General features: G+C 64.2%; 52 protein-coding genes (2 of these 52 running past the window's edge). 27 read left to right on the top strand and 25 right to left on the bottom strand.

The window, feature by feature from the left end; all coding sequences use genetic code 11:
• A protein-coding gene (locus L6637_RS11290) for an acyl-CoA synthetase (RefSeq protein ID WP_237870640.1) crosses the window boundary here: on the bottom strand, window positions 1-1046 show its 5' portion. Its footprint begins 499 nt before the window's first position; the window shows 1046 of its 1545 coding nt (coding positions 1-1046); its start codon is at window positions 1044-1046; the stop codon falls past the left edge of the window.
• A 161-nt stretch (window positions 1047-1207) separates the two neighbouring features.
• The gene (locus L6637_RS11285; RefSeq protein WP_237870638.1) at window positions 1208-2017 is read right to left on the bottom strand and encodes a crotonase/enoyl-CoA hydratase family protein; all 810 of its coding nucleotides are present in this window, start codon (window positions 2015-2017) and stop codon (window positions 1208-1210) included.
• A gap of 104 nt (window positions 2018-2121) precedes the next feature.
• Here L6637_RS11285 and L6637_RS11280 point away from each other — a divergent pair, with 104 nt between their 5' ends.
• Both L6637_RS11280 and L6637_RS11275 read left to right on the top strand, forming a co-directional pair.
• Window positions 2122-2994 (top strand): SDR family oxidoreductase, encoded by an 873-nt coding sequence (locus tag L6637_RS11280; protein WP_237863749.1) that lies wholly within the window; start codon window positions 2122-2124, stop codon window positions 2992-2994.
• Between the two features lie 117 nt (window positions 2995-3111).
• Window positions 3112-4689, top strand: coding sequence for a fatty acid--CoA ligase (locus L6637_RS11275; protein WP_237870636.1), 1578 nt, complete (start codon window positions 3112-3114; stop codon window positions 4687-4689).
• 115 nt (window positions 4690-4804) lie between these two features.
• Here L6637_RS11275 and L6637_RS11270 read toward each other — a convergent pair whose 3' ends face one another.
• On the bottom strand, window positions 4805-6079 hold the full coding sequence (locus L6637_RS11270) for an acyl-CoA dehydrogenase family protein (protein ID WP_237863747.1): 1275 nt from the start codon (window positions 6077-6079) through the stop codon (window positions 4805-4807).
• A gap of 212 nt (window positions 6080-6291) precedes the next feature.
• On the opposite strand from L6637_RS11270, the gene L6637_RS11265 reads away from it, so the two are divergent.
• On the top strand, window positions 6292-7071 hold the full coding sequence (locus L6637_RS11265; protein ID WP_237870622.1) for an enoyl-CoA hydratase-related protein: 780 nt from the start codon (window positions 6292-6294) through the stop codon (window positions 7069-7071).
• 135 nt (window positions 7072-7206) lie between these two features.
• Here L6637_RS11265 and L6637_RS11260 read toward each other — a convergent pair whose 3' ends face one another.
• Genes L6637_RS11260 through L6637_RS11250 form a run of 3 tightly spaced genes read right to left on the bottom strand, consistent with a single transcriptional unit; the run spans window position 7207 to window position 9359 of the window.
• Complete coding sequence (locus L6637_RS11260) at window positions 7207-7584, bottom strand: DUF6285 domain-containing protein (protein ID WP_237870620.1); 378 nt, start codon at window positions 7582-7584, stop codon at window positions 7207-7209.
• A 3-nt stretch (window positions 7585-7587) separates the two neighbouring features.
• A complete protein-coding gene (locus tag L6637_RS11255; RefSeq protein ID WP_237863744.1) occupies window positions 7588-8574 on the bottom strand; it encodes a phosphotransferase family protein in 987 nt (328 codons plus the stop codon).
• Window positions 8571-9359, bottom strand: a complete 789-nt coding sequence (locus L6637_RS11250; RefSeq protein ID WP_237870618.1) for an enoyl-CoA hydratase/isomerase — start codon at window positions 9357-9359, stop codon at window positions 8571-8573. Before L6637_RS11250 ends, L6637_RS11255 begins: the two co-directional genes overlap by 4 nt.
• A gap of 180 nt (window positions 9360-9539) precedes the next feature.
• On the opposite strand from L6637_RS11250, the gene L6637_RS11245 reads away from it, so the two are divergent.
• The 5 genes from L6637_RS11245 to L6637_RS42580 all read left to right on the top strand — a co-directional run bounded on the left by L6637_RS11245 (window position 9540) and on the right by L6637_RS42580 (window position 13801).
• Entirely contained in the window at window positions 9540-10319 is a 780-nt protein-coding gene (locus tag L6637_RS11245) for an SDR family NAD(P)-dependent oxidoreductase (protein ID WP_237870616.1), read from the top strand.
• 110 nt (window positions 10320-10429) lie between these two features.
• Window positions 10430-10810, top strand: a complete 381-nt coding sequence (locus L6637_RS11240) for a VOC family protein (RefSeq protein WP_237863741.1) — start codon at window positions 10430-10432, stop codon at window positions 10808-10810.
• A 290-nt stretch (window positions 10811-11100) separates the two neighbouring features.
• The gene (locus tag L6637_RS11235) at window positions 11101-12378 is read left to right on the top strand and encodes an acyl-CoA dehydrogenase family protein (protein WP_237863740.1); all 1278 of its coding nucleotides are present in this window, start codon (window positions 11101-11103) and stop codon (window positions 12376-12378) included.
• Between the two features lie 59 nt (window positions 12379-12437).
• On the top strand, window positions 12438-13055 hold the full coding sequence (locus tag L6637_RS11230) for a flavin reductase family protein (RefSeq protein ID WP_237870614.1): 618 nt from the start codon (window positions 12438-12440) through the stop codon (window positions 13053-13055).
• A 20-nt stretch (window positions 13056-13075) separates the two neighbouring features.
• A complete protein-coding gene (locus L6637_RS42580; protein WP_338076552.1) occupies window positions 13076-13801 on the top strand; it encodes an N-acetyltransferase in 726 nt (241 codons plus the stop codon).
• 48 nt (window positions 13802-13849) lie between these two features.
• On the opposite strand, the gene yghU is transcribed toward L6637_RS42580, so the two are convergent.
• Window positions 13850-14722 carry a glutathione-dependent disulfide-bond oxidoreductase gene (gene yghU / locus L6637_RS11215; RefSeq protein WP_237863739.1) on the bottom strand — a complete coding sequence of 291 codons (873 nt, stop codon included), beginning with the start codon at window positions 14720-14722 and terminating at the stop codon, window positions 13850-13852.
• A 314-nt stretch (window positions 14723-15036) separates the two neighbouring features.
• On the opposite strand from yghU, the gene L6637_RS11210 reads away from it, so the two are divergent.
• Both L6637_RS11210 and L6637_RS11205 read left to right on the top strand, forming a co-directional pair.
• On the top strand, window positions 15037-16170 hold the full coding sequence (locus L6637_RS11210) for a nitronate monooxygenase (protein ID WP_237863738.1): 1134 nt from the start codon (window positions 15037-15039) through the stop codon (window positions 16168-16170).
• Between the two features lie 163 nt (window positions 16171-16333).
• On the top strand, window positions 16334-17842 hold the full coding sequence (locus tag L6637_RS11205) for an acetyl-CoA acetyltransferase (RefSeq protein WP_237870716.1): 1509 nt from the start codon (window positions 16334-16336) through the stop codon (window positions 17840-17842).
• Window positions 17843-17945: 103 nt separating this feature from the next.
• Here L6637_RS11205 and L6637_RS11200 read toward each other — a convergent pair whose 3' ends face one another.
• The 6 genes from L6637_RS11200 to ltnD all read right to left on the bottom strand — a co-directional run bounded on the left by L6637_RS11200 (window position 17946) and on the right by ltnD (window position 27393).
• The gene (locus tag L6637_RS11200; protein WP_237870612.1) at window positions 17946-19142 is read right to left on the bottom strand and encodes an efflux RND transporter periplasmic adaptor subunit; all 1197 of its coding nucleotides are present in this window, start codon (window positions 19140-19142) and stop codon (window positions 17946-17948) included.
• The gene (locus tag L6637_RS11195) at window positions 19129-22308 is read right to left on the bottom strand and encodes an efflux RND transporter permease subunit (protein WP_237870610.1); all 3180 of its coding nucleotides are present in this window, start codon (window positions 22306-22308) and stop codon (window positions 19129-19131) included. Before L6637_RS11195 ends, L6637_RS11200 begins: the two co-directional genes overlap by 14 nt.
• Window positions 22309-22554: 246 nt before the next feature.
• Entirely contained in the window at window positions 22555-24246 is a 1692-nt protein-coding gene (locus L6637_RS11190) for a methyl-accepting chemotaxis protein (protein ID WP_237870608.1), read from the bottom strand.
• Window positions 24247-24405: 159 nt separating this feature from the next.
• A complete protein-coding gene (gene otnK, locus L6637_RS11185) occupies window positions 24406-25674 on the bottom strand; it encodes a 3-oxo-tetronate kinase (protein WP_237870606.1) in 1269 nt (422 codons plus the stop codon).
• Window positions 25671-26453: a 2-oxo-tetronate isomerase gene (gene otnI, locus L6637_RS11180; RefSeq protein WP_237870604.1), complete on the bottom strand. Its 783-nt coding sequence runs from the start codon at window positions 26451-26453 to the stop codon at window positions 25671-25673. Before otnI ends, otnK begins: the two co-directional genes overlap by 4 nt.
• A 13-nt stretch (window positions 26454-26466) precedes the next feature.
• Window positions 26467-27393 carry an L-threonate dehydrogenase gene (ltnD, locus tag L6637_RS11175; RefSeq protein ID WP_477021265.1) on the bottom strand — a complete coding sequence of 309 codons (927 nt, stop codon included), beginning with the start codon at window positions 27391-27393 and terminating at the stop codon, window positions 26467-26469.
• Between the two features lie 96 nt (window positions 27394-27489).
• On the opposite strand from ltnD, the gene otnC reads away from it, so the two are divergent.
• Entirely contained in the window at window positions 27490-28164 is a 675-nt protein-coding gene (otnC, locus tag L6637_RS11170) for a 3-oxo-tetronate 4-phosphate decarboxylase (RefSeq protein WP_237870600.1), read from the top strand.
• Between the two features lie 120 nt (window positions 28165-28284).
• Here otnC and L6637_RS11165 read toward each other — a convergent pair whose 3' ends face one another.
• The 6 genes from L6637_RS11165 to L6637_RS11140 all read right to left on the bottom strand — a co-directional run bounded on the left by L6637_RS11165 (window position 28285) and on the right by L6637_RS11140 (window position 33868).
• Entirely contained in the window at window positions 28285-28989 is a 705-nt protein-coding gene (locus tag L6637_RS11165) for an ABC transporter ATP-binding protein (RefSeq protein ID WP_237863730.1), read from the bottom strand.
• Window positions 28973-29704 carry an ABC transporter ATP-binding protein gene (locus L6637_RS11160; RefSeq protein WP_237863729.1) on the bottom strand — a complete coding sequence of 244 codons (732 nt, stop codon included), beginning with the start codon at window positions 29702-29704 and terminating at the stop codon, window positions 28973-28975. The genes L6637_RS11165 and L6637_RS11160 overlap by 17 nt, the downstream gene beginning before the upstream one ends.
• A complete protein-coding gene (locus L6637_RS11155) occupies window positions 29701-30684 on the bottom strand; it encodes a branched-chain amino acid ABC transporter permease (RefSeq protein ID WP_237863728.1) in 984 nt (327 codons plus the stop codon). The genes L6637_RS11160 and L6637_RS11155 overlap by 4 nt, the downstream gene beginning before the upstream one ends.
• Entirely contained in the window at window positions 30684-31562 is an 879-nt protein-coding gene (locus L6637_RS11150; protein ID WP_271607346.1) for a branched-chain amino acid ABC transporter permease, read from the bottom strand. The genes L6637_RS11155 and L6637_RS11150 overlap by 1 nt, the downstream gene beginning before the upstream one ends.
• 154 nt (window positions 31563-31716) lie before the next feature.
• The gene (locus L6637_RS11145) at window positions 31717-32961 is read right to left on the bottom strand and encodes an ABC transporter substrate-binding protein (protein WP_237870598.1); all 1245 of its coding nucleotides are present in this window, start codon (window positions 32959-32961) and stop codon (window positions 31717-31719) included.
• Window positions 32962-33052: 91 nt separating this feature from the next.
• The gene (locus L6637_RS11140; protein ID WP_237863725.1) at window positions 33053-33868 is read right to left on the bottom strand and encodes a putative hydro-lyase; all 816 of its coding nucleotides are present in this window, start codon (window positions 33866-33868) and stop codon (window positions 33053-33055) included.
• A 119-nt stretch (window positions 33869-33987) separates the two neighbouring features.
• Here L6637_RS11140 and L6637_RS11135 point away from each other — a divergent pair, with 119 nt between their 5' ends.
• The 4 genes from L6637_RS11135 to L6637_RS11120 all read left to right on the top strand — a co-directional run bounded on the left by L6637_RS11135 (window position 33988) and on the right by L6637_RS11120 (window position 38292).
• The gene (locus L6637_RS11135; RefSeq protein ID WP_237863724.1) at window positions 33988-34905 is read left to right on the top strand and encodes a LysR family transcriptional regulator; all 918 of its coding nucleotides are present in this window, start codon (window positions 33988-33990) and stop codon (window positions 34903-34905) included.
• Window positions 34906-35032: 127 nt separating this feature from the next.
• On the top strand, window positions 35033-36283 hold the full coding sequence (locus tag L6637_RS11130; RefSeq protein ID WP_237863723.1) for a Zn-dependent hydrolase: 1251 nt from the start codon (window positions 35033-35035) through the stop codon (window positions 36281-36283).
• Window positions 36284-36295: 12 nt separating this feature from the next.
• Entirely contained in the window at window positions 36296-37207 is a 912-nt protein-coding gene (locus L6637_RS11125) for an NAD(P)-dependent oxidoreductase (protein WP_237870596.1), read from the top strand.
• An 11-nt stretch (window positions 37208-37218) separates the two neighbouring features.
• Window positions 37219-38292, top strand: a complete 1074-nt coding sequence (locus L6637_RS11120; protein WP_237870594.1) for a malate/lactate/ureidoglycolate dehydrogenase — start codon at window positions 37219-37221, stop codon at window positions 38290-38292.
• Window positions 38293-38351: 59 nt separating this feature from the next.
• Here the strand turns inward: L6637_RS11120 and L6637_RS11115 are convergent, their stop codons facing one another.
• Window positions 38352-39425, bottom strand: a complete 1074-nt coding sequence (locus tag L6637_RS11115) for a tartrate dehydrogenase (RefSeq protein ID WP_237870592.1) — start codon at window positions 39423-39425, stop codon at window positions 38352-38354.
• Window positions 39426-39581: 156 nt separating this feature from the next.
• Here L6637_RS11115 and L6637_RS11110 point away from each other — a divergent pair, with 156 nt between their 5' ends.
• Both L6637_RS11110 and L6637_RS11105 read left to right on the top strand, forming a co-directional pair.
• Entirely contained in the window at window positions 39582-40358 is a 777-nt protein-coding gene (locus L6637_RS11110) for an SDR family oxidoreductase (protein ID WP_237870590.1), read from the top strand.
• A 49-nt stretch (window positions 40359-40407) separates the two neighbouring features.
• A complete protein-coding gene (locus tag L6637_RS11105; protein ID WP_237863718.1) occupies window positions 40408-41826 on the top strand; it encodes an amidase in 1419 nt (472 codons plus the stop codon).
• A gap of 49 nt (window positions 41827-41875) precedes the next feature.
• On the opposite strand, the gene L6637_RS11100 is transcribed toward L6637_RS11105, so the two are convergent.
• Together L6637_RS11100 and L6637_RS11095 are read right to left on the bottom strand one after the other, a co-directional pair.
• A complete protein-coding gene (locus L6637_RS11100; RefSeq protein ID WP_237863717.1) occupies window positions 41876-42982 on the bottom strand; it encodes an amino acid ABC transporter permease in 1107 nt (368 codons plus the stop codon).
• Window positions 42983-42984: 2 nt separating this feature from the next.
• Window positions 42985-44172, bottom strand: a complete 1188-nt coding sequence (locus L6637_RS11095; protein WP_237870588.1) for an amino acid ABC transporter permease — start codon at window positions 44170-44172, stop codon at window positions 42985-42987.
• An 87-nt stretch (window positions 44173-44259) separates the two neighbouring features.
• Here L6637_RS11095 and L6637_RS11090 point away from each other — a divergent pair, with 87 nt between their 5' ends.
• The 4 genes from L6637_RS11090 (at window position 44260) to L6637_RS11075 (ending at window position 48311) form a co-directional block, all read left to right on the top strand.
• Window positions 44260-45132 (top strand): MurR/RpiR family transcriptional regulator, encoded by an 873-nt coding sequence (locus L6637_RS11090; protein WP_237863715.1) that lies wholly within the window; start codon window positions 44260-44262, stop codon window positions 45130-45132.
• A gap of 3 nt (window positions 45133-45135) precedes the next feature.
• Window positions 45136-46485 carry an aspartate aminotransferase family protein gene (locus L6637_RS11085; protein ID WP_237870586.1) on the top strand — a complete coding sequence of 450 codons (1350 nt, stop codon included), beginning with the start codon at window positions 45136-45138 and terminating at the stop codon, window positions 46483-46485.
• Window positions 46486-46497: 12 nt separating this feature from the next.
• Entirely contained in the window at window positions 46498-47511 is a 1014-nt protein-coding gene (locus tag L6637_RS11080) for an amino acid ABC transporter substrate-binding protein (protein ID WP_237863713.1), read from the top strand.
• Between the two features lie 149 nt (window positions 47512-47660).
• Window positions 47661-48311, top strand: a complete 651-nt coding sequence (locus L6637_RS11075) for an aspartate/glutamate racemase family protein (protein WP_237870584.1) — start codon at window positions 47661-47663, stop codon at window positions 48309-48311.
• Here the strand turns inward: L6637_RS11075 and L6637_RS11070 are convergent.
• Window positions 48308-48955: a TetR/AcrR family transcriptional regulator gene (locus L6637_RS11070; RefSeq protein ID WP_237863711.1), complete on the bottom strand. Its 648-nt coding sequence runs from the start codon at window positions 48953-48955 to the stop codon at window positions 48308-48310. The two genes, L6637_RS11075 and L6637_RS11070, sit on opposite strands and share 4 nt — an antisense overlap.
• A gap of 153 nt (window positions 48956-49108) precedes the next feature.
• On the opposite strand from L6637_RS11070, the gene L6637_RS11065 reads away from it, so the two are divergent.
• The 5 genes from L6637_RS11065 (at window position 49109) to L6637_RS11045 (ending at window position 53932) form a co-directional block, all read left to right on the top strand.
• On the top strand, window positions 49109-49318 hold the full coding sequence (locus L6637_RS11065) for a ferredoxin (RefSeq protein ID WP_237863710.1): 210 nt from the start codon (window positions 49109-49111) through the stop codon (window positions 49316-49318).
• A gap of 109 nt (window positions 49319-49427) precedes the next feature.
• On the top strand, window positions 49428-50648 hold the full coding sequence (locus L6637_RS11060; protein ID WP_237863709.1) for a cytochrome P450: 1221 nt from the start codon (window positions 49428-49430) through the stop codon (window positions 50646-50648).
• A 33-nt stretch (window positions 50649-50681) separates the two neighbouring features.
• Complete coding sequence (locus L6637_RS11055) at window positions 50682-52004, top strand: MFS transporter (RefSeq protein WP_237863708.1); 1323 nt, start codon at window positions 50682-50684, stop codon at window positions 52002-52004.
• A gap of 17 nt (window positions 52005-52021) precedes the next feature.
• Window positions 52022-52684: a sulfite oxidase-like oxidoreductase gene (locus L6637_RS11050; protein WP_237863707.1), complete on the top strand. Its 663-nt coding sequence runs from the start codon at window positions 52022-52024 to the stop codon at window positions 52682-52684.
• A 24-nt stretch (window positions 52685-52708) separates the two neighbouring features.
• The gene (locus L6637_RS11045) at window positions 52709-53932 is read left to right on the top strand and encodes a bifunctional alpha/beta hydrolase/OsmC family protein (RefSeq protein ID WP_237870582.1); all 1224 of its coding nucleotides are present in this window, start codon (window positions 52709-52711) and stop codon (window positions 53930-53932) included.
• On the opposite strand, the gene pdxR is transcribed toward L6637_RS11045, so the two are convergent.
• Complete coding sequence (pdxR, locus tag L6637_RS11040; RefSeq protein ID WP_237870714.1) at window positions 53929-55359, bottom strand: MocR-like pyridoxine biosynthesis transcription factor PdxR; 1431 nt, start codon at window positions 55357-55359, stop codon at window positions 53929-53931. The two genes, L6637_RS11045 and pdxR, sit on opposite strands and share 4 nt — an antisense overlap.
• A gap of 100 nt (window positions 55360-55459) precedes the next feature.
• Between pdxR and L6637_RS11035 the strand changes: the two genes are divergently transcribed.
• Window positions 55460-56377 carry a DMT family transporter gene (locus L6637_RS11035; RefSeq protein ID WP_237863705.1) on the top strand — a complete coding sequence of 306 codons (918 nt, stop codon included), beginning with the start codon at window positions 55460-55462 and terminating at the stop codon, window positions 56375-56377.
• Here the strand turns inward: L6637_RS11035 and L6637_RS11030 are convergent.
• Window positions 56356-57054: the 3' portion of a YeeE/YedE family protein gene (locus L6637_RS11030; protein ID WP_237870580.1), read on the bottom strand. It continues 357 nt past the right edge of the window; the window shows 699 of its 1056 coding nt (coding positions 358-1056); its start codon lies off the right edge, out of view; its stop codon occupies window positions 56356-56358. The two genes, L6637_RS11035 and L6637_RS11030, sit on opposite strands and share 22 nt — an antisense overlap.

Below are 57054 nucleotides of genomic sequence, written 5' to 3'. Positions count from 1 at the left end.
ACGCTTCCGTCGTCGCCGATGAAGCGCAGCTCGGCGCCGGGCGAGATCTTGCCGACCGTACCCGGCTTCTTCAGCGCATCCTCTGATGTCGCGAAGGTCACGGCACTCGATTCAGTCGAGCCGTAGAATTCATAGATCACCGGCCCCCACCATTCGATCATGGCGCGCTTGACGTCGGCCGGACAGGGCGCTGCGGCGTGAATGATGTGGCGCAGCGAGGAGACGTCGTACTTCTTGCGGGTCTCCTCCGGCAGCTTCATCAGGCGTATGAACATGGTCGGCACCATGAAGATGGTATCGATCTTGTAGCGCTCGATCAGCTCCAGAAACTCTTCCGCCTCGAAGCGCGGCATCAAGACCAGTGCGCCGCCAAGCTTGCCGGAGCGGATGCCGAACGAGTTCGGCGCGGAGTGATAGAGCGGACCCGGCAGGATGGCGCGGGCACCGGGCTTCAAGCCGTAGATCATCGCCCGCATGCGCTCGCCGGCGGCCTGCTGTTCCGGCGTCGGCGCATTGCGCCGCACGCCCTTGGGATGACCCGTCGTGCCTGACGTGTAGATCATGTTCATCGGCTGCGGCACGACCGGGCCGTCATAGGGCTGGAATTGCGCGAGCCAGGATTCGAAATCGATCGCGAAGTCCGGCGTCTCGAGGTGATCGGGATCGATCTTGTAGGTCTTCAGGATTTCCGGCGGCGTCGGCACGCTGAGAACGGTGACGCCTCTCGGAATCGCGTCACGCAAAGCGTGCAGCATGTCGGCATGTCCGATCAGCACGGAGGTGCCGGTGTCGCCGAGGATGTAATTGATCTCCTCCGGCTTGAAGTGCCAGTTGATCGGCACGCCATAGGCGCCCAGCCGCATCGCGGCGTAGGCGGCCTCGAGGAAGGCGATGTCGTTGCGCATCAACATGCAGACGCAATCGCCTTGCTTGACACCGATCTTGGCGAGGCCGGAGGCGACGCGGTCGGCGCGATCAGCGACTTCGGCGTGGGTGCGGCGGCGCTCACCGGAGACGATGCCGAGGAAGTTGGACGTTTCGCTCATTTTTGTTGTCCGATCTTTCGTCGGGTTGAGAGAGGCAACTGCTATTCAGGCAGTCATTCCGGGGCGATGCGCAGCATCGAACCCGGAATCCATTTCACAGCGGACCGTGCGGCCCGATGGATTCCGGGCCTGCGCCTACGGCGCATCCCGGAATGACGAACTTAATCCGCATACTTCGCTGCGCGCTTCTCCAGATTGGAGCGCACCGCTTCGGTCTGGTTCGGGCTGCCGATCAGCTTCTGCTGCTCGATCGACTCCGCAAGCAGCGCCGGCCCCGGATCGACCGAGAGATTGTTCAGCAGCCGCTTCGCGGCACGGATCGCATCGGGGCTCTTGCCGGCGATCTCGCGCGCGACTTCGAGCGCCGCAGCGCGCGGATCATCGCAGATGCGGGTGGCGAGGCCGTAAGCCATCGCCTCCTGCGCGGAGAAGATGCGCCCCGTGTAGGTGAGATCGCGCAGGATGTCGTCGCGCACGAGGCTCGCCAGGATCGGCGTGCCCGCCATGTCAGGCACGAGTCCCCATTTGATTTCCATCACCGACATCCGCGCATCGGGGCTAAGGAAACGCATGTCGGCGCCGAGCGAGAGCTGAAAGCCGCCGCCGAAGGCAACGCCGTGCACGGCCGCGATCACGGGAACCGGAAGCTGGCGCCAGCCCCACACCGCTTGTTGCGGGAAGTTGGCCTGGCCATGCGTGCGCTTGGCGAGATCGCGATTTTCGCCACCCGGAATTCCGTTGCCGCCCTTCTCCTTCATGGCGGCGAAACGCCCCATGTCGAGACCGGCGCAGAAGGCGCGGCCTTCACCCGACAGCACGACGACGCGCACGCCTTTTTCCTTCGAAAGACGCTCGGTTGCCGCAACAAGGGCCTCGAACATGGCCTGATCGAGTGCATTCATCTTGTCCGCGCGCACCAGGCGCACGTCGGCGACGCCTTCCAAGATCGAGATCGAGACGCGCTCTTCCATGGATGAATTCTCCCTTTTCTTGTTCGGTGCCGCTTTACAGAAGGCTGACGGCCGGATTTAGTCAATCGACCAATTAACTTACAATCCGTACGGGAGAAACAGCCATGTTCAAGGAAAATCTTCTGGCTGGGCGGCGCATTCTCGTGACCGGCGGCGGCACAGGGCTCGGCAAATCGATGGCGGCTCGCTTCCTCGAGCTCGGCGCCGAGGTGCACATCTGCGGACGCCGCAAGATCGTCTGCGACGAGACCGCGATCGAGCTGATGGGTGAGTATGGCGGCCGCGTCACCAGCCATGGTGTCGACATCCGCAACGCGCTGGCGGTCGAGGAGATGATCGATAACATCTTTCGCGAGGCGCCGCTGACCGATCTCATCAACAACGCCGCCGGCAATTTCATCTCGCGCACGGAAGAGCTCTCGCCGCGCGGCTTCGATGCCGTCGCCAACATCGTCATGCACGGCACGTTCTACGTGACCCAGGCGGTCGGCAAGCGCTGGATCGCGTTGAAGCAGCCGGGCAACGTCGTCTCGATCACCGTGACCTGGGTGCGCAACGGCTCGCCCTATGTGGTGCCGTCGGCGATGAGCAAGTCGGCGATCCACGCCATGACGATGTCGCTGGCGACCGAATGGGGCCGCTACGGCATCCGCCTCAACACCATCGCGCCGGGCGAGATCCCGACCGAGGGCATGAGCAAGCGCATCAAGCCCGGCGACGAGGCCGGCGCGCGCACCAAGGCGATGAATCCGATGGGCCGCGTCGGCACCATGGAGGAACTGCAGAACCTCGCCGTGTTCCTGATCTCCGGCGGCTGCAACTGGATCACCGGTGAGACCATCGCCATGGACGGCGCCCAGGCGCTGGCGATGGGCGGCAATTTCTACCAGCTGCGCGACTGGAGCGACGACGACTGGAAGACCGCGCGCGAGAGTATCATGGCACAGAACGAGAAGGACCGGGCGAAGCGTGGGTAGCTGCTCTCTCCGCTGTCGTCCTGGCAAAAGCCAGGACGACAGCGGGGCCCCCATCTTGTCTTCACCCGCCGATAACGCCAAACTCCCCGCATAAAGACAAAACACCACGGGAGAGACATGTCTACACAGCCATTGGCGAACCTCGCCGACATGGTGCGCGAGCGCGCGATGAGCCGCGGCAACGCCACTGCCTACGAGTTCGAGGGCCGCGTGACCAGCTTTGCCGAGTTCGATATCAAGACCAATAAGGTCGCCAACGCGCTTGTAGCGATGGGCGTAAAGAAGGGCGACCGCATCGCCTATCTCGGCAAGAACAGCGACCTCTACTTCGAGCTGCTGATGGGCGCGATGAAGGCCGGCGTCGTGATGGCGCCGGTGAACTGGCGTCTCGCCGGACCCGAGGTCGCCTTTATCGTCGCCGACTGCAAGGCGCCCGTACAGTTCGTCGGGCCGGAGTTCATCACCCAGGTCCGCCAGATCAAGGACCAGCTTCCCGGCGTACGCACTATCATCACCACCGAGGGCGGCGCACCGGAATGGCAGGATTTTGCCGCGTGGCGCGATGCGCAGAACGGCGACGATCCGAAGGTGCCGATCGATACCAAGGACATCGCGATCCAGCTTTATACGTCAGGCACCACAGGCAAGCCGAAGGGCGCGATGCTGAGCCACGCGAACTTCCTCAACCTCGTGCAGACAGGCAATGCCGAGGACAAGCCGGAGTGGAACCGGTGGTCGACGGACGACGTGTCACTGGTCGCGATGCCGATCTTCCATATCGGCGGCTCAGGCTGGGGCGTGATGGGGCTCTATCACGGCGCCCGCGGCGTCATCGCGCGCGAGTTCGATCCGACCAAGGTGCTGGACTTCTTCGAGCAGTCGGGCATTACGAAACTCTTCATGGTGCCGGCTGCTATGCAGTTCGTGGTGCGGCAGCCACGCGCCAAGACAGTCGATTTCTCCAGGCTGAAATACATGCTGTACGGCGCCTCGCCGATTCCAGCGGCGCTGCTGAAGGAATGCATCGAGGTCTTCAAATGCGGCTTCGTGCAGATGTACGGCATGACCGAAACGACCGGCACCATCGTCGCGCTGCCGCCGGAGGATCACGTCGAGGGGCTCGAGCGGATGCGCTCGGCCGGCAAGGCGCTGCCGGGCGTCGAGATCGCGATTTTGGATGCTGACGGCAAACCGCTGCCGCCGCGCCAGGTCGGCGAGATCGCGACGCGCTCGGGCTCCAACATGGCCGGCTACTGGAATCTGCCAGAGGCGACCGCCTCAACATTGCGCGGCGACGGCTGGCTGCGCACGGGCGACGCCGGCTACATGGATGAAGACGGCTACCTCTACATCCACGACCGCATCAAGGATATGATCATCTCCGGCGGCGAGAACATCTATCCCGCCGAAGTGGAGAGCGCGCTGTGCGATCATCCTGATGTCGCCGAAGCCGCCGTGATCGGCGTGCCGGACGATAAATGGGGCGAGGCGGTGAAGGCCGTCGTGGTGATGAAGCCAGGCAAAGAGGCAACCGCCACCGACATCATCAACTTCACCCGCGAACGCATCGCCGGATTCAAGACGCCGAAGAGCGTGGAGTTTCTGCCGGCATTGCCGAGGAATCCATCAGGCAAGATCCTGCGGCGGCAATTGCGCGAGCCATATTGGGCGGGGAAGGATAGAAGGGTAAATTGATCCACGGTGCCGTAGGGTGGGCAAAGGCGCGAAGCGCCGTGCCCACCATCTCTCTCCGCAATGGCGAGTGGTGGGCACGCTTCGCTTTGCCCACCCTGCGGGACCGGTGCAAGCTTCAGTGCTTCCCGGGCCCCATATACCCGAACAAGAACCCCGCCACCTTGCGCATCTGGATCTCCTCGCTGCCTTCGGTGATGCGGTAGCGGCGGTGGTGGCGGTAGATATGCTCGAACGGCTTGTGGCGTGAATAGCCCATGCCGCCGTGGACCTGCATGGCGCGGTCGGCGGATTCGCAGCAGAGGCGGTTTGCCCAGTAGTTGCACATCGAGACGCGGTCCGAGAGCGTGCGCTCGATCTGCTCCTCGGTAAGCTGGTCCATCTCCCAGGCGGTCTTGCGGATCAACAGACGCAGCATCTCGGCTTGCGTGGCAAGCTCGACCAGCGGGAACTGAATCGCCTGGTTCTCGGCGAGCGCCTTGCCGAACGGCTTTCGCTCGCGTGCGTATTTGACGCTCTCGTTGATGCAGTAGACGGCCGCGCCCAGCGAGCTCGCCGCCTGGCGGATGCGGTTCTGATGCACGAAGCATTGCGCCAGCGACAGGCCGCGGCCGACTTCGCCGAACTGCGCATCCTCAGGCACGAACACATCCGTAAAGCTGACGCGCGGATGGTCGGTCGGCATGTTGAAGGTCCACATATATTCCTCGACCTTCACGCCGTGGCTCTTGGCCGGCACCAGGAAGCAGGTGATGCCGCGGGCATCGCCGTCATTGCCCGACGTACGCGCGAACAGCGCGCAATGCGTGGCGACGTGCATGCCGGTCGTCCACATCTTCTCGCCGTTGATGATCCAGCCCTTGACGTTGTCTCTGACGACAGGCACCGCCCGCGTTTCCATGTGGGTCGCGTCGGAGCCGTGATGCGGCTCGGTGAGGCCAAAGGTGATGCGATACTTGCCCTTGATCGAGCCGTCGATCATCGCCTTCTGATCGTCGCGGCCGTAGCGGTCGAGCATGGTGACGACAGGAAAATTGCCGACGATCGAGTGCTCGTTCTGGAGGTCGTTGTGCAGGCCGAGGCCCTTCGCCGCAAAATGCTCGCGGATCACGGCCATCCAGAGATTGGAGCCGTCCTTGCCGCCATATTGCTTGGGCACCGGGAAGCGCAAATGACCGGCGGCATCTGCGAGATCCTTTGCCTTGCGCAGCAGCGCTTCCCATTCATGCCGCGGCAGGCCGCCATTCTCGAAATCGGTGCGCGCCCATTCGCGGCGGTGATCGAAGAAGCGAATGTTGTCGTCGGCCTGTTCCAGCGGCTTGATCTCGCGCTCGATGAAACGATCGAGCTCTCCGAGATAGGCGACGAGATCGACAGGCAATGAGAAATCCACGGTGCTCTCCCGGGCTGATTTTATCGTTTTGCGTTAAGGCGCTAGGCGCGTTTCTGCTTCACACGATTAAGGTGAGAAGAGCGCGCGCAAGTCAAGCGAGCCCAGGCGCGTGAGAAGCGCAAGGCGCACCCCCGCAATTCGATGGTGTTGTGACGCTGACGCGCGGTAGTATGACGCCGATATTCCTTTACGAGAAAATGCGGGAGCGCACGATGGAGCTGAAATTCTCAAAGGTGGAACGCAAGGGACCGGTCACGATCATCACGCTGTCGCGACCTGAGGTCTACAACGCGCTGCACATCGATGCGCATTTCGAACTCAACAAGGTTTTTGACGATTTCGCCGCCGATCCGGAACAGTGGGTCGCGGTCGTCACCGGCGCCGGCGACAAGGCGTTCTGCGCCGGCAACGACTTGAAGTGGCAGGCCGCGGGCGGCAAGCGTGGCTGGGACAAGGGAGGCTTTGCCGGCCTTACCTCGCGCTTCGACTGTGACAAGCCGATCATCGCCGCGGTCAATGGCGTCGCCATGGGCGGCGGCTTCGAAATAGCGCTGGCCTGCGACCTCATCATCGCCTCGGAGAACGCAACCTTCGCCCTGCCCGAGCCGCGCGTCGGCCTTGCCGCACTTGCCGGCGGCCTGCACCGCTTGCCGCGCCAGATCGGCCTGAAGCGCGCCATGGGCATGATCCTCACCGCGCGCCATGTCAGCGCCAAGGAAGGCCATGAGATCGGCTTCGTCAACGAGGTGGTCCCGCAGGGCGAGGCACTCGCCGGCGCGCTGCGCTGGGCCGAGATGATTACCAAGAACTCGCCGATGTCGATCCGCGCTTCGAAGCAAACCATCCGGAAGGGGCTTGCGGTATCGCTGGAGCAAGCGATCGAGGAGCAGCGCGAATATCCGGCCGTGAAGGCGATGGTGGCCTCGCAGGATTACATCGAAGGCCCGAAGGCGTTTTCGGAGAAGCGGCCACCGAAGTGGGTGGGAAAGTAGCTCAGCTCGTCATTGCGAGCGCAGCGAAGCAATCCAGAAAAATCATCTGCGGAAGCAGTCTGGATTGCTTCGTCGCATCAGCGCAAAATTGCTTCGCAATTTTGTCGCGAGCTCCTCGCAATGACGAGAAGAGGCCTAGCCGCCTCGCGATAGCTCTCGCTTGTAAGACGCGTAATTCGGCTGATCGACCGCAAGCTTGTCCATCGTGGTCGCCCACAGATGCTCGGCCAGCCCCGGCGTTGCGAGATCGACCTCGCCCCTGGCGATACGCTCCGCGAGAGCGCGGTTCAACTCCGTCACCGAGCCCTCGACACCGAGCAGCGCACGCAGCCGTTCCACTTCCCTCGCATCACTCCCCTCCTCCTGTGTCAGTTGCCGCGTGACAAGATCGAGGATGTTGATCGCCACCCGCAGCTTGAACGCCTGATGGCCCGAGATCAGCGGCGTGATGTCGCTGCGGAGGAAATCGGCGACCGCCTTGGTCAGCTCGATCGGGGTCGGTTCGTCCTGCATTGCCTATCCTCCCCGCGGCGCGAGCAGCCGTAAGAGATCGATCTCGGTCTCGGATGCACGGCGCCCGATCATGGCGCGCTCCATGGAATGGTCCGGCCCCTCGCGGAAGCGCTGCATCATGCCGCCGCACATGATGCCCCAGCGTAGCGTCCCCATCACTTCCCAGAACTTGACGCGCGCTGCATCGACCTTGCGGCCGGCAGCCTCGTAGCCGGCAAAGAGCTCTTCGCGTGAGCCAAAGCCGCCGACGGGCTTGTCGATCTCGCCAAAGCGCCAGGAGTTCACGCAGACCCAGCCGAGATCCTCCATGGGATCGCCGAGATGAGCGAGCTCCCAGTCCAGCACGGCACGGACGCCGTCGGCGCCGATGATGAGATTGCCGTTGCGGAAATCGCCGTGCACCAGCGTCACTTCAGTCGATGGGCCGGGATCATGGTCGCGCAGCCAGCGCAGTGCAAGCTCGAACACGGGCTTTGGCCAGTTCAGGCTGCGATAGTCGCGATCGAACTCGGAGATCTCCTGCGTCGCCGACCTGCTGCGCAGCTCGGGCAGCTTGTCCTGCGGCAGTTGGTGCAGGCCCGCAAGCACGCCGCCGATCTGCCGCGCGAGCAGTGGCCGCGCTGCGGCGAATTCGTCATCGCGAAGAATCTTGCGGGCGATGGTCTCGCCCTCGACCCGCTGCATGATGAAGCCAGTGCCGAGATCGTCATCCGGCGTCAACACATGCATCACGCGCGGCGACGGCACGCCAGCCTCGAAGGCTAGTTGCATCAGCTGCGCTTCGGCCGCGAGCCCCGCGGCCCGCGTCGGCGCCGCGCCATAGCCCTTCGGCGAGCGGCGCAGAATTGCACCGATCGGGCCGTCGGGATGCGTGATATCGAAACGCCAGGTCTCCTGGCTGGCACCACCGGACAGTTTTGCCGCGCCGGTGACGCCGGTCGCACCTCGACACCAGCGCTGAACGCTGCGGGAAAGCTCCGTCTCGATCATTTGCCTTTGAACTGCGCGGGCCGCTTCTCCAGGAACGCGCCGACGCCCTCGCGGAAATCCTGCGTATCGCCGGCGCGGAGCTGGCACTGGAATTCGAGATTGAGCTGCTCCTCGAAGGAGTTTTCCGGGCTGTCCCAATAGAGCTTGCGGATCAGCGACAGTGCGACCGTCGGGCCGCTGGCAAGCTCGCGTGCGAGCTTCATCGCCTCTTCCATCAGCACGCCGTCATCATAGACGCGATTGACGAGGCCCCATTCCAGCGCCTTCTCGGCCGGGAGCCGCTCGCCCATCAACGACAACTCGATCGAGCGCGCCTTGCCGATCAGACGCGGCAACAGCCAGGTCGAGCCACAATCCGGCACGAGGCCGATGCGCCGGAAGGCTTGCAGGAAATAGGAGGAACGCGCGCACAAGATCATGTCGCCGAGCAGCGCAAAGCTCATGCCGGCACCCGCGGCCGGGCCGTTGACCGCGGTGACGATCGGACAATGCAGATTGCGGATACGGCGCAGGAACGGATGAAAGCCGGTCTCCAGCGTCAGGCCGGCCTTGGTCTTCTTCGACTGGTTGTTGCGGCCCTGCAGATTCGCACCCGTGCAGAACGCTCGGCCTGCGCCGGTCAGCACGACACAGCGCACCTCGTCCTTCTTCTCCTCGATCGCGTCGAGCGCCTCGGAAAGACCGCCCAGCATATCCACAGAGACCGCGTTCATCACCTCCTGATGGTCGAGCTTGAGGATCGCGACCGAGCCATCGAATTCGAGCGTGACGTGTTTGAACTGCATCGTTTCCTCGTCAGTTGCGGCCGGCGTCAGTTTCGCAGACCGGAATTAGCATTGCCGGGGCGCATATTTGATTTTTGGCGCGGTCTTGTCCATGGTGATCGCAGCATAGCAAGCAATCTTGCGCGCAGCGGCTGATGCGCCGCATACCCAAGACGTCTTGCCAAAAACAGGAAACGCGCCATGAATCTTTTCGACCTCACTGGCCGCGTCGCCGTGATCACCGGCGGCAATGGCGGCATCGGGCTCGGCATCGCGCAGGCGCTCGCGGGCCAGGGCTGCAACGTCTCGATCTGGGGCCGCAATGCTGACAAGAACAAGGCCGCTGCCGCGAGCATGGCAGGACTGTCGGGCAAGGTCGACAGCCGCGTCTGCGACGTCACGGATGCCGCGTCAGTCAATGCCGCGATGAAGGCGACGCTCGACACGTTTGGCCGGGTCGACGGCTGCTTCGCCAACGCCGGCATCGGCGGCGGTGGCCGCAGGTCATTCATCGAACGCACCGAAGAAGAATGGCGCACGATGTTTGCGACCAATCTCGACGGCGTGTTCCACGCCTTCCAGGCGGCCGCGAAGCACATGACCGATCGCGCCAATGCGGGCGATCCCTTCGGCCGGCTGGTCGCCACCTCGAGCCTCGCCTCGATCTTCGGCACCGCGCGCAACGAACATTATGCCGCGACGAAAGCCGCCATCAACGCGCTGGTGCGCGCGCTCGGCGTCGAGCTCGCCCGCCACGGCGTCACCGCGAATGCGATCCTGCCTGGCTGGATCAAGAGCGACATGACGGCGGGCATCATGGCCAACGAAAAATTCGTCGCCAACGTGATGCCGCGGATTCCGATGCGGCGCTTCGGCGAGGCCAGCGATTTCGGCGGCATCGCCGTCTATCTGATGAGCAAGGCGTCGTCGTATCACACCGCGGATACGTTCGTGATCGACGGCGGCTATACGGCGTTTTGAGATTTCGTAGCCCGGATGGAGCGCCGCGCAATCCGGGACTTCCAAAAAGCAAGCAAGACCCGGATTGCGCGGCGCTCCATCCGGGCTACAACTCTGAGGGGAGTGGGCAAATGTTCTCGCACATCATGATCGGCACCAACGACCTCGACAAGGCCAAGGCGTTCTACGACAACCTGCTCAGCACGCTCGAGGTACGCCCGGCCAAGGTCGACGGCCATCGCATCTTCTACTTCACCAAGACTGGTGTGTTCTCGGTGACCAAGCCGATCAACGGCGAGCCGGCGACCTGCGCGAACGGCGGCACCATCGGCTTTGCCGCCAACTCACCCGAGCAGGTCGACAAGTGGCACGCCGCCGGTGTCGCCGCTGGCGGAACGCCGATCGAGAATCCACCCGGCATCCGCGAGGGCGCGGGGAACAAGCTCTATCTCGCCTATTTGCGCGACCTCGACGGCAACAAGATCTGCGCGATGCATCGGATGCCGAGCTGAGGCGTGCCGTACTCTGCTCGTCATTGCGAGGAACACTTGCGACGAAGCAATCCAGACTGCCGCCGCGGTAAGATTCTGGATTGCTTCGCTGCGCTCGCAATGACGGGATCCTGGGCACCGGTCCGTGCTCTATCCACGTCACGTCCCTGCCGTCATTCAAACAACATTTCAAACGTCCCGCGAAATTCCATCGCATGGCATGGCTCGCGCGGAAAAATACCCGCTCGCACTTTCGCGGCGCTGCGACTATTCTCCCGGCCAACACGATCTCAGCGCCTCCGGGAGGAACAATGACAAAGCACACCTACATTCCCCGCACCACCAACTATGCGCTCAACCCGGGCGATGAGCTCAATGACCTCAGGATGTCCGATCAGGTCCGGCCGCTCTACGATCACGTCAAGAAGTTCATCCGCGAGACGGTCGAGCCGATGTCGATCGAGTTCGCCAAGGCCGGCGAAGGCAAAGAGGATCGCTGGAGTTTTACGCCGAAGCAGCTCGAGGTGCTCGAGGCCGCCAAGAACAAGGCCAAGAAGGAAGGCCTCTGGAATTTCTTCCTGCCCGATGACGAGACCGGCCAGGGCCTGAAGAATCTCGACTACGCCTATATCGCCGCCGAGCTCGGCAAGAGCCCGCTCGCGTCCGAGACCATGAATTGCTCGGCGCCCGACACCGGCAATATGGAAGTGCTGGAGCGCGTCGGCACCAAGGAGCAGAAGGAGAAGTGGCTGAAGCCGCTGCTCAATGGCGAAATCCGCTCCGCCTATGTCATGACCGAGCCGAATGTTGCTTCCTCCGACGCCAAGAACATCTCGACGACCGCAAAGCTCGTCGGCGATGAATGGGTGATCAACGGCGAGAAGTATTATATCTCCGGCCTCGGCGACCCCCGCTGCAAGATCCTGATCGTGATGGTGAAGACCAATCCGGATGCAGCGCCGAGCAAGCAGCAGTCACAGATCCTGGTGCCGCGCGACACGCCCGGCGTCGAGGTGCTCGGGCCCATGTACGTGTTCGGGCAGGACCACGCGCCGCGCGGCCACATGCACATGCGCTTCAACAATGTGCGCGTGCCGAAGGAGAACATGCTGCTCGGCGAAGGCCGCGGCTTCGAGATCTCGCAGCTTCGCCTCGGGCCGGGCCGCATCCATCACTGCATGCGCACCATCGGCAAGGCCGAGAAGGCGCTCGATCTCATGGTGCAGCGGGGCCTCACCCGCGAAGCCTTCGGCAAGAAGATCGCCCATCTCGGCGGCAACATGCAGATCATCGCGCAGGCGCGCTGCGAGATCGAGGCGATGCGGCTGATGGTGCTGAAGGCCGCCAAGGCGATGGACGTGCTCGGCAACAAGGAGGCCCGTGTCTGGGTCTCCATGGTCAAGGCCATGGTGCCCGAGCGCGCCTGCAAGATCATCGATCAGGCAATCCAGATGCATGGCGCCACCGGCATCTCGCACTGGACCCCGCTCGCCGAGATGTACCAGGACGTCCGCCACCTGCGCTTCGCCGATGGTCCGGACGAGGTGCACTGGATGGTGGTCGGACGGCATGAGTTGAGCATGGCGTAGGCTGGTTGTTTCCCCGCTTCGCGCTTGGGAAAGAGGGGAAGAATCTCATCGGGGCCACCATGGATTATGCCGCCAGCGACCTGACGCCACGCGAGTGCTACAAGGTGCTGACCTCCTTCATCCTGCCGCGGCCGATCGCGTGGGTGACCTCGGTCGGACCCACCGGCGTCGTCAACGCAGCCCCGTTCAGTTTCTTCAACGCCTTCTGCGAGGATCCGCCGCTGTGCATGTTTGCGGCGAACCGCAAGCCGAACGGCCAGGACAAAGACACCTTCCGCAACATCCAGAAGACCGGCGAGTTCGTGGTGAACGTCGCCGACGAGCCGCTCGCCAGGGCCATGCACGAGAGCAGCGGCGACTTCCCGCCCGAGGTCGGCGAGCCCGACTATCTCGGCTTGAAACTTGCGCCCTCAAGCAAGATTGCCGTACCTCGGCTGGCCGATACGCCCTGGGCGATGGAATGCAAGCTCTGGAAGATGATCGACGTCAATGACGATCGCCGCCTGATCTTGGGTGAAGGCATCCACTTCCACATCCGCGACGAGCTCTGGGACGACAAGGCGATGCGGGTGCATATGGACCGCTATCACCCGATCGGCCGCATGTTCGCCGACCGCTATTGTCGCACCGACGACCGCGTGGTGTTTCCGGCGGCTGAAGGTACGAAGGGAAAATAGCTGACACAGGGGGCGAGACGATGCCGGAACCCTTTCACGACAACGAGGAGCGCAGCCGGTTCGAGCTCGATGTCGACGGGCTCGCTGCCTTCGTCACCTACCGCAAGAGCGACGGCGCGATCACGCTGGTGCACACCGAGGTGCCGCCCGAGCTCGGCGGCCGCGGCGTCGGCTCCAGGCTCGGCCGCGCCACGCTTGAGGCGGTGCGTGCACAGGGACGCAAGCTGTCCGTCGAATGCGACTTCATCCGCAATTTCATGAGCAAGAATCCTGGCTACAACGATCTTCTTGCCGAGGGCGAGGACGCGCATGAGCAGCCGGTCGCAAGCTACCGTGCTGGTTGTTTCTGCGGCGCCGTTGAGGTCGAGGTTACGGGCAAGCCGGTCTTCGCCGGCTATTGCCACTGCGCCGATTGCCAGGCCTGGTCGGCCGCACCGATCAATGCCTTCAGCCTTTGGAAGTCGGACAGCGTCCGCATCACCACAGGAGAAGCGGAGCTCGGGACCTTCAACAGGACCGAGCATTCCTATCGTAAATTCTGCAGGCGCTGCGGCGGCCATGTCATGACCGAGCACCCGCGCATGCGGCTGATCGACGTCTATGCCAATCTCTTGAAGGGCTACCAGCACCAGCCAACCCTGCATGCGAACTACGCGAGCAAGATGGTATCGGTGAGGGATGGCCTGCCGAAATACGCCGATCTGCCGGCGGAGCTGGGTGGATCCGGGGAGATGTTACCGGATTGATGGTGCATCCTCGCCCCGCTTGCGGGGCGAGGCGAAGGACGAGATCTGCTACGTCGCGGGCGCGACCTTGTCCTGCGTCTTGGTCTCGAAATCGGATGCGTCGTGGCGCTCGTGGAGCTGGCTGGCGGGATCGCCGGAGACGCGGTTGACCATGCGGCCGCGCTTCACGGCCGGGCGCTGCGCGATCTGATCGGTCCAGCGCTGCACGTTCTTGTAGTCCTGCACGGACAGGAACTCGCCGGCGCCATAGACCAGCCCCTTGGCGAGCGCCCCGTACCAGGGCCACACGGCCATGTCCGCGATCGTATACTCCTTGCCCGCGAGATATTCGTTATCGGCAAGGCGCCGGTCGAGCACATCGAGCTGGCGCTTGACCTCCATCGCGAAGCGATCGATCGCGTACTCGATCTTGAACGGCGCGTAGGCGTAGAAATGGCCAAAGCCGCCGCCGAGATACGGCGCGCTGCCCATCTGCCAGAACAGCCAGGACATCGCCTCGGTGCGGGCCTTGATATCCTTGGGCAGGAAGGCGCCGAACTTCTCGGCGAGGTAGAACAGGATCGAGCCGGACTCGAAGATGCGGATCGGCTCGGGGCCGGAGCGGTCCATCAGCGCCGGAATTTTCGAATTCGGATTGATGTCGACGAAGCCGCTGCCGAACTGGTCGCCATTTCCGATCTTGATGAGCCAGGCATCGTATTCGGCGCCCTTGTGGCCGAGTGCCAGGAGCTCCTCCAGCATCACCGTGACCTTCACCCCGTTCGGCGTCGCCAGGGAGTAGAGCTGGAAGGGATGCTTGCCGACCGGCAACTCCTTGTCGTGGGTGGGGCCAGCGATCGGCCGGTTGATGCTGGCGAATTGGCCGCCATTCTCCTTGTTCCAGGTCCAGACTTTCGGCGGCACGTAAGGGGTATCGGTCATGCGGGTGCTCCGGCGGAAAGATGCGCCTGCATTAATTAGCCCGCGAACGGCCGATGGCAAGCCCCACCGGCTCTGCGCCCCACGCGGGCCTCAGGCCGGCGTCATGCAGTCTGGCTGTCGCCAGCCTGCGCCCCTGATGATCTGGCCCACACGGCCGACATCTTCCGGATCAGAATGGTTCGTCCACGACGCAACGCCTGCGCGCAAGATGCTTGCCCGAATCCGGCGTGGCATCATCCGCAACGAAGGGCTGGCGTCGAGCGGCCCCCGCAGGGCAAAACGAAGAGCAACACCAAAGCCGCCGGGAGAAGACCATGAAATCGCCGATCTGCGGCATGCTGGGGATCGAGTTCCCGCTGCTCGCCTTCAGCCATTGCCGCGACGTCGTTGCCGCGGTCAGCCGCGCCGGCGGCTTCGGCGTGCTGGGCGCCACTGTGCATACGCCCGATACGCTCGAACGCGAGCTGAAATGGATCGACGATCACGTCGACGGCAAACCCTATGGCATCGACGTGCTGATCCCGGAAAACATCTCCACCGCAGGCGAGAAGCACGTCACCTGGAAGAGCCTGGAAGCGCGCGTGCCGCAGCAGCACCGCGCCTACACGCGCGACCTCCTGAAGAAATACGATATCGAGCTGACGACATCACAGGTGGACGGCGACCGGCCGCAACCCTTCGATGCCGAGACCGCGCTAGAGCTGTTAAAAGTCTCCTTCAATCATCCGATACGGTTGATCGCGAATGCGCTCGGCGTGCCCCCGAAGGCGATGATCGAGATGGGCAGGAAGCATAACGTGCCGGTTGCCGCCCTCGTCGGTGCCAAGGAGCACGCGCTGCGCCAGGTCGCGGCCGGTGTCGATATCCTCGTCGTGCAAGGCACCGAGGCCGGTGGCCATTGCGGCGAGGTTTCGACCATGGTGCTGGTGCCCGAAGTGATCAAAGCGATCAAGGAGATCCGCGACGTGCCGGTGCTTGCGGCCGGCGGCATCATGACAGGCCGACAAATGGCGGCCTGCATGGCGATGGGTGCGGCCGGTGCATGGACCGGCTCGGTTTGGCTGGCGACCGTCGAGTCCGAGACCAGCGAGATCTTTCGCGAGAAGATGATCGCGGCCTCGTCGCGCGATGCGATCCGCTCGAAGGGCCGCACCGGCAAGCCGGCGCGGCAGCTTCGCTCGGTCTGGACCGATGCCTGGGACCGTGCGCCCGAAAGCCCGGGCGCTCTGCCGATGCCGCTTCAGAGCATCATCAGCCGCGACGCCTTCAACGCCATCGACCGTGCCGCCGCGGCAGGCAACGCCAAGGCGCGCGACCTTGTCAGCTACTTCGTCGGCCAGGGCGTCGGATTGATCGACAGCGTCAAATCGGCGGGCGCCGTGGTGCAGGAGTTCAAGGAAGAGTTCGCCGAAGCCGTCGAGCACATGAACGCGCTGGTGGCGGAGTAGCATGATGTGTGTGGCCCATCCTTCGATGGCTCAGGATGACGCTTCCTCCGTGGCCGTCACCCCCGCGCAATGGCGAAGCCATTGTCGCTGGAGGTGGCCGCTACTTCAGCGGCCCTCGAAGGGCGACGGCGTGCCCAAGATCTGAAACGTGAAGCAAGAAGAAATGACCAACATCCCCGAAGACCGCATCCCTGTCATCGTCGGCATCGGCGAGATCGTCGACCGCCCCAAGGAGATCACCGAAGGCCTCGAACCGCTCGACCTGCTCGAACAGGCCTTGCGGCGCGCAGAAGCTGACGCCGGCGCAAAGCTGCTGGGCGAGGTGCAGTCGCTCGACGTGGTCAACTTCCTGAGCTGGCGCTATCGCGATCCCGAGAAGCTGCTGGCACAACGCCTCGGCGTCTCGCCGGCGCATTGCTATTACGGGCCGGTCGGCGGCGAGAGCCCGATCCGCTACATCCACGAGGCGGCAAAGCGCATCGCGCGCGGTGAGTGCACCGTGGCTGCCGTCTGCGGCGCCGAAGCGCAATCGACGGCGACGAAAGCCGATCGCGCCGGCGTCAAGCTGCCATGGACGCCGTTCGCCCATGATGTCGCGGAGCCCAAGCGCGGCGCGGCGTTCCAGAAGCCGCTCGCCATCAAGCTCGGCGTGTTTCGCCCCGTGACGGTCTATCCATTCTACGAAGCTGCCTCCTCCGCGCATTGGGGCCAGACGCCGCGCGAAGCGCTGGCGGAATCGGGAACGCTGTGGTCACGCTATTCGGAAACCGCCGCGCAAAATCCCAATGCCTGGCTGAAGCGGCGCTATGCCGCTGAAGAGATCACGACGCCGACGGCCGACAACCGGCTCATCGCCTGGCCCTACAACAAGCTGATGGTGGCCAATCCCAGCGTCAACATGGGCGGCGCACTGCTGCTCACCAGCCTCGCCAAGGCGCGCGCGCTCGGCATCGCGGAAGAGAAGCTGGTCTATCCGCTCGGCGGCGCATCAGCCGAGGAACCGCCCGACTATCTCGTGCGCGACCAGTTTTTCGAGAGCCACCCACAGAACGCCGTGCTGAAGGCCGTGATGGATCTTGCAGGCGGAGACGGCAGAAAGTTCGATGCGATCGAACTCTATAGCTGCTTTCCATGCGTGCCGAAGATGGCGCGGCGGACGCTCGGCCTTTCCGCCGACGTGCAGCCCACCGTGAACGGCGGCCTCACCTTCTTCGGCGCACCGCTCAACACTTACATGACGCATGCAGCCTGCGCGATGGTGCGTCGGATCCGCGGCGGCGCCAAGCTCGGCCTGCTCTACGGCCAGGGCGGCTTCGTCACCAAACATCACGGGCTGGTCGTGGCGAAGGCGCCGCCGCGCGATGCGCTCGCGCAGGAGACGAGTGTGCAAGCAGCAGCGGATCGCAACAAGCGTGCGGTGCCGGAGTTCATCACGGAGGCCTCGGGCAAGGGTAAGGTCGAGAGCTTTACGGTGCTCTATGGCCGCGGCGGAGATGTGGAGCACGGCGTGGTGATGCTGCAGACGGAAGATGGCCAGCGCACGCTGGCGCGGATTCCGGCGAACGACAGCACGACGCTGGCGCACCTGTTGAACATGGACCACACGCCGGTGGACTCACTGGGTGAGACCACGATGGCCGCCGACGGCGTGCCGGAGTGGCGCGTGGCGTGATCCCGTAGGGTGGGCAAAGCGAAGCGTGCCCACGTCTTGCCTATTTGACGAAAAGACGTGGGCACGGCGCAAGAGCGCCTTTGCCCATCCTACAAGACCGAACCTAGCCCTTCGGCGGCTGCTTCTCCGACGCAGTCGCTGGCTTGCCGCCTGCGCCGACGACGCGCACCTGGTCGCCGTCAGACAGACCGTCCGGCGGCGCCGTGATGACGCGGTCATCAGGCGCGATACCGGACGCGAGCTCGATCTCCTTGCCGAGATCGCGGGCGATGGTCACGGTCTTGAACTGCACCTTGTCGTCGGCGCCGACGGTCGCGACGCGCAGGCCGCTCCCGTTGAATATCAGGGCGCTGGCGGGAATGCTGAGCGGCGCGGACTCGCGCTGCAGGCGCAACTTCACGCTGGCATAGCCGCCAGGCATCAGCTCGCCGCTGGAGTTGTCGAGACCGAGCTGCATGCGCGTGGTGCCCGAGGCGACATCGACGGCCTGCGAGGACGCTTCCACCGTAGCCTGAAAAGTCCGGTTCGGATATTCCGGCAGCGCAATCGTGGCCTTGGCGCCGATCTTGATCGCCGGAACGTAGTTCTGGGGCACGTTGACGTAGACGCGCAGCTTGGTGATGTCAGAGACCACGAACATCGCCGGCCCCGAGCCGCCGCCGGCATTGATCAGCGCACCGACATCGGTGTCGCGCGAGGTCACCACCCCGTCGAACGGCACCGTGATCTTCTTGTAGCCGGCGAGCGCCTCGAGCCGCTCGACATTGGCCTGGCCGGACTTGACCGCCGCGTTCTTGTTGGAGAGGTCTGCGGTGCGCTCGTCGATCTCCTGCGCCGAGACGAAGTTGGAGGCGACCAGCGTCTTGCGCCGATTGAGCGTGGCCTCGGACAGTCTGGCGCTGGCCTGCTGGCTGGCGAGGTCGGCGCGGGCCTGCAACAGCTGCTGGTCGAGATCGGGCGCCTCGATCTCGGCGATCACCTGCCCTGCCTTGACGCGGGCCCCAATATCGACGCTCCAGCTTTTGAGATAGCCGGAGACGCGCGCGAAGATCGGCGCACGATAATAGGCTTCGAGCCGGCCCGGCAGGTCGATGGTAGAACTGAGCGCCTTGGCGTTGGGCAGCGTCACCGCCACGCTGGAAATGGCCTGGTCGTCGGTCCATTCCTTCAGCTTGGAGCCCTGGTCCTCCCGGGCACGGATGCCGGTGCCTACCACGAGGCCAGCCGCAATCAGCGCCACCACGCCGAAAATGCCCAGTTTCCGGTGCGACACCGGGGAGCGGGGTTCAGTGGGCGACATGCGGGGTCTCCAAGGGGGCGGCGGCTTTGGCGCCTTGTTTCTTGTGTACCATACTGAACACCACGGGAACAAACATCAGCGTGGCGAAAGTTGCAAAGATCAGGCCGCCGATCACGGCGCGGCCAAGCGGCGCGTTCTGCTCGCCACCCTCGCCGAGCCCCAATGCCATCGGCGCCATGCCGATGATCATGGCGAGCGCGGTCATCAGCACCGGACGGAACCGGACGAAGCCGGCTTCCAGCGCGGCCGCGATGGGATCGCCGAGCTCCTCATAGCGCTCACGTGCAAAGGAGATCACCAGCACGCTGTTCGCAGTGGCGACGCCCATGCACATGATGGCGCCGGTCAGGGCCGGTACGGAGAGCGTCGTCTGGGTCGTGAACAGCATCCAGACGATGCCAGCAAGCGCGGCCGGCAGCGCCGTGATGATCACGAACGGATCGGACCAGGACTGGAAGTTCACGACGATCAGGAAGTAGATCAGCACGACGGCGCCGAGCAGGCCGAAGAGAAGACCCGTGAAGGCACTGTTCATGGTCTGCACCTGGCCGAGCAGCACCACGGAGGAGCCCTTCGGCACCTCCTTGGCGGTGTCGGCGATCAGCTGGCGGATGTCATTGGAGACGGCCCCGAGATCGCGGCCCGACGTTGTCGCAAATATCTGCACCATCGACTGGATGTCGTATTGCGACACCACCGCGCTCGAGGTCGAGCGTTTGATGTCGGCAATGCCGCCCAGGATCGGCGACTGCGAATTGCCGGCCGCCGTGATCGGCAGCGTCTGCAGCGCGCTGAGCGAGTCGATCTGGTATTGCGGCGTCTGCATCACGATCGAATAGGACACGCCGTTATCAGGGTTGAGATAGTAGGTCGGCGCGACCTGCGAGGAGCCGGCAAGATTGACCACGAGACTGTTGGTGACGTCGCGCTCGGTCAGACCGACATATTGCGCGCGGGTGCGATCGACATCGATGTTGAATGTGGGATTGCTCGGCGATTGCTGAATGCGCGCATCGGCAACGCCGGTGATCCGGCGCACCTTGGCCAGCAGTTTGTTGGCATAGGCGAAGTTGGCTTCGAGATTGGCGCCGCGGACTTGCAGGTCGATCGGCGCCGGGGCGCCGAAATTCAGGATCTGGCTGACGATGTCTGCGGGGAGGAACGCGAAGCTGACGCCCGGAAACAGCCGCGGCAATTGCTCGCGCAGAACCTTCACATGCTGTTCGGTCGGCTTGTGGCCTTCCCTGAGCTTGATCTGGATGTCGCCGTCCTGCGGACCGATCAAGCCGGTGTTGTTGTAGGTCATGTTGATGCCGGAGATCGGCATGCCGATGTTGTCGGTCATGGTCTCGATCTCGCCCGGGATCAGCTTGCGGACGGCCCTTTGCACGTCGGCGAGCTGGTTGGCGGTCTCCTCGACGCGGGTGCCGACCTGGGTGCGGACATGCATCAGGATGTTGCCCGCGTCCACCGCGGGGAAGAAGTTGCGGCCCAGGAACGGCACCAGCGCGAAGGACGCGCCGACCGCGCAGAGAAAGCCGATCACGAACACCGCGCGGTGCGCCAGCGCCAGGCCCAGCAGCCCGCGGTAACCGCCGCGGATGCGTTCGAAACGGGCCTCGAAACCGCGCTGGAACCAGACGAGGGGATTGCGCGACTTCGGCGGCTCACCCTCGTGATGGACATGCGCCTGCAGCAGATAGTTCGCCATGGTCGGCACCAGCGTGCGCGACAGGATGAACGACCAGATCATCGCGAACATCACCGCTTCGGCCATCGGCACGAACAGGAAGCGCGCGACGCCGGAGAGGAAGAACATCGGCACGAACACGATGCAGATACAGAGCAGCGAGACGAAGGCCGGCGTCACGATCTGGTTGGCGCCGTCGAGGATCGACTGTTCGACCGGCTTGCCCTGTTCGAGATGGTAGTTGATGTTCTCGATAGTGACCGTGGCGTCGTCGACGAGGATGCCGACCGCGAGCGCAAGGCCGCCGAGCGTCATGATGTTCAGCGTCTCGCCGATCGCCGACAGCATGATGATGGCACCGAGCACCGAGAGCGGAATCGAGATCGCGATGATGATGGTCGAGCGCCAGCTGCCGAGGAACAAGAGGATCATGACGCTGGTGAGCAGCGCGGCGATCACGCCCTCGAACGCGACGCCTTTGATCGCGCCGCGGACGAACACCGACTGGTCGCCAATGAAGCCGATCTTCAAGGCATCCGGCAGCTGATCCTTGACGTCGATCACCTTCTGCTTGATGCCGGCGATGATATCGAGCGTCGAGGTCGCTCCCGCCTTCAGCACCATCATCAGCACCGAGCGGTTGCCGTCGACATGGACGATGTTGGTCTGCGGCGGATTGCCGTCGCGCACGGACGCGACGTCGCGGACATAGACCATCGCGCCGTTGACGGCCCTGATCGGCAGGTTGCCGAGCTCGTCGATCTTGAGCGGCGAGTTGTTGAGCTGGATGTTGTACTCGAAGGTCCCGATCTTCTGGGTACCGACCGGCGTGATCAGGTTTTGCGCAGCGAGCGCATTGGCGACGTCCTGGCCTGATAGCCCGCGCGCCTGGAGCGCGGTCGGGTCGAGGTCGATCGTAACCTGGCGCTGCTTGCCGCCGAACGGATACGGGATCGCGGCGCCCGGCACGGTGACGAGCGGGGTGCGGAGCTGGTTGATGCCGATGTCGGCGAGGTTCTGCTCGGTCAATCCGTCGCCAGACAGCGCCACCTGAATGATCGGCACGGTCGAGGCGGAGTAGTTCAGGATCAAGGGCGGCGTCGCGCCCGGCGGCATCTGCTTGATCAGTGTCTGCGAGATCGCGGTGACCTGCGCGTTGGCGGTGCGGATGTCGACATTGGGCTGGAAGAAGATCTTGATGATGCCAAAGCCGTTATAAGAGTTGGCCGTGATGTGCTCGATGTCGTTGACGGTCGTCGTCAGCGCCCGTTGGAACGGCGTGGTGATGCGGCCCGACATCTGGTCGGGCGGCAGTCCGGTGTACTGCCAGACCACGCCGATCACGGGGATGCGAATGTCCGGAAAGATGTCGGTCGGCGTCCGCAGCGCTGCCAGCGGTCCGATGATCAGAAGCAGGAGCGCCAGCACGACAAACGTGTAGGGCCGGCTCAGGGCAATACGGACCAGAGCAATCATTGGTCAGGCAATTCCAAATACTGGGGCGGGGAACACGCCCCCACGGTTCCTATCGTCGCTTTACCCGAACCCCGCAGAAATGGCCAACGACAGGCTCTCACACGCGGTCACTTCCCTGCTATCGCACTGCGAAATCGCATTCCAGATATGCAGCGGCGCCCGGAAGATCGCAGAGAAGGCTTTCATGCACGTCAAAGAGCGGCGCCCCGAGAGGCGCCGCTTTCAGAACTTGCTTCGCCTTTGGGCTTAGGCTGCGCGGACGTTGGTCAGGAACTTGCTGACCTCGGTCTTCAGCCGGCTCGAGTCATTGGACAGCATCTGCGCGGCCGAGAGCACTTGCGACGATGCCGTGCCGGTCTCGGTCGCCCCCTGCTGCACGTCGGTGATGTTGGAGGAGACCTGCTGGGTGCCCTGGGCCGCCTGCTGCACGTTGCGGGCGATTTCCTGAGTCGCAGCGCCCTGCTCTTCCACGGCGGCCGCGATGGCCGAGGAGATCTCCGAGAGACGCTCGATGGTCGAGGAGATCTCCTTGATCGCGCCGACCGAGTCGTTGGTCGCCGCCTGGATGCCGGAAATCTGCTGGCCGATCTCGCCGGTCGCCTTGGCGGTCTGCTCAGCCAGCGCCTTCACCTCGGAGGCAACGACCGCGAAGCCGCGGCCGGCTTCACCGGCGCGCGCCGCCTCGATGGTGGCGTTCAGCGCCAGGAGGTTAGTCTGGCCAGCGATGGTGTTGATCAGCTCGACGACATCGCCGATGCGCGAGGCAGCCTTGGAGAGTTCGCTGACGCGCTCGGTGGTGGCACGGGCCTGGCCGACGGCGTCGCCTGCCATTCGCGCCGATTCCTGCACCTGGCGGCCGATCTCGCCAACCGATGAAGCCATCTCTTCAGTTGCGGAAGCGACCGACTGGACGTTGGTGGAGGCTTCTTCCGACGCCGCGGCGACCGTGGTCGCCATCCGCTGCGAGCGGTCGGCGGTTGAGGTCAGCGTCGAGGCGGAAGCCTCCAGCTGGCTCGAGGCCGACGATACGGTCTGGACGATCTCGCCGATCATCGTCTCGAATTCGCGGGTGATATTGTCGACGCGGCGGCCGCGTTCGATCTTGGCTTCGGCGTCGGCCGCAGCGGCCTCGTCGGCAGCCTTCTTGGCGATCAGCGCTTCCTTGAAGACCTGGAGCACGTCGGCCATGGCGCCGATCTCGGTCTTCTCGCCGCGGTGCGGGACCTCGGCGGAGAGATCGCCCCGGCCGAGCGCCTGCATCGGCTGGGTGATCGAGTCGATGCCGCTGGAGACGTCGTGGACGAGGTAGAAGCCAACGCCGATGCCGGTAATCACGGCAGCACCGAGGATGATCGCGACCAGCATGAATGCGAAGGAATAGCTGTCGGCGGCGTCCTGAGCTGCCTGATCTCCGCCCTTGGTGTTGAGCTCGATGTCCTTGGCCAGGATGGCGTCAGCCTCAAGCCCGATCTTGTTGACCGTCTTCGTGTTCAGCTCGTGTGCCTCGTGGGGGATCTTGCCGGCCTCCTGACGCGACAGCGCCATGACTTCCTGCGTGCCCTTCTTGTAGGTATCCCAAGCCTTGGACCATTGGTCATAGAGCGTGCGCTCTTCGGGCGACGTAATCATGGTCTCATACGTCTTGCGGAACTTGGTATTAGCCTCGACGACGGTCGCAAGCGTCTTCTCGGCCGCGAGCTTCTCTTCCAGCGTTTCCGCCAACATGTGCTCACGGATGACGTTGCGATAGGTGATCACGCCGGCGCGGAGATCGCCGATCACGCGCACGCTCGGCATCCAGCTCGTCGTGATGTCGCTGGTGTTGGCATTCATCGACCGCATCTTCATGACGGCGAGCAGGCCCATGCCGGCCATTGCGACCAGCAGAAACGCCACGACACTGATGATCTTGGCGCGGATGGAAATAGCGGCGAGCATAAGCGGGTCTCTTTGCGTTGGCGCGGCGGCGCGTCCTGGAATTACGGATCAACCAAAAGCGGCGCCGACGCCCAACAGCAAAGCGACTGTTGTTAACTACGACTCCGTACGAGCACGGAACCTTAAAGAAGTGAATGATGAACTAAGGATGCCCTGCGCTCAGCGCATGAGCCTCATCGCATCCGAGAAAAACTCCGGCCCGCCGAAATTGCCGGACTTCAGCGCCAGCAACATCTCACCTGCCACCGCGCGCAGCACCGGGACACCCGCGGCGATCTCCGCTCCCACGAGAAATCCGGGGATCTTCAACCGGTCAACGACCGCCCCTGAGGTCTCGCCGCCTGCGACGATCAGTCGCCGCGCGCCTGATTTCACGAGGTTTTCGGCAATGTCGGCCATCGTCTGCTCGATCGCGTGTCCTGCGGCGTCGCGGCCGTGGCGCGCCTGAAGCGCAGCGACGTCGGCCGGCGTGGCACTCGATGCAATCAGCACCGGACCCTGGGCCAATCGCGGCCCTGCCCAGTCCAATGCCCGCTGCGCTTCATTGGCCCCCGTAAGAATACGTTCGGTGTCGAGGTGAAGCACCGGCATGACGCGCTCGGCGTTGGCGATCTGCTGCAAGGTGGCCTGCGAGCAGCTCCCGGCGAGGCACGCCACCTGTCCGCCGACGGCGGCGCCCTGCCCGCTGCCGGCGGCAGCCGACTTGACCTTGCCGGTCGATACCAGCGCGCGTGCCAGCCCGAGGCCGATGCCGGAGGCGCCGACCGAGAGCCGGTGCTCCGCCGCGACAAGGCCAATGGTCTCGAGGTCGCGGTCGAACACGGCGTCGATGATCGCAGCGCCAATACCCTTGCCCGAGAATTCGGCAAGCAGGCTTCGCACGGCCTCCGCCCCGCGCGTCAATGTCGCGAGATCGACGAGGCCGACCTGCGTCTTGCTCTGCCGCGCCAGTACGCGCACCAGGTTGGAATCGTGCATCGGGTTGAGCGGATGGTCCTTCAGCGGGCTCTCGTTCAGCGGTACGGCGCCGACGAACAGATTGCCCTGATAGACGGTGCGGCCGGTCTCGGGAAAGGCCGGCGTCACCAGCACGACGGCCTCGCCGCAATCGGCGCGCAGCGCATCCATGACGGGGCCGATATTGCCGGCGTCAGTGGAATCGAAGGTCGAGCAGATCTTGAACAGCACGTGGCTTGCGCCGCGCCCGCGCAGCCATGTCTCGGCCGCGCGCGATCGCGACACCGCAAGGCTCGCCTCGATCGAGCGGCTCTTCAGCGACACCACGACGGCGTCGACCTCCGGCAGCTTCAGATCATCGGTGGGCACACCGATGGTCTGGACGGTGCGCAAGCCGGCGCGCGTCAGCGTGTTGGCGAGATCGGAGGCGCCGGTGTAATCGTCGGCGATGCAGCCCAACGCAAGTGTCACGATTTCGCTCCGGCATAGGGCTTGAACCAGGCGAGACCGTCGGTGGTCTTGCCGCGCGGATTGTATTCGCAGCCGACGAAGCCGGCATAGCCGAGACGGTCGAGCTCATCGAACAGGAAGGGATAATTCAGCTCCTCGCCGTCGGGCTCGTTGCGCGAGGGAATGCTGGCGATCTGGATATGGCCGATGATCGGCATCATCTCGCGCAGCCGCATCGTGACGTCGCCATGGATGATCTGGCAGTGATAGATGTCGAACTGGAGCTTCAGGTTGGGCAACCGCAGCTCCTGGATCAGGTCGCGCGTGAAGCCGAAATCGTTGAGGAAGTAGCCGGGCACGTTGCGCGCATTGATCGGTTCGAGCACGATATCGATGCCGTGCGGCGCGAAGAACTCGGCGGCCCATGCCACCGATTTGTAGAAGGCCTCGATCGCGAGGCGTTCGCCGCGGTTGGCGATGCCCGCCATCAGATGCAGCCGCTTGACGCCAGTAGCCTTGGCATAAGGCAGCGCCGTTTCCAGGCTCGCCTTGAGATCGTTGAAGCGTGAGGGAAGCGCCGCAAAGCCCTTCTCGCCGGCGTTCCAGTCGCCCGGCGGCAGGTTGAACAGCGCCTGGGTCAGGCCGTTGCGCCTGAGCCGCTCGCCGACCGCTTCGACCGGATGGTCGTAAGGGAAGAGAAATTCGACGGCGGTGAAGCCGGCCTGCGCGGCGGCATCGAAGCGATCGAGGAACGGCACCTCGGTGAACATCATCGAGAGGTTGGCGGCGAAACGGGGCATTGGAAATCCTCTTTTACTTGTCGCCGGGGAGCTTGACGCCGGTGACCTGCGCGTACATGCGCGCCACCGACGCATCGTCGTCGCGGCCCATGCCGGCGGCCGATGTCATCAGGAACATCTGGAGCGCCGCGGCGGAGACCGGCACCGGAAATCTGGCGCTGCGTGCCATGTCCTGGATGATGCCGAGGTCCTTCACGAAAATCTCGACGGCACTGCGCGGCGTGTAATCGCCATTGAGCACATGCGGCATGCGGTTCTCGAACATCCAGGAATTGCCGGCGGATGCCGTGATCACCTCATAGACCTTGCGGATGTCGAGGCCCTGCTTGGCCGCAAACGCGATCGCCTCCGAGGCAGCCGCGATGTGCACACCAGCCAGCAGCTGGTTGATCATCTTGAAGGCCGCGCCCTGGCCTGCAGCATCGCCAAGCTCGTAGAGCTTTGCCGCCATGGCATCGAGCGCCGGACGCGCCTTCGCGAAGGCGGCCGCACTCCCGGAGGCAAGGATCGTCAGCTCACCTTGCGCGGCGCGCTGCGCACCACCGGAGATCGGCGCATCCAGGTAATTGCGGCCGGTCGCCTCCAATTGCTTGGCGAGGCGACGCGCCACGTCGGGATCCATGGTGGCGGAGGAAATGAACACGCTGTCCTTCGGCAGCGTCTCGGCGACGCCGTCCTTGCCGAACAGGATCGCTTCGGTCTGCGCGGCATTGACGACGACGCTGACGACGATGTCCGCGCCCTTCGCCGCCTCGGCCGGCGTTGTGGCGCCGGCGCCGCCGTCCTTCACAAACCGCGCGACCGCATCAGCCGAAACGTCGCAACCGGTGACGGAATGGCCGGCGCGCTTCAGCGAAGTCGCCATGCCGTATCCCATCGAGCCAAGCCCGATGACGGCGATGCGCTGGTTTTGCGACGTGGAGGCGGACATGCAACTCACCCTTGCGAACGTTTCCTGGACGGCCGCCCTTTGCGGCAGCTCACGATCTCGAATAACACGGCTTGGCCGCGCTGCCAAAGCGTGAGACAAGCGGACATGACGGCCATGAGCAATGAAACAAGGCTGCGCGAAGATATCTGCCGGTTCGGGCGGTCCCTGTTCGAGCGCGGGCTGACGCCGGGCTCATCAGGCAATATCAGCGTCAGGCTGGATAGCGGCGGCTGGCTGGTGACGCCAACCAACGCCTCGCTCGGCTTCCTCGATCCTGCAAAGCTGTCACGGCTGGATGAACAGGGCCGGCTGGTCTCAGGCGACGCCCCCACCAAGGAAGTTCCGCTGCACACCGCGCTCTATGACACGCGCGGGAGTGCGCGGGCGATCGTGCATCTGCATTCGACGCATTCGGTCGCGCTCTCGATGCTGCCCGAAATCGACCCGCGCGCCGTGCTGCCGCCGATGACGGCCTACTATCTCATGAAATGCGGCGCCACCGCGCTCGTGCCCTATTACCGCCCCGGCGATCCCGCGGTCGCCGATGCCATCAAGGGGCTGGCCGGGAAATATTCATCCGTGCTGCTCGCCAATCACGGCCCGGTCGTCGCCGGCGACACGCTGGAAGCAGCGGTGTTTGCGACGGAGGAGTTGGAGGAGACGGCGAAGCTGTATCTGCTGCTGCGCGGGATGAACCCACGGTATCTTTCACCGGAGCAGGTCGCGGATCTGGTGAAGGTGTTCGGGGTGTCGTTACCGGAGCATGGGCACGAACATTGAGCCCGGCTCTATCCCCCGTCATTGCGAGCGCAGCGAAGCAATCCAGAGTCTTTCCGCGGTGGCGTTCTGGCTTCGCTGCGCTCGCAATGACGGAGAACGTGGCGACGGCCGGCAGCTCAACTACAGCCCCAGATACGCCTTCCGCACGTCCGGATTGCCCCTGATCTCCGCCGACGGGCCCTGCATCAGGACGCGGCCGGTTTGCAGGATGTAGGCGCGGTCGGCGATCTCCAGGCACTCGGCCATACGCTGCTCGACGATTAACACGGTCATGCCGGAGTCCCGGATAAGCTTCACGGCCTGAAAAATCTCATCGACAAGTTTGGGCATGATGCCCTGCGAGGGCTCGTCCAGCATCAACAGCCGCGGGCGCGTCATCAGCGCGCGGCCGATCGCGAGCATCTGCTGCTCGCCGCCCGAGAGCGTTTCGGCGCGCTGCTCGAGCCGTTCGGACAGACGCGGAAACAGCTTGAAGACGAGCTCGAGCGGCCCCTCACGATTTGCCTCGCCGCGATAGAGATAGCTGCCGAGGCGAAGGTTGTCCCGCACCGACAGACGCGGGAACAGGCGGCGATTCTCCGGTACATAGGCGATGCCGGCGGCCGTGATGTGGTGCTGCGCCATGCCGTTGATCTGCTTGCCGTCGAAGGTTACGGTGCCCGAGCGCGGGCGCTCGGCACCGGCGATCGATTTCAGCAGCGTCGACTTGCCGGCACCATTGGCGCCGGCGACACAGACGATCTCGCCCTTGGCGACCTCGATACTGACCGCGGAGATCGCGACCAGGCCCTGATAGGCGGTCGTGACTTCACGCACCGACAGCATGACGATCTCCCAGATATGCCTTGATCACCTTGGGATCGCGGACGACCTCAGCGGGCTTGCCCTCGACGAGCACCTTGCCGAGGTCGAGCACGATGGCGCGATCGACCAGCGGCATCACGATCTCCATGACATGCTCGACCATCAGCACGGTGATGCCGGCATCGCGCACCTTGCGCACCAGCGCGACGCCGGTCTGGGCCTCGGTCGGCGTCAGGCCGGTGAGGACTTCGTCGAGCAGCAGGAGTTTTGGTTCGGTCGCAAGCGCGCGGGCGACTTCGAGCCGCCGCTTCTCGGCCGGCACGAGGTCGCTCGCGAGCACATTGGCGCGCGCGGCAAGGCCGGTGAACTCAAGCACCTCATGCGCCTTGCGGCGCGCTTCGCGCATCACGGTGTTGCGCACCAGTGCACCGACAATGACGTTGTCGATGACGGTCATGGTCTCGAAGCTCTTGACCACCTGGAAGGTGCGCCCCACCCCGCGCTGACAGCGCTCGGCCGCCGGCAGGTTGGTGACATCCTCGCCGTCGAACCAGATGGAGCCCTGCGTCGGCGGCAAGACGCCGGCGATGAGATTGAACAGCGTCGACTTGCCGGCGCCGTTCGGGCCGATCAGGCCGACGATCTCGCCCCGACCGACCGAGATCGAGACATCGGAGTTGGCGACGAGGCCGCCGAACCGCTGCCAGACGCCGCGGGTTTCAAGGAGCGCGGTCATCGCGTGGCTCCTTTTGCCTTGGAGCGGGAGAACAAGCTCACCAGGCCCTGCGGCAAGGCCAGCGAGATCAGAACGATCAGCGTGCCGTAGACGATGAGATCGACGCCGCGACCGGAGCCGCCGATATAAGAGCGCGTCAGCTCCGTCATCGGAATCAGGATGGCCGCCCCTAACACTGGCCCCCAGAGCGTGCCGATGCCGCCGAGAACTGCCGGCAGTGCCATCAGCAGCGAGAACTGGAAGCCCATCACGCTCTCAGGATCGATATAGGCAAGAAACTGCGCATAGAAGGCGCCGCCGATGGCCACGAGAAATGCGGAGACCGCAGCCGCCCCCATCTTGGAATTGAACACGACGACACCCAGGCTCTCGGCCGCTTCAGGATTGTCCTTCACCGCGCGCCACCAGAAACCCCATTTGGAGTCCTCAAGCCACCAGGTGACGAACCAGGCGAGGCAACACAGCGCCAGCGCGAAATAGAAATACGGCAGCTTGCTGCGCATGAACTGGAATTTCAGCCAGCTGTCGCCGCGCACGGGAATAGTGATTCCGAGCGCAGCTCCCGCCCATTCCCAGTTCTGGAACAGCAAGAGCCCGATCTCCGCGATGACGATGGTCGCGATCACGAAGTAATGGCCGCGCAGGCGGAAGAAGGGATAGCCGAGCCCCATCGCAATGACAGCCGCGATCCCGCCGCCGGCGAGCATACCGAACCAGGGCAACACGCCGAACTTGGTGAACAGAAGCTCGGTGGTATAGGCGCCGATGCCGAAATAGAGCGCGTGGCCCAGCGAGATCTGCCCGCAATAGCCGGAGAGGATGTTCCAGCTCTGTGACAGCGCCGCATACATCAAGGTCAGAACCAGGATGTTCTGGATATAGACGTTCTTGACGAACAGCGGCGCGAGCGCAGCAAGCGCCGCCAGCACTGCGGCAATGATGAGATCGCGGCGACGCCGCGCGGCAAAATTCTTGTCCATCACATCGACCCGAACAGGCCGCGCGGCCGAATGAAGACGACGAGCAGGTACACCGCGTAGATGCCGACCGACTTCAGCGAGGGCGGCAGCATCAGGGCGGTGACCGCTTCAACCAGGCCGACGATGATACCGCCGGCAAAGGCCCCGAATACGCTGCCGAAGCCGCCGAGCGCCACCGTGACATAGGCAATCAGCGCAAAGGACGCACCGACGTCGGGATAGATGTAGAAGAACACCGCCATGATCGCGCCGGCGAGACCGACAAGCGCGGCGCCAAGGCCCCAGCCGAACGCGAACACCCGGTTCTTGTCGATACCGACGAGCGCGACCGCACCGGGATCCTCGCGAGTGGCTTCCAGCGCGCGGCCGAAATCGGTGCGGTGGATGAAGAAATAGAGGCCGGCAAAGGCTGCGATCGAGACCAGCGCGCCGACCAGCTGCGGCTCCGGCAGGAAGATGCCCGCAATCGAGACGGTCTTGCCGCCGAGCCAGGATTGCGGAATGCTGCGATAGTCCGGCGTAAAGAACAGCTGGGCCAGCCCCCGCATGACGATAGCAAGACCGAAGGTGGTGAAGATCTGCACCATGCCGGCATTGGCCTTGGCCCGCATGGCGAAACGCACAATCAACAGGTAGACCACCGCTCCGAACACGAACATCGCCGCCGCGACCAGCGGCGCGGAGAGCAACGGATCGATGGCGAAGAACGCGAACAGGAAGAAGGACGCATACATCGCGATCATCAGGAACTCGCCATGGGCGAAGTTCGTGACGTCCATCAGGCCGAAGATCAGCGCGAGGCCGACGGCGATCAGTCCGTAGAGCAGGCCCATCAGCAACCCGCTCGCGAGACTTTGGACAATTGTTTCAACTGTCAGCAACTTGTCCCCCAGAAAAAGCCCTCACCCCGAGGGGCGACATCGAATGCTCATCGCAAAGAAGGGGCCCGCCCTCGTCTTTTCCGACGCGGCCCTCCGTCTTACTTCGCAGGATCAGGATCGGAAGCTATCGTGCGAGCTTCCGATACCATCATCACTTCATCGGCCAGACAGCTTCGGCCACCGCCGCCTGAGCCGGGAAGATGGTGACAAACTTGCCGCCGAGATATTGCAGCAGCACTGGATCGGCGTCGTTGTTCTGGCCCATGTCGTCGAACTTGACCCGCTTCCAGGGCATGATGGTCTGCTCGCCCGGAATGTCGGTTGCAGCCATCGCGTCGCGGATCTTCTCGCCGTCAGTCGACTTGGCGCGGTTGATGGCGTCCGCGATCACGATCATCGCCATGAACTGCCGCGAGGTGTTGTCGTTGAGATCCTTGCCCGACTTGGCCTTGAACAGATCGTTGATCTTGCCGACCATCGGCCGCTTGGCGGCGAGATCGAGCGAGAAGCTGCCGCGGGTGATCGCACCTTCGAGCTTGTCGCCGACGGCATCGTATAGCGCCTTTTCGGAGAAGCCGGCCGCCTGGGCCAGGATCGCGTTCGGCTTGTAGCCGAGCTCCGCCATGGTCTTGACCAGCAGGATACCATCCGTGGTGTAGCTCGAAGGCAGCAGCACGTCGGCATTGGCGGCCTTGAGCTGCTGGACTTCGGCCGACAGCGACGGCGAGTTGGCGCGGTACTTGATGTCGGCGACGATCTTGTAGCCGCGCTCGGTCGCAAGCTTGGTCTGGGCATTGGCGGAGTCGGTGCCGAAGATCGTGTCTTCGTGGAATAGCGCCAGCGTATTGGCCTTAGCGCCCTTCTTCTTCATCGCGTCGAGGAAATCGAACATCGCGGTCGAGAACATCTCGTCATGCGGCGAGGCGCGGAAATAGTACTTCAGTCCGCGGCGATGCAGGCTCGGCGAGGAATTGTCCGCCGACAGGAACGGGACCTGATAACGCTCGCAGATCTGGCTTACCGTGACCGCGACCGCGCTCTGATAGGAGCCGAGCACCGCGCAGACCTTCTCCTGGGTGATCAGTCGCTCGGCTTCGGCGCGGCCTTTTTGCGGGTCGCCCTGGTGGTCGGCATAAACCATGCGGATCTTGGCACCACCAAGACCCGGCAAGCCGACGCCCTTTGCCAGCGGAAGATCGAAATCCTGATCGTTGTTGATGATGTCGATTGCGGTCTCGAACGCGCGCTGCGCATCGACACCCACCTGGGCGCCGGCACCCGACAGCGGGTAGGTCGCGCCGATCACCACCTCGGACGTTTGCGCGCGTGCGGCTAGCGGCAGCAGTGCGGCAGCGGCGGTGGCTCCGAGCAGAACGTCGCGGCGAGTGATCGTCATTGGTAAAGTCCCCTGTTATTCGAATTTTGTGCGTATCGATGAAGCGATTGGCAAACTGCGTAAAGCCCGAAGAAGCAGCAAACGCTGCCTACTAAATCACGGCCATGTTCCTGTTCTTCAGATCCGTCACCAGCATCAGGCCCGGCGAATGCGTAATTGCGAAAGGTAGCTTGGCGGCGTTGATCACCGATTGCGGCGTCACGCCGCAGGCCCAAAACACCGGGATCTCGTCGTCGGCGACAGGTACGGGATCGCCATAGTCGGGCTTGGCGATATCCTTGATGCCGATCAGATGCGGATGGCCGAGATGCACGGGCGCACCGTGCACGGCGGGATAACGCGAGGTGATCTGCACCGCGCGGATGGCGTCAGCCGGCTTGAACGGACGCATCGACACCACCATGGGACCAGCGAACGGACCAGCCTCGCCGCAGGCAATGTTGGTGCGGTACATCGGCACGCGCACGTTCTCTTCGATGTGACGGATCGGCATGCCCTCGTCGAGCAGTGCCTCTTCGAACGAAAACGAGCAGCCGAGCACGAAAGTCACGAGATCGTCGCGCCAATACCTGGTGACGTCGGTCGGCTCGTCCACGACTTCGCCGTCGCGCCAGACGCGGTAGCGCGGCACGTCGGTGCGGATGTCGAGATCGGCGCCGAGCGCGGGGATGTATGGGCTGCCGACGTCGGACATGCCGATGATCGGGCATGGTTTCGGATTGAGCTGGCAGAAGCGATGGAAGGCGCTGGCGTATGCCGCCGGCAGGATCGCCAAATTGCCCTGGACGAAGCCGGGGGCAACCCCCGCGGTGGAGCCGACCTGGCCGCCGCGATAGGCGAGCCGCGCCTGGCGGCTCGGGAGCGTGTCAGGCGTTTCAGTTTGCTGCGCTGCCACCAAAACAGTCATTTCTTCGACCTGCCTATGAACTCGACAAGCCTAGCCAACATCAAGCATACTATAAAGTCTAATCGTCCTTTTTAATCGATATCGATAAAGTCATTTTATCGATCGGGAAAATCCTTCCAATGCTGGACTTCAGGTCGATCGAAACCTTCCTTTGGGTTGTAAAGCTCGGCAGCTTCCGAGGTGCCGCGGCGCGGCTCAATACGACCCAGCCGGCGATCTCCCAACGGATCGCCCAGCTCGAACGTGAGATGGGCGTCAAACTCCTGAACCGCGATCATCGCGTGGCGTCACCGACCCCGAGCGGGCGGCAGATGATGGTCTACGCCGAGAAGCTGATCGGCTTGCGCGCCGCGATGATGGCCGAGATCGGCGATCGCTCGGCAATGCGCGGCGTGATGCGGCTCGGCGTCGCCGAAACCATCGTGCATACTTGGCTGCCGCGGCTGGTGAAGAGCGTCAACGAGATCTATCCGAACCTGTCGCTGGAGATCGAGGTCGACATCACGCCGAACCTCACCGCGCGGTTGCTTGCACAGGAGATCGAGCTGGCTTTCGTCGTCGGTCCCCTCTCGGCCTCGGGCGTGCACAACCGCATGCTCGCCGACTATCCGATCGGCTTTCTCGCGAGCCCATCACTCGGGCTCGGCCACGGCCCGGTGACGCTCACCGATCTCGCGCGGTTTCCGATCATCACCTTCCCGCGCAAGACCAGGCCCTACGAGGTGGTACGCGAGGTGTTCGACCGGCCCGACTTGCCGCCGATCCGTCTTCACGCCTCCGCCTCGCTCGCCACCGTGATCCACATGGCGGTGGAAGGCCTCGGCATCGCCGTGATCCCAGACGCCATCGTCGAGAACGAGCTCGCCGACGGCCGGCTGCAATTGCTCGACACAGATCTTAAGATCGCGCCGCTGACATTTACGGCGAGCTGGCTCGCCTCGCCAGACGTCGTGGCGGTGCAGCGCGTCGCCGAGCTTGCATGTCAGATTGCGCAGAGCAGCCTCGCGGTTGACGCGCCCGCGCTGGCGCGTCATTGAAAAAGGCGCCGGACAACCTTTCCCGTCATTTCGGGATGGTGCGCAAGCACCAGACCCGGAATCTCGAGATTCCGGGTCCGACGCTTCGCATCGCCCCGGAATGACGGATTACGAATGGACTGAACGCATGAGCCGAGCCGCGACCAACCTGCAAATTGATTCCGCCCGCCTCTGGGGCTCCATCCACGAGACCGCGCAGTTCGGCAGGACGGCCAAGGGCGGTGTGCGGCGGCTGACCTTGAGCAGCGAAGACAAGCAGGTCCGCGACTGGTTCCGAAGGGCCTGTGAGGACGCCGGGCTCGAGGTTCACACCGATGCGCTCGGCTCGCAATTCGGCCTGCGCAAGGGCCGCGACATGTCGAAACTGCCCGTCGGCATCGGCTCGCACCTCGACACCCAGCCGACCGGCGGCAAGTATGACGGCATTCTGGGAACACTCGGCGCGCTCGAAGTGATCCGTACGCTGAACGACGCCGGCATCGAGACCGAGGCACCGATCTGCGTCGTCAACTGGACCAACGAAGAGGGCTCGCGCTTCGCGCCGGCGATGATGGCCTCCGCCGCTTATGTCGGCGACTTCACCACCGACGACATCCTGTCGCGCAAGGACATCGATGGCACCACCGTCGGCCAGGCCCTCGACAGCATCGGCTATCGCGGCGACAAGCCGGTCGGTTTCCAGAAGCTCGGCTGCTTCGTCGAGCTACACATCGAGCAGGGACCAATCCTCGAAGCCGAGGGCAAGACCATCGGCGTGGTCGATTCCGGCCAGGGCGTGCTGTGGTACGATGGAAAGATTTCCGGCTTCGAGAGCCATGCGGGCTCGACCCCGATGCCGCTGCGACGCGATGCGCTGGCGACCCTGTCGGAGATCGTGCTGGCGATGGAGGCCATCGCGAAGAAGCACGGGCCGAACGCGGTCGGGACCATCGGCGAAGCCGTGATCGCAAATCCCTCGCGCAATGTCATTCCCGGCGAGATCGCCTTCACCATGGACTGCCGGAGTGCCGATGGCGCCATCATGGACGCGCTCGATCGCGATCTGCGTGCGGCCATCGCCGAGATCGCCGCGCGGCGCAAGGTCGAGGTCAAGATCGATCTCGTCTGGCGCAAGGCACCGACGCATTTCGATCCGAAGCTGATCGCCGCGGTCGAGAATGCGGCCAAGACGCTCGGCTATTCTTCCCGCCGCATCACCTCCGGCGCCGGCCACGACGCCTGTAACCTGAATACCGTCATGCCCGCCGCGATGGTATTCGTGCCGTGCAAGGACGGCATCAGCCACAACGAGCTGGAAGACGCCACGCAGCCCGACTGCGCCGCAGGCACCAACGTGCTGATGCACACCGTGCTGGCGATTGCCGGCGTCGCGTCCTGATCGGAGAGAGCCATGCGCGGAGTATTCGTCGACGCCAACGAGGCGCTCGCGGTCATCATGGAGCGGCTTGAGAAGCCCGGCGATCCCAAGGTTCGGATCCACAGGGATCCTGATATCAAGCCCGAACAATATCCTGAGATCCTCGACGGCGCCGAGATCGCGATCGTGGACCACACGGCGCTTCCGACCGAAGTCGCCAAGAATTGCACGGGCCTCAAGCACGTCGTGTTCCTCGGCACCGGCGCGCGCAGCTACATGAACCCGGAGGAGCTCGCCGAACTCGGCATCTCCGTGCATCTCATCAAGGGCTATGGCGATACGGCGGTGGCGGAATCCGCAGTCGCGCTGATGTGGGCCTCGGCCCGCGTCATTGCGATGATGGACCGCGAGATGCGCGCCGGAAACTGGCTGCGCGAGGATGGCATGCAGCTCACCGGCAAGACGCTCGGCCTGATCGGCTTCGGCGGCATCGCCGCCGAAGTGGCGCGGATCGCATCCGGCAGCGGCATGAAGGTGATCGCCTGGAACCGTTCGCCGAAGAGCCACGCGAGCGTCGAGTTCACCGATCTCGATACGTTGCTGGCGCGGAGCGACGTCGTGTCGCTGCACCTGCTGCTCAACGATGAGACGCGCGGCATGATCACCCGGGAGAAGATCGCAAAGATGAAGCCGGGCGTGGTCTTCATCAACACCGCGCGCGGCGCCATCGTCGACGAGCAGGCGATGATCGATGCCTTGAACTCGGGCCACATTCGCCACGCCGGCTTAGATGTGTTCAACATCGAGCCGCTGCCGGCGGACCATCCGCTGACCAAGATTCCCAACGTGACGCTGTCGGCGCATTCCGCCTTCCGCACCCCGGAAGCGAGCGAGAACCTGATTGAAGCGGCATGGATCCATTGCCGCCGGATCGTGAAAGGATAAGAGCAACAACAATGGCCGACTATCGCACCATCAAGGCAGAGCCGCTCACCAACGCCATCCGCGCCATCGTCAAGGCCGGCGGCTCCTCGGACCGCGAGGCCGAGCTCGTCTCCACCAATCTCGTCGAGGCAAACCTCAAGGGGCATGACTCCCACGGCGTTGGAATGATCCCGCGCTACGCCCAGAGCGTCGTCAATGGCGGCCTTGCCGTGAACGCGCACGTCAAGATCGTGCTCGACACCGGTCCGCTTCTCACCCTCGACGGCCTCACCGGCTACGGTCAGGTGATCGGGCACGAAGCGATGGAACTGGCGGCCGAGCGCGCCAAGCGCAACGGCGTCTGCCTCGTCGGCCTCTCCAATTCGCACCACATCGGCCGCATCGGCCACTGGGCCGAGCAATGCATCGACCACGGGCTGGTCTCGATCCACTTCGTCAATGTGATCTCGCGCCCGATCGTGGCGCCTTGGGGTGGCAGCGATGCGCGTCACGGCACCAACCCGTTCTGCGTCGGCATCCCGCGCCGGGGCAAGGAGCCGATCGTGCTCGACTTCGCAACCAGCAGGATCGCGCAGGGCAAGACCCGCGTTGCTCACAACAAGGGCGCCGAACTCGAGCCCGGCACCATCATCGACAACGAGGGCAAGCCCACCGTCAAGCCGCGCTACACCGTGATCCCGCCATACGGCGCCATCCTGCCGTTCGGCGAGCACAAGGGATCGGGGCTGGCACTGGTGTGCGAAATCCTCGGCGGCGCACTCTCCGGCGGTCAGGTGGTCAAGGGCCCGTCCGACGGCAAGTACAACGTCATCAACGGCATGCTCTCGATCATCATCGATCCGGGCAAGCTCGGCACTGGCGAGAACCTCGCGAGCGAAGTCGAGAGTTTCGTCGCCTGGCACACCGGCTCGCCTCCCGGCCCCGGCGTCGACAAGGTCAAGATCGCCGGCGATCCCGAACGCGAGACCAAGCAGAAGCGTCTCGCCGAAGGCATTCCCGTCGATCCGACCACCTGGCAGGAGATTATCGAGGCCGGAAAGAAGTTCGGGCTTGATCAGGCGGCGATCGAGAAGATCGCCGGCTGAACGGGAAAGTCATTGTCGTCCCGGCGGAGGCCGGGACGACACCATGTTGTTGATCTGATCTAGTCCACCATATCCGCAACCGCCTTACCGCAGGCCGTGGTGTCGGCGTTGCCACCGAGATCCTTGGTGCGGAGCGTGCGCTCGGCCAGCGTGCGCTCGATCGCCTCGACGATCGACTTGCCGGCTTCCTTCTCGCCGAGATGCTCGAACATCATCGCGCCGGACCAGATCATGCCGATCGGGTTGGCGATGCCCTGCCCCGCGATATCGGGAGCCGAGCCGTGCACCGGCTCGAACACCGATGGGAAGTTGCCTTCAGGGTTGATGTTGCCCGACGGCGCGATGCCGATCGTGCCGGTGCAGGCCGGGCCGAGGTCGGAGAGGATGTCGCCGAACAGGTTCGAGCCGACGACGACGTCGAACCAGTCCGGATGCAGCACGAAGTTCGCGGTGAGAATGTCGATATGATACTTGTCCCACTTCACGCCCGGGAACTTCTTGGCCATCGCCTCCACGCGCTCGTCCCAATAGGGCATGGTGATGGAGATGCCGTTCGACTTGGTCGCCGAGGTCAAATGCTTCTTCGGCCGCGATTGCGCAAGCTCGAAGGCGAATTTCAGGATGCGGTCGACGCCGGTACGGGTCATCACCGTCTGCTGCGTCACGAACTCGCGGTCGGTGTCGGGGAACATGCGGCCGCCGACGGAGGAATATTCGCCTTCGGTGTTCTCGCGCACCACCCAGAAGTCGATATCGCCGGGCTTGCGCCCCGCCAGCGGTGACGGCACGCCGGGCATCAATCGCACCGGGCGCAAATTCACATACTGGTCGAACTCGCGGCGAAACTTGATCAGCGAGCCCCACAGCGAGATGTGATCCGGAATTTTGGCAGGCCAGCCGACGGCGCCGAAATAGATCGCATCGTGCTTGCCGATCTTCTCCTTCCAGTCGTCAGGCATCATCTGGCCGTGCTTCTCGTAATAGTCGTAGGACGAGAAGTCGAAGTGATCGAAATGCAGGGACACGCCGTGTTTCTTCGCGGCCGCCTCCAAAACGCGCAGGCCTTCGGGCATCACTTCCTTGCCGATGCCGTCGCCGGGAATGACTGCGATCCGGTATTGTTTCTTGCTCATCGAGAACGTCCTTGGTTGGTCCGGCAGCCGCCGCCTTCTTGACCGCACTGCAATGGACCAAAGTCGGCGGCAGTGCAACGCTGCACTGCAATGTTGACCATGGCGCAACCGAGCGCCTACTGATTTCATCCTGTATCCATCCTGCGAGCATCTCTCATGGATCTGCATCTGCGTGGCAAGCGCGTCCTGATCACTGGCGCGTCCAAGGGAATTGGCGCCGCCGCCGCCGAGGCGTTTGCCGAGGAAGGCGCAAACCTCCTGCTCGCCGCCCGCAGCGGCGATCAGCTCAAGGCGCTGGCCGATCGACTGCGCTCCGCGCACCAGATCGATGCGGCGACGAGCGTCGTGGATCTGCGCAAGGCCGAGGACGTCGCCCGGCTCGCAAAAGAAGCCGCCGACATCGACGTGCTCGTCAACAATGCCGGCGATATCCCCGGTGGCTCCATCGACAAGATCGATGAAGCCACATGGCGGCACGCGTGGGAATTGAAGGTGTTCGGCTATATCAACCTCACGCGGCAGGTCTACGCGCAGATGAAGGCCAAAGGCGGCGGCGTCATCGTCAACGACATCGGTGCAGCGGGCGAGAAGTTCGACGCCAATTATATCTGCGGCAGCGCCGGCAATGCCGCGCTGATGGCCTTCACCCGCGCGCTCGGCGGCAAAAGCCTCGCCGACAACATTCGCGTGGTCGGCATCAATCCCGGCCCTGTCGGCACCGACCGCCACGTCACGCTGCTAAAGACGCGGGCCAAGCACGAGCTCGGCGACGAGCGCCGCTACAGGGAATTCCAGAAGGGCCTGCCGCTCGGCCGCCCCGCCCATGCGCGCGAGATCGGCGACCTCATGGCATTCCTGGCATCGGATCGTGCGGGCTATACGTCGGGCGTGATCTACACGGTCGACGGCGGCATCAGCGCTGGATGGGGCTAAGATCGATCCGTTCGATCGCGAGCGAAAAGTAAGCTGAGGAGCAAAACAGTTGTCTCAAGACCTGATCCGTGAAACCGCCTGCGTCGTCGTCGACAAGCTGCGCTCCGGCGACGTCTCTCCGCTTGAGCTACTCGACGTGGTGGAGAAGCGCGTCAAGGAGGTTGACGGCAAGGTCAACGCGCTGCCGACCCTTTGCTTCGATCGCGCGCGGACGCATGCGAAGGCAATGATGCAGAAACCGGCCGGCGCGCGCGGACTGCTTGCCGGCCTGCCGGTGCCGATCAAGGATCTGACTGATGTCGCAGGCGTGCTGAACACCCAGGGTTCGCCGATCTTCAAGGACAATATCCCAGCCAAGTCCGACCTCATGGTCGAGAACCTCGAAGCCAATGGCGCGGTGGTCTACGCGAAATCCAACACGCCGGAATTCGGCGCCGGCGCCAACACCTTCAACGAAGTGTTCGGCGCGACGCTCAATCCCTGGGATACGTCAAAGTCGGCGGCCGGCTCCTCCGGCGGCGCCGCGGTGGCGCTGGCCACCGGCATGGCGTGGCTCGCCCAGGGCTCCGACATGGGCGGCTCCTTGCGCAGCCCCGCGGCCTTCTGCGGCGTCGTCGGCATGCGGCCGAGCATCGGCCGCGTCGCGCACACGCCCAAATCGGGCATCGACCGCAATCTCGGCGTCGTGGGGCCGATGGCACGCAATGTCGAGGATCTCGCGCTGCTGCTCGATGCCATGAGCGGCGATTATGCGGACGATCCGCTGTCGCTGCCGGCGCCCATGACCTCGTTCCTGTCGGCGGCTCAGTCCGGCAAGAAGCCGAAGCGCATCGCCTATTCGCCCAATCTCGGCATTACGCCTGTCGATCCCGAGGTGAAGGCGATCACCCAGAAGGCCGCCGAACGCTTCGCAGAGGCCGGCGCAATCGTCGAGGAGGCGCATCCGGATTGGCGCGAGGCGCATGAGTGCTTCCACGTACTGCGCGCCTTTGACTTCGCCATCACCAAGGCCAATCTGCTGCGCACCAAGCGCGACCTGCTCAAGCCCGAGGTGATCTGGAACATCGAGGAAGGCCTCAAGCTGACGGTCGATCAGCTCGCGCGCGCCGAAGCGCAGCGCGTCGGCATGACCGCACGCGCGATCGAATTCTTCAAGACCTATGATCTGCTGCTGACGCCGACCACGATCGTGCCGCCCTTCCCGATCGAGCACCGCTATGTCGCGGAATGCGCCGGCAAGCGGTTCGAAAACTATGTCGAGTGGCTCGGCATCGTCTACGCCATTACACTCGCCTGCTGCCCGTCGCTGTCGCTGCCCTGCGGCTTCACGGCCTCTGGTTTGCCGGTGGGTGTGCAGGTGGTGGGCGCACCGCGCGCGGACGCGCAAGTGATTGCCGGCGCGAAGGTGCTCGAGGATATTTTGGGTCTGCGCGGCCAGACGCCGATTGATCCGCGGGGGAAGAAGTAACCCCCGAACGCAACGCTTGCGCGCTGCACCTTGTCCGGGACACCTGGCCTCACCTCCCGCTCGTCGCCTCCAGGCTGCGGCTGTAGCGCGACATCGCGAAGCAGAACACGAAATAGATCGCGGCGACGAAAATGTAGACCTCGACCGAGAATTGCTGCCAGGCCGGATCGATGATGGCGGTCTTGGCCGTCGTCAGCAGGTCGAAGATGCCGATGATCAGCACCAGGCTGGTGTCCTTGAAGAACGCGATGAAGGTGTTGACCAGCGGCGGGATGACGTGGCGGATCGCCTGCGGCAGCACGACCAGCCGGTGCTTGCGCCAGTAGGACAGGCCGAGCGCGTCCGCTGCCTCATACTGCCCGCGCGGCACGGCCTGGAGACCGCCGCGGATCACTTCGGCCAGATAGGCGCCTGCGAACAGGATGATCGCAATCTGGGCGCGCAGCAGCTTGTCGATGTTGAAGCCGCTGGGCATGAACAGCGGGAACATCACGCTCGCCATGAACAGAAGGCTGACCAGCGGCACGCCACGGATCAGTTCGACATACAGCACCGAGAGCGAACGGATCGCCGGCAGCTTCGAGCGCCGGCCGAGCGCGACGAGGATGCCGAGCGGAAAACCGAACGCCAATCCGAACGTCGCCAGGATCAGTGTCACCGGCAATCCGCCCCAGCGGTCCTGCGAGACGAACGACAGCCCGAACACGCCGCCCCACATCAGCACGCTGATCAGCGCCAGCGCACCGATCCAGAGGAACGCGAGCTCACGCCGCCACAGCGTGCGGCGGCTGGAGAGATAGAACAGCGCGATGAACAGCGCGACCGACAACGCGGGCCGCCACTGCTCGTCGAACGGATAGGTGCCGAACAGGATGAAGCGGTACTTTTCAGGAATGATCGCCCAGCAGGCACCTAAGCCGCGGACCGCCTTGCAAGCGCTGGAATCATTGGCCGGCGTGAGCCAGACAGCATGCGCAATTCCCCATTGCACGAAGCCAATCACGCCTTTCGCCAGTATCGCCAGCAGGATGATCGTGAGGATACCGTTGGGGATCGACGAGAACAGGTTGGTGCGGAGCCACCGCAGCACCGGGTTGCCGATTTGCGGACGGCGGGCGGCGCGCGGCAGGTCGGGCATGTCAGTGATCGCCGTCATGCTCAGCGCTCCGCCAGCGCGATGCGCGCATTGAACCAGTTCATGAAAAAGCTGATGCCGAGGCTGATGGTGAGGAAGACGGCCATGATCAGCGAAATCACCTCGATCGCCTGCCCGGTCTGGTTCAACGTGGTGTTGGCGACCGAGACCACGTCCTGATAACCGATCGCGACCGCAAGCGACGAGTTCTTGGTCAGATTGAGGTACTGGCTCGTCATCGGCGGCACGATCACGCGCAAAGCCTGCGGCAGGATGATCTGCCGCAGCATGAAGCTGCGGCGCAGGCCGAGCGCGCTGGCGGCATCCCACTGCCCGCGCGGCACCGACTGGATGCCGCTGCGCACGATCTCGGCGATGAAGGCCGAAGTGTAGGTGACGAGCGCGATCAACAGCGCGAAATATTCCGGCGCGAGCGTCAACCCTCCGACGAAATTGAAGCCGCGCAGTTGCGGCCATTCGATCGTCCAGGACACGCCAAGCAACAACGACACAGCGGCCGGCAGCACGACAATGAGACCAAGCGCAAAGGGCCACGCCGGCCGCGGCTTGCCATCACGCATCTGCTGCGCGACCAGCCATCGCCCGATAGCAAGGAATGCGATGAAACCCAACACGAACGTGCCGAGCACCCAGAGTTGCGGCATGCCGATCGGGATCGCCGGCAGGATCAGGCCGCGATTGGAGAGGAACACGCCGTCGAGCGGCCGCCACGCCGCGCGCGCCGCCGGCAAACCCTGCATCAGCACGTACCAGAACAGCAGCTGAAGCAGCAGCGGGATGTCACGCAGGACTTCGACGTAGAGAGCGGCGAGTCGCGACAGCAGCCAGTTCGCCGACAGCCGCGAGACGCCGATCAGCGTCCCCAGAATGGTCGCAAGCACGATGCCGATCACCGCGACGCGTAGCGTGTTGGCGACGCCGACGACGAAGGCCCAGAGGTAGCTGTCCCTCGGATTATACGCGAGCAGGCTGTCGGCAATCGGCATGCTGGCCTCGCGGCCGAGAAAGGCAAAGCCGGTGGTGATGCGGCGGGCCGAGAGGTTGGTGACGGTGTTGGACCAGAGGAAGACGACGATGGCGACGGCAATGCCGACCACCAGCACCTGCCAAAACAGGCCCTTCAGCTCGTTTGGCCCGAGCGCACCGAAAAAGCTGTGGCGCGGCGGCGGCCTGGGATCATCTGAGGTCACAGCACAAAAATCCTTCCTGAAAACAGCGATTTCCGGCGGCGCGCATCAACTGTTGCACCAAACGTGCATTCATGCAACAAATGTTTCATGGCCGTATCAGCGAAATCCTCGCCTTTGAGCGAACTGCGCATTGCGTTGCCATCGCTCCCCCTGCGCTTGCAGGAGGTCGGGCGATTTGTTGCGGCCAATGATTACGACGCGACCACCCGCTCGATGCGCGATCTCGCGGCGGAGGCCGGCGCCGATCCCGCCGCTTTCACGCGGCTTGCGAAGGCGATCGGCTATTCCGGCTGGGACGAGTTGCGCGCCGCGCTGACCGAGGCGCGCCGGCCGTCCCCGACCTCGCCCTTCTCCGGCCGCGCCAAGACCAGCCGCCACGGCCCGAACGCCGATGTCGCACTCATCACCGATAAGCTCGAGGCCGAAGCTGCGGGCCTGCCGTGCATCTCCGCGCAGGCGATCGCGGACGCGGCCCGCACGCTGCATGATGCAAAGCGGATCTGGATTGCGGGCTATCGCAGCTGCCGCAGCGTTGCGGAATTGCTCAATTACGAGCTCAGGCTGTTCCGGCCCGAACAGGTGCAGATCGTCGGCACCTCGGGCCCCGACGATCTGGATCTCGGGGCTTTCCGTCCCGGCGAGGCCGTCATCGTCGTTGGCTTTCTGCCTTACACAAATGCGAGCGTCCGTGTTGCGCAAGCGGCCCATCGTGCAGGTGCGACGCTGATCGCCATCGCCGACAGCCTCTCGGCACCGATGGCCGAAGGCGCCGATCACGTGCTTCTGTTCGAAGCGGCCTCTTCCCCCGGCTTCTTTCCGAGCCTCACCGGCGCAATTGCGATCGCGCAGTCGCTTGCGGCAGTAACGTTCTCGCTCGGCGGCACGGCCGCCAAGAAGCGCCTGGAAAATACCGAGGCGAGGCTCGCGGCGGCCTCCACCTACGTTTCAGAGAAAGGTTGACCCATGAGCACCCGCACAAGCCGCGTGCTGCACCGCTCGCTGCGCGAGACGCCGCCCAAGGCGATCGGCGGCGAAGGCGTCTATCTGTTTGCCGAGGACGGCCGTCGCATCATCGACGCTTCCGGCGGCGCGGCCGTGTCCTGCCTCGGCCATCAGCATCCCCGTGTGATCGCAGCGATGGCAAAGCAGGCTTCGACCCTTGCTTATGCGCACACTGCTTTCTTCTCCTCCGAACCCGCCGAGGCGCTCGCCGAGACGTTGGTCGGCCATGAGCCCGGTGGTCTCGCTTACGCCTATTTCGTCAGCGGCGGATCGGAAGCGATCGAGGCCAGCATCAAGCTCGCGCGGCAATATTTCATCGAGCGCGGCGAGCCGCAGCGGCAGCATTTCATCGCACGGCGGCAGAGTTACCACGGCAACACGCTCGGCGCGCTCGCCGCCGGCGGCAATGCCTGGCGCCGCGCGCCCTATGCGCCGCTGCTCTCGGCCGCTTTCAGCCATGTGACGCCGGCCTTTGCCTATCACGAGAAGCACGAGGGTGAATCCGATGCGCAGTTCGTGGCCCGGCTTGCGGCCGAGCTCGAAGCCGAGTTTCAGCGACTTGGTCCCAACACGGTCGCCGCGTTCCTGGCCGAACCCGTCGTCGGCGCCACCGCCGGCGCGGTGACCGCACCCGACGGTTACTTCAAGGCGGTTCGCGAGATCTGCGACCGGCATGGCGCGCTGCTGATCCTCGACGAGGTCATGAGCGGCATGGGTCGCACCGGGACCACGCATGCCTGGGAGCAGGAAGGCATTGTGCCCGACATCCAGGCGATCGCAAAAGGTCTCGGCGGCGGCTACCAGCCGATCGGCGCAATGCTGGCAAGTGGCAGGATCATCGACACGATCCGCGCCGGCTCCGGCGCGTTCCAACACGGCCATACTTATCTCGCGCATCCCCTCGCCTGCGCGGCGGCGCTCGCGGTGCAGGACGTGATCCGCGAAGACAATCTGCTCGAGCAAGTGAAGCAGCGCGGCAAGCAGCTCGAGCAGCGGCTCACGGAGCGCTTCGGCAATCACCGCCATGTCGGCGACATCAGGGGACGTGGCCTGTTCTGGGCGATCGAGCTCGTCGCCGACCGCGCCAGCCGCACCTCGTTCGATCCGGCGCTCAAGCTGCACCAGAAGATCAAGGCGGAAGCGTTCACCAATGGGCTCGGCTGCTATCCCGGCGGCGGCACCGTGGATGGCGTCCGCGGCGACCATGTGCTGCTGGCGCCGCCCTATATCGCGTCCGCGGATGAGATCGACCAGATCGTCGACAAGCTCGGCACGGCCGTCGACGTTGTGTTGCGTAGTGTCAATCACTGAGGGGAGAGTAGCATGATGAGGAAAATGGTTATCGCAGCGGGCGTGCTCGCGGCATCGACGGTGATCGCCCAGGCGGCGACGCTGGACACGGTCAAGAGCCGCGGCACGCTGGTGTGCGGCGTCAGCGCCGGCTTTGCCGGCTTCTCGGCACCGGACTCGCAGGGCAATTACAAGGGCCTCGACGTCGACTACTGTCGTGCGCTCGCCGCCGGCGTGCTCGGCGACCCCAACAAGGTGCGCTACGTCTCGCTGACCGCGCAGAACCGCTTCACCGCGCTGCAGTCCGGCGAGATTGATGTGCTCTACCGCAATTCGACGCAGACGTACTTGCGCGGCGTCACGCTCGGTCTGCGCCAGGGCCCGATCAATTTCTACGACGGCCAGGGCTTCGTCGTGAAGAAAGACCTCGGCGTGAAGGAGATCAAGGATCTCAAGGGCGCGACCGTCTGCGTCGCGCAGGGAACGACCCATGAAGTGACGCTCGGCGATTACGGCCGCGCCAACAACATCGACTGGAAGCCGCTGGTGTTCGACCGCGTCGACACCATGTACCAGACCTTCTTTGGCGGCCGCTGCGACGCCATGACCCAGGACGCCTCGGCGCTCGCCGGTGCCGTCACCACCGCGGCGCCGAACCCCGCCGATTACGTCGTGCTGCCGCAGACCATCAGCAAGGAGCCGCTCGGCCCCTTCACCCGCAACGGCGACGAGGTCTGGAGCGATATCGTCACCTGGCTGCATTACGGCCTGATCGAAGCCGAGGAGCTTGGCGTCACCCAGGCCAATGTCGACGAGATGACGAAGTCGCAGACCCCCGCCATCCAGCGCCTGCTCGGCGCCACCGGCGATCTCGGCTCGCGGCTTGGGCTGGACAACAAATGGCTGGTCACGGTGATCAAGGCCACCGGCAATTACGGTGAGATCTACGAGCGCAACGTCGGCAAGGCGAGCCCGCTCAAGCTCGAGCGCGGCCTCAACGGCCTCTGGAGCAAGGGCGGCTTGATGTACGCGGTGCCGTTCAAGTAGACATCTTCCCGTGTCTCGGACGCGCTGCGGCGTGCAACGCCGCTGCGCAGAGCCGGGACCCAGCAACTACAATGGGCCCCGGCTCTGCAGCGCAATACTTCGCATTGCGCTGCGTCCGGGGCACAAGACCTCCCAGGTAGTCACGCTCAATGACGACGTCTCCTCGCATCGCCCTGATCCACGCCCTTAAGCACTCCATCGCCCCGATCGAGGCGGCGTTCGCACAAGCGTGGCCGGAGGCGCGGCTGATGAACCTGCTCGACGACAGCCTGTCGGCGGATCTGGCGCGCGACGGCAAGCTCAACGACGCCATGACCGAGCGCTTTCTTGCGCTCGGCGATTACGCCGCAGCTACGGGGGCAAACGCGATCCTGTTCACCTGTTCGGCCTTCGGCCCCTGCATCGAGGCCGTCGCCCGGGCGCATTCGCCGATGCCGGTGCTCAAACCGAACGAAGCCATGATCGAACGGGCGGTGACGATGGGCAAGCGCATCGGCCTGCTCTCCACCTTCCCGCCGACGCTGGTCTCGATGCCGCCGGAGTTTCCGACCTCCGTCCAGATCGTGCCGAAACTTGCCGAGGGCGCGCTGGCCGCACTCGATCGCGGCGACCGCTCGACCCACGACCGGCTGATCGTCGAAGCGTCGAAGGATCTGCGCGATTGCGAGGTGATCGCGCTGGCCCAGTTCAGCATCGCATCATCAGCGCCCCTGGTCGCGGAAGCCACCGGCCGCCCCGTCGTGACGACGCCGGACAGCGCCGTCGCGAAGCTGATGGGGCTGCTGAAGGCGAAGGCCTAAGCGCCCGCCTTCTTGCGACGCTGCGCATCCTTGATCGCAACAGCGAGCGCGGCCTTCGTCTCGTTGACAAAATCCTCGACCAGTTCCTCGCGCGTGGCATGCGCGGCCTCGCCGGTGAACAGGCCTTGCTCGGCCAGCATCACCACGCCATGTAGCGCCGCCCAGATCTTGAGCGCCTGCCGTTCGCGCAAATAGCCGACCGCGGGCGCCTCCAGCGCTTCGATCACGAGCGCAAAGGTCTCCCGGGTGGCCTCGTGCAGCTCGCTGCCCTTGGCCGCGCATGAGACGGTGCGGGACGCAAACATCAAACGGTAGACACCGTTACGGCGCAGACCGAAATCGAGCGTTGCCTGCGCCAGCCGTGACAATTTCGATTGCTTCGACGGCTTCATCATGGCGTCGCGCAACATCGCGCTGAACTGCCGGAACGCCTCCGCCGTCGCCGCGGTCAGCAATGCCTCGCGGTCGGCAAAATGACGGTAGGGCGCCGGCTGTGAGACGCCGAGCTGCTTTGCGAGGGCCTTGATGCTGATCGCTTCCGCCCCGCCCTGCTCCGCCTCGCGCAACGCAGCCTTGATCAGGGCGTCACGGAGATCGCCATGGTGGTAGGTGTTCTCGGGCTTGCGGGCGAGTTGTGATCGCATGTTGCGGGCAAGCCTATAAGTTTGCGCTTGACAGGGGAAGCCTGTCGCGAATGTAATATGCTATAACTTAGAATGAGCCGCAAATGCCGCGGACAATAGACAAGAGGAACGCGTGGCCCTTCGGGCGACGCGCACACGACCGAGGGAGCCGCAATGGCAGCGCGACTGAAAGTTCACGTCGATCCCGACAAATGCCAGGGCCACGCGCGCTGCAAGGCGCTGGCGCCGGAGCTGTTCGAGCTCGACGAATACGGCAACGCCCATGAGGTCGGAGATGGCACGGTTCCGCCGGGCCTCGAGGACAAGGCCTGGCTTGCCAAATCCAATTGCCCGGAAATCGCGATCGATGTGATCGAGGAGTAGCGCGCGGCCCCTGCCCGCGCGCGCTTTGCGTACCTTCAGCGAACACGAGCCCCAAGGGAACGAGCCCCAAGCGAACGAGCCCTAAGGGATATTCAAGGGATTTCCAGCCATGTCCGACGTCAGCCAGCCTGTCGCCCATCCGCCCGTCACCGACTGGATCAACGATTTCGACCACACCGACCCGCAATGGACGAACGATCCCTTCCCGATCTGGGAGGAGCTGCGCGCCGCGAGCCCCGTCGTGCACACGGAGCGCTTTCTCGGCTGCTACATGCCGACGACCTATGAAGCCGTGCGCGAGATCGCCAACGACACCGAACATTTCTCCTCGCGCCGCATTATCGTCCGCGACGTCCGGCCCGAGGTCGCCAGGAACGCGGCCCCGCCGATCACCTCGGATCCACCCGTGCACAAGCCGGCCAAGCAGTTGCTGCTGCCGCCTTTCACGCCGGATGCGATGAAGAAGCTGGAACCGCGGATGCGGGCGATCTGCAACGAGCTGATCGACGGGTTCATTGCCGATGGCAAGGTCGACGCCGCCGCGCGCTACGCCAAATACATCCCGGTTCGGGCCATCGCGCACATGCTCGGCATCCCCGAGAGCGACAGCGACCTCTTCATCAACTGGATCCACATGATCCTGGAGGTCGGCATCAAGGACGAGACCAAGCTGCTCGAGGCTGTGCACGAGATGAGCGACTACTTCAGGGCGCATATCGAGGAGCGCCGGTCGAAGCCGACCAACGACCTCATCTCCTATCTGATGAATGCCAAGGACAAGGAGGGCCAGCCGCTGGAAGAGTCGCACGTGCTGGGCTCGCTGCGGTTGCTCCTGATCGCCGGGATCGACACCACCTGGAGCGCGATCGGCTCCTCGCTGTGGCATCTCGCTCGCACGCCGGCCGACCGCGAGCGGCTGATCGCGGAGCCAGAGCTGATTCCCACCGCCGTGGAGGAACTGCTGCGCGCCTATTCGCCGGTGACGATGGCTCGCGAGGTGGTCAAGGAGACCACGGTCTCGGGCTGTCCGGTCAAGGCGGGCAACATGGTGCTGCTGTCCTTCCCGGCCGCCAACCGGGACCCAAAAATGTTTCCGGACGCCGACAAGGTCGTGATCGATCGCCGGGAGAATCGCCATGCCGCCTTCGGCCTCGGCATCCACCGCTGCGTCGGTTCCAACCTGGCGCGGATGGAGATGCAGGTTGCGCTTGAGGAATGGCTGAAGCGGATTCCGGACTTCCGACTCGATCCTGGCGGGACCGTGACCTGGTCGCAGGGCACGGTGCGGGGACCCCGCCAGTTGCCATTTCTGCTGGGAAAGGCGATGTAGGCTCCCAGACAATGGATTTCTGGGAGGCCGGACGTGACAGAGCAAGCAATCAAACCGGCCTCCGACCATTTCGACATCGCCGACGCCGAGCGGCGCATCAAGGCGATCTTCATCGGCTCCATCGGCAATCTCGTCGAATGGTATGACTTTTACGCCTATACGGCGTTCGCGCTGTATTTCGCCCCGGCCTTCTTTCCGGGCAACGACCCCGTGGTTCAGCAATTGAATGCCGCCGTGATATTCGCGGCGACATTCCTGATGCGCCCCCTGGGCGGCTGGTTCTTCGGCTACCTCGCCGACCATTACGGCCGGCGCATCTCGCTGACGCTGTCGGTCGTGTTCATGTGCTTCGGCTCGTTGATCATCGCGCTGACCCCGACCTACGCGACGATCGGCTTCGCTGCGCCGGTCATCCTGGCGCTCGCCCGCGTCATCGAGGGCCTGAGCTTAGGTGGCGAATACGGCGCCAGCGCCACTTACCTGAGCGAGGTCGCCGATCCCAAGCATCGCGGCTTCTACTCGAGCTTCCAGTACGTCACGCTGATCGGCGGCCAGCTGACCGCGATTATCGTGCTGCTGCTCCTGCAAAAGGTCTTCCTCACGCCAGATGAGCTGAAAACCTGGGGCTGGCGTATTCCGTTTGCGATCGGCGCGGCGCTTGCGATTTTTGCCGCGGTGATGCGGCGCAACCTGCATGAGACCGAGGCCTTCGAGGAAGCCAAGAAGGTGGTGAAGCCGACCGGCTCGATCACCAATCTCTTGCGCTACCCCCGCGAGCTGCTGCTTGTGGTCGGCCTCACCGCCGGCGGCACTGCGGCATTCTACACCTTCACCACCTACATGCAGACCTTCGTGAAGCTGTCGGTCGGGCTGACCGAGGACCAGACCACCTTCGTGATCTTCGGCACGCTGATCTTCGCGACGATCCTGCAGCCGATCTACGGCGCGATCTCCGACAAGATCGGCCGCAAGCCGCTGCTGATCTTCTTCGGCGTCGCAGGCACGCTCGCGACGGTGCCGCTGTTGATGACGCTGAAGGAGACCAAATCGCCGTTCATGGCGTTCATCCTGATCTGCTGCGCCTGGCTGTTCGTTGCCGGCTACACCTCGATCAACGCCGTGGTGAAAGCCGAGCTGTTCCCGACCAATGTCCGCGCGTTGGGCGTCGGCCTGCCCTATGCGATCACAGTCTCGATCTTCGGCGGCACGGCGCCGGCGATCGCGCTCTATTTCAAGACCATCGGCCATGAGCAGTGGTTCTACTACTATCTCGCCAGTGTCATCTTCCTGTCGCTGATCATCTATTCCACCATGCGTGACACCAAGCGCGAATCCGCGATGCACCGCCACGAGTAGCTGACTTCGAGCAGATCATGGCCGACGACAACGAGCCGCCCGACAGCAAGCTGACCCGCACCAAACAGAAGTGGGCGCGCGAGGGCCGCTTCCTCACCGGCAAAATTACGCGCCCCGAGGAGCAGCGGCTGCCGCCCGGACAGCATCTGACCAAGGACTGGCCGGTGCTCGATCTCGGTGTGGTGCCGCCTGTGTCGCGCGAGCGCTGGCGGCTGGACGTCTACGGCGCGGTCGAGAACCCCATATTCTGGACCTACGCCGAGTTCGCGGCGCAAAAGCAGGACCAGTTCACCTCCGACATCCATTGCGTGACAACCTGGTCGCGCTACGACAATCAGTGGGAAGGGCTCGCCACGCGTGAGCTGCTTGCGGCCTGCCAACCACGCGACGATGCTCGCTTCGTGGTGCTGCATTCCTATGACGGCTACACCACCAACCTCGCGCTGGAAGACTTTGCCGCCGAGGATGCGCTGCTGGCCCATAGCTGGTCGGGCCAGCCGCTGTCGGACGAGCATGGCGGCCCTGTCAGGCTCGTCGTGCCGCATCTGTACTTCTGGAAGAGCGCCAAATGGCTGCAGGCCATCGAATTCGTGACTGAGGATGCGCCGGGTTTTTGGGAAGTCCGCGGCTATCATAATCGCGGCGATCCCTGGGCCGAACAGCGCTATTCAGGAGACTAGGCTCGAGCAATCAAGGGGAAGCCCATGCCGACGGAACGCTTCCAATTCACGGGTGAAGGCGGCCATCAACTCGCGGCGGCGCTGGAGCTGCCGGACGGCGAGCCCTCATCCTACGCGCTGTTCGCGCACTGCTTCACCTGCGGCAAGGACACGCTGGCAGCTAAGCGCATCTCGGTCGCGCTCGCCGCCAAGGGCATCGCGGTCTTGCGCTTCGACTTCACCGGGCTCGGCTCCAGCGAAGGCGATTTCGCCAATTCGACTTTCTCATCGAACGTCGCCGACCTCGTGCGCGCCGCCGATCATCTCCGCACGACCCGCAAGGCACCGTCGATCCTGATCGGCCATAGCCTGGGGGGTGCCGCGATCCTGGCGGTAGCCGGCAAGATTCCGGAGGCCAAGGCGGTTGTGACGATCGCAGCACCTTCCGACCCTGCTCATGTCACCGGCCTGTTCAGGGAACATGTGGATGCGATCCGAGAGAAGGGCGAGGTCGAAGTGTCGCTTGCGGGTCGACCATTCCGGATCAAGCGTGAGTTCCTCGATGACATCGTCGAGCACGAGCTGATGAAGGACGTCACCGGCCTGCACAAGGCGCTGCTGGTGATGCAGTCGCCTGTGGACGACACCGTCGGCATCGACAACGCGACCAAGATCTTCGTTGCGGCCAGGCATCCCAAGAGCTTCGTCTCGCTCGACCATGCCGATCATCTCCTGACCAAGCCGGCAGATGCGCTCTATGCGGCCGACGTGATCGCCGCCTGGGCCAGCCGCTACGTCGACGTGGCAAAGCCTGCGAAAGTGATGGATCGTGCGGAAGAGCCGCGCAGAGTCGTGGTGCAGGAGACCCGCAAGAGCAAGTTCAACCAGCTCATCACCGTCGGGCCTCATCATCTCGTGGCGGACGAGCCGAAAGCCGCTGGCGGCGAGGATGCCGGTCCCGGGCCCTATGACTTCCTGCTCGCCGGTCTCGGCGCCTGCACCTCCATGACCATGCGCCTCTATGCCGACCGCAAATCGCTGCCGCTCGACCGCGTCACCGTCACGCTGAAGCATTCCAAGATCTATGCCAAGGACTGCGCGGAATGCGAGACGCGCGACGGCATGCTCGACCAGATCGAGCGCGATATCGCGATGGACGGCGCGCTCGATGCCGAGCAGCGCAAGAAGCTGATGGAGATCGCCGACAAGTGCCCGGTGCACCGGACGCTGACGTCGGAGATTCGCATCGTCACCAGGGCCGTGGACTAGAAGCACGCCGCCATCGCTCGCACCGCCGCGCTGATCTCGCTCTCGCGCCAGGCCGCAAAGCCGAGCAGCAGGCCATGATCGCGCGGCTTTCCGAGCGCCAGGCTCGACAAGGCGCGCGTTTCGACGCCGGCCTCGACCAGCCGCTTCACCACAGCCTGATCGGCGCGACCACGCCTGAGCCGGGCGACGAGCTGAATGCCGCCCGAGGGCACCTCGGCCGTGAGCACCTCGCCGAGATGGCGTTCCAGTCCGGCGACGAGATGATCGCGCCTGCAATGATAGAGCCGGCGCATCCGGCGCAGATGTGCGAGGAAATGCCCGTCGGCGATGAACTCGGCGAGCGCCTCCTGGATGTGACTGGATGCGATCAGCCCGATGTGCCGCTGCGCGATCTCGAATGTGCCGACCAGCGCCGGAGGCACGACGAGATAGCCAAGCCGGATATCCGACGTCATCGCCTTCGAGAAGGTGCCGACATAGAACACGCGGCCATGGGCATCGAGCCCTTGCAGGGCCGGGACCGGGCGGCTGTCATAGTGGAATTCGCCATCGTAATCGTCCTCGACGATCCAGGTCCTGCCGGGCCTGCTTGATCCGAGAAACGCGGTGCGGCGGGCCAGCGACATCAGCCGTCCAGTCGGGTGCTGATGCGATGGCGTCATGAAGACGAGCTTTGGCGCGGCCATTCCGGGCATCGGCTGCATGCCCTGCTCATCCAGCCTGATGCCGATGACGCGCGCGCCGGACGCGCGGAAGGCGGCCGCGGCGCCGGGATAACCGGGATCCTCGACCAAGACCGCGTCCCCCTTCGTGATGAGCACGGCTGCGATCAGAGTCAGCGCGGCCTGCGCGCTCGGCAGGATCATGATCTGGTCCGCTGCTGCGCGAACGCCTCTGCTGGTCGCCAGGTAATGCGCCAGCGCCTCGCGCAGCCGTGTGCGATTGACCGGACCAAGCTCACGCTTGGCGGCGTGCACGGCGCTGCGGCGCAGGCACCGCGCCCAGACCTCGTTCGGAAACTCCCGTGCATCTCCATGCCCCGGTCGCAACGGCTTGAGCAGCGCCTGATAGGACATCGGCCAGTCGGTCTGCTTGAGCTTTGAGGCCCAGGGCGAGAGCTGCGGCCTCGCTGAGCGCACGCCAGATGCGGCAACGCCCGCGCCCTCGATGCGCTCGCCGCCGTCGACTGTCACCACAGGACGACGTCCATGCGACGCCGCAAGATATCCCTCCGCGGCAAGCTGCTCGAACGCATAGGTGACGGTGTTGCGGGAGACACCGAGATCGCTCGCAAGCTGGCGGCTCGACGGCAGCGCGCGACCCTTGGCGATACGGCCGGCCGCGATCAGGCCGCGAAGCTGGCTCGTCAACTGCGCCACCAGCCCCTCATCGTCGGCGCGGTTCAGGTCGATCAGGCCGGAGATCATGCTGTCCGATACTGGCACTCTATTCCTTTCCAATCTGGCACTTTTTCAGGTGCCAGCTTGAATGCTATCCACCGCATCGGACTGCTTCAAGGACCTTGCGATGAACTCTTCTTTGTCTCCCCGCGCCGCCATCGGCCTGTTCCTGATCGTCGTGCTGGCCTGGGGCGTGAACTGGTCGATGACCAAGCAGCTCGTGCAATTCCTGCCGCCCCTCTGGACGTCGGCGATCCGCAGCTGGATCGCGCTGGCCGGATTGTTCGTGATCCTCAGGCTGAGCAACAATCTGGTGATCCCGGAGCGGCGCGACATCCCTGTCATCCTCAGCGTGGCGCTGCTGCACATGACGATATTCTCCGTCCTGGTTGCAGCCGGCGTGCGCTTCCTGCCTGCGAGCAAGGCCGTCGTGCTCGGCTACACCACGCCGCTCTGGGTTGCGATCGCCGCGCCCATGCACGGCAAGGATACGCTGACGGCACCCAAGCTTGCCGGCGCCTTGTTCGGCCTGGTCGGGCTTGCCGTCATCCTGAACCCCACATCCATCGACTGGGCCAATCGCAACGTCCTGCTCGGCGCCGGCATGGTGATCCTCGCCGCGATCTCCTGGGCCGCGAACATCATCTATCTCCGGGCGCATCGCTGGATCGGCTCTCCGCTCCAGCTCCTGATCTGGCAGGTGCTGGTCGCGACCATCGTGCTCACCGCATTGGCTGTCATCACCGATGGCCTGCCGCACGCGGAATGGTCGTGGAAGCTTGTGCTGCTGTTCCTGTATTCCGGCCTGATCGGGACGGCGCTCGCCTATTGGGCGATGTCGATGGTCAACAAGAGCATCTCGGCGCTGACGACGGCGCTTGGCACCACGGGGACACCGCTCGTCGGCATCGCCAGCGCGGCGATCCTGCTGGGCGAGCCGATCGACATCAGCCTCGTCGTCGCGGCCGCGCTGATCGTGACCGGAATTGGCCTTGCGACTCTGGGCGACCGGATGTTGCGCCGTCAGGCGACCGCGAGCGGCTGAACGCGCAAGGTGCCGCGCAGGCCTGCCGTCGTGCCGAGCAGGATGCCGGCGACTGCGATGAACGAACCGACGGCAAGCGTCGAGACGCCGGTGAGCCCCTGCCCGATCGAGCAGCCAAACGCCATCACGCCGCCGATCCCCATCAGCGCAGCCCCACCGGCAGAGCGCAGCATGTGACGCGGCGAGGAATAGCCTTCGAGCTTGAAGCGACCGGTGACGAGGGCGGTAACCAGGCTGCCGGCAAAGACCCCGCCAACCGTCGCAATGCCGAAGTTGAGCGTCAGCCCGGTCGAGAGCATCGCATATTGCAGACTATCGGCGATTGGCGCGATGAAGGTGAGTGAGGTCACCGGGACGGGATTGAAGTCGTCGGCGCCGAGATAGCCGGTGACGTACCAGCCGCCGGCAACGAGAAGGCCCACAATAATGCCCGCCGCGATCTGGCCCGGCGAGCGACGGAATGCCGGATGGGCGAAGGCAAACAGAATCAGCGCAACGACGATCACGGTCGCGGCCAGCGCGCGCGAAACCACCTCCGTGACACCGAGCGTCGCGAGCACCGACGGCACAGAAGTCGCGTTGACGGTGATCTGCGAGGCCTGAACCAGCGCGATACGCGCCGGCGCGATCAGGCCCTTGAGCGTCATCTGGGCGGCGATGGCGAGCACGATCACCAC

The sequence above is a fragment of the Bradyrhizobium zhengyangense genome (genome assembly GCF_022012435.1).
GTDB lineage: Bacteria > Pseudomonadota > Alphaproteobacteria > Rhizobiales > Xanthobacteraceae > Bradyrhizobium > Bradyrhizobium zhengyangense.
This window is presented reverse-complemented; position numbering and strand designations above follow the sequence as displayed.

What these genes read in the sequence shown, in the direction of transcription:
- L6637_RS11245 (WP_237870616.1), top strand. Translation starts at nt 9,540, where the DNA reads ATGAATCTTTTCGACCTCACTGGCCGCGTCGCCGTGATCACCGGCGGC.
- yghU (WP_237863739.1), bottom strand. Translation starts at nt 14,722, where the DNA reads ATGACCGATACCCCTTACGTGCCGCCGAAAGTCTGGACCTGGAACAAG.
- L6637_RS11165 (WP_237863730.1), bottom strand. Translation starts at nt 28,989, where the DNA reads ATGCTGTCGGTGCGTGAAGTCACGACCGCCTATCAGGGCCTGGTCGCG.
- L6637_RS11120 (WP_237870594.1), top strand. Translation starts at nt 37,219, where the DNA reads ATGGCCGACTATCGCACCATCAAGGCAGAGCCGCTCACCAACGCCATC.
- L6637_RS11075 (WP_237870584.1), top strand. Translation starts at nt 47,661, where the DNA reads ATGACGACGTCTCCTCGCATCGCCCTGATCCACGCCCTTAAGCACTCC.
- L6637_RS11265 (WP_237870622.1), top strand. Translation starts at nt 6,292, where the DNA reads ATGGAGCTGAAATTCTCAAAGGTGGAACGCAAGGGACCGGTCACGATC.
- L6637_RS42580 (WP_338076552.1), top strand. Translation starts at nt 13,076, where the DNA reads ATGCCGGAACCCTTTCACGACAACGAGGAGCGCAGCCGGTTCGAGCTC.
- L6637_RS11210 (WP_237863738.1), top strand. Translation starts at nt 15,037, where the DNA reads ATGAAATCGCCGATCTGCGGCATGCTGGGGATCGAGTTCCCGCTGCTC.
- L6637_RS11050 (WP_237863707.1), top strand. Translation starts at nt 52,022, where the DNA reads ATGGCCGACGACAACGAGCCGCCCGACAGCAAGCTGACCCGCACCAAA.
- L6637_RS11100 (WP_237863717.1), bottom strand. Translation starts at nt 42,982, where the DNA reads ATGACGGCGATCACTGACATGCCCGACCTGCCGCGCGCCGCCCGCCGT.
- L6637_RS11090 (WP_237863715.1), top strand. Translation starts at nt 44,260, where the DNA reads ATGGCCGTATCAGCGAAATCCTCGCCTTTGAGCGAACTGCGCATTGCG.
- L6637_RS11125 (WP_237870596.1), top strand. Translation starts at nt 36,296, where the DNA reads ATGCGCGGAGTATTCGTCGACGCCAACGAGGCGCTCGCGGTCATCATG.
- L6637_RS11130 (WP_237863723.1), top strand. Translation starts at nt 35,033, where the DNA reads ATGAGCCGAGCCGCGACCAACCTGCAAATTGATTCCGCCCGCCTCTGG.
- L6637_RS11190 (WP_237870608.1), bottom strand. Translation starts at nt 24,246, where the DNA reads ATGCTCGCCGCTATTTCCATCCGCGCCAAGATCATCAGTGTCGTGGCG.
- L6637_RS11205 (WP_237870716.1), top strand. Translation starts at nt 16,334, where the DNA reads ATGACCAACATCCCCGAAGACCGCATCCCTGTCATCGTCGGCATCGGC.
- L6637_RS11230 (WP_237870614.1), top strand. Translation starts at nt 12,438, where the DNA reads ATGGATTATGCCGCCAGCGACCTGACGCCACGCGAGTGCTACAAGGTG.
- L6637_RS11240 (WP_237863741.1), top strand. Translation starts at nt 10,430, where the DNA reads ATGTTCTCGCACATCATGATCGGCACCAACGACCTCGACAAGGCCAAG.
- otnI (WP_237870604.1), bottom strand. Translation starts at nt 26,453, where the DNA reads ATGCCCCGTTTCGCCGCCAACCTCTCGATGATGTTCACCGAGGTGCCG.
- L6637_RS11145 (WP_237870598.1), bottom strand. Translation starts at nt 32,961, where the DNA reads ATGACGATCACTCGCCGCGACGTTCTGCTCGGAGCCACCGCCGCTGCC.
- L6637_RS11260 (WP_237870620.1), bottom strand. Translation starts at nt 7,584, where the DNA reads ATGCAGGACGAACCGACCCCGATCGAGCTGACCAAGGCGGTCGCCGAT.
- L6637_RS11045 (WP_237870582.1), top strand. Translation starts at nt 52,709, where the DNA reads ATGCCGACGGAACGCTTCCAATTCACGGGTGAAGGCGGCCATCAACTC.
- L6637_RS11065 (WP_237863710.1), top strand. Translation starts at nt 49,109, where the DNA reads ATGGCAGCGCGACTGAAAGTTCACGTCGATCCCGACAAATGCCAGGGC.
- L6637_RS11060 (WP_237863709.1), top strand. Translation starts at nt 49,428, where the DNA reads ATGTCCGACGTCAGCCAGCCTGTCGCCCATCCGCCCGTCACCGACTGG.
- L6637_RS11255 (WP_237863744.1), bottom strand. Translation starts at nt 8,574, where the DNA reads ATGATCGAGACGGAGCTTTCCCGCAGCGTTCAGCGCTGGTGTCGAGGT.
- L6637_RS11070 (WP_237863711.1), bottom strand. Translation starts at nt 48,955, where the DNA reads ATGCGATCACAACTCGCCCGCAAGCCCGAGAACACCTACCACCATGGC.
- L6637_RS11085 (WP_237870586.1), top strand. Translation starts at nt 45,136, where the DNA reads ATGAGCACCCGCACAAGCCGCGTGCTGCACCGCTCGCTGCGCGAGACG.
- L6637_RS11135 (WP_237863724.1), top strand. Translation starts at nt 33,988, where the DNA reads ATGCTGGACTTCAGGTCGATCGAAACCTTCCTTTGGGTTGTAAAGCTC.
- L6637_RS11200 (WP_237870612.1), bottom strand. Translation starts at nt 19,142, where the DNA reads ATGTCGCCCACTGAACCCCGCTCCCCGGTGTCGCACCGGAAACTGGGC.
- L6637_RS11115 (WP_237870592.1), bottom strand. Translation starts at nt 39,425, where the DNA reads ATGAGCAAGAAACAATACCGGATCGCAGTCATTCCCGGCGACGGCATC.
- L6637_RS11280 (WP_237863749.1), top strand. Translation starts at nt 2,122, where the DNA reads ATGTTCAAGGAAAATCTTCTGGCTGGGCGGCGCATTCTCGTGACCGGC.
- L6637_RS11275 (WP_237870636.1), top strand. Translation starts at nt 3,112, where the DNA reads ATGTCTACACAGCCATTGGCGAACCTCGCCGACATGGTGCGCGAGCGC.
- L6637_RS11285 (WP_237870638.1), bottom strand. Translation starts at nt 2,017, where the DNA reads ATGGAAGAGCGCGTCTCGATCTCGATCTTGGAAGGCGTCGCCGACGTG.
- L6637_RS11160 (WP_237863729.1), bottom strand. Translation starts at nt 29,704, where the DNA reads ATGACCGCGCTCCTTGAAACCCGCGGCGTCTGGCAGCGGTTCGGCGGC.
- L6637_RS11195 (WP_237870610.1), bottom strand. Translation starts at nt 22,308, where the DNA reads ATGATTGCTCTGGTCCGTATTGCCCTGAGCCGGCCCTACACGTTTGTC.
- L6637_RS11235 (WP_237863740.1), top strand. Translation starts at nt 11,101, where the DNA reads ATGACAAAGCACACCTACATTCCCCGCACCACCAACTATGCGCTCAAC.
- L6637_RS11110 (WP_237870590.1), top strand. Translation starts at nt 39,582, where the DNA reads ATGGATCTGCATCTGCGTGGCAAGCGCGTCCTGATCACTGGCGCGTCC.
- otnC (WP_237870600.1), top strand. Translation starts at nt 27,490, where the DNA reads ATGACGGCCATGAGCAATGAAACAAGGCTGCGCGAAGATATCTGCCGG.
- L6637_RS11140 (WP_237863725.1), bottom strand. Translation starts at nt 33,868, where the DNA reads ATGACTGTTTTGGTGGCAGCGCAGCAAACTGAAACGCCTGACACGCTC.
- L6637_RS11250 (WP_237870618.1), bottom strand. Translation starts at nt 9,359, where the DNA reads ATGCAGTTCAAACACGTCACGCTCGAATTCGATGGCTCGGTCGCGATC.
- pdxR (WP_237870714.1), bottom strand. Translation starts at nt 55,359, where the DNA reads ATGATCTCCGGCCTGATCGACCTGAACCGCGCCGACGATGAGGGGCTG.
- L6637_RS11080 (WP_237863713.1), top strand. Translation starts at nt 46,498, where the DNA reads ATGATGAGGAAAATGGTTATCGCAGCGGGCGTGCTCGCGGCATCGACG.
- L6637_RS11155 (WP_237863728.1), bottom strand. Translation starts at nt 30,684, where the DNA reads ATGGACAAGAATTTTGCCGCGCGGCGTCGCCGCGATCTCATCATTGCC.
- L6637_RS11035 (WP_237863705.1), top strand. Translation starts at nt 55,460, where the DNA reads ATGAACTCTTCTTTGTCTCCCCGCGCCGCCATCGGCCTGTTCCTGATC.